The organism is Candidatus Avoscillospira sp. LCP25S3_F1 (genome assembly GCF_052117125.1).
Lineage (GTDB): Bacteria > Bacillota > Clostridia > Oscillospirales > Oscillospiraceae > Avoscillospira_A.
Genome location: NZ_JBQKJT010000019.1, coordinates 1 through 47,836, shown reverse-complemented (window position 1 = coordinate 47,836; position 47,836 = coordinate 1). Strand labels below are relative to the sequence as shown.

The following is a 47,836-nucleotide window of genomic DNA, read 5'->3' as shown; positions in this document are numbered from 1 at the left end:
GTATGTTTGGTACGGCGTTGACTTATGCCCTGAATCAACGGGACTGGCTGATGAATATATTTCTGGACGGACGGCTGGAGCTGTCTAATAACCGGGCGGAGCGTGCGGTACATCCCTTTGCCATTGGAAGAAAAAACTGGTTGTTCTGCAACACACCTCATGGCGCCAATGCCAGTGCAACGATCTATTCCATTGTTGAGACGGCCAAAGCGAATGGCCTGCGGCCTTTCCACTATTTAAACTTCCTACTGGAACGACTCCCTCACGGCTATTCCCCGGAAGCTTGCCTCCCATGGGAGGAAACGGCCCAGTCTATATGCAGATAAAGGCTGCCATTTGTGAAAAATGGCAGTCTTGCTCTTTCCTGAGGTGTCCTCCTCTATTTTACGCTTACAGATGCCAACCGCTGTTTCCCCCTACCTGGTGGGATTCGAACCCCCTTTTTTCGGTGATTGGCATATTCGGAACCATGTGGCGCCCTTTTTGAAGCGGTTATTTTCAAAAAGGGCGCTATTTTTCTATCAATAGAATACACAAAGTTTGAGGCGTCAATTTGTTGGTCACGACGGGCCATCGAATTGGCGCCCTTTTTGTTTTCAGACAAATTCAAAAAGGGCACTGAATGTCAGGAGGTAGTAAATGAACCGAGAACAGTTTTTTCAGGAGCTTCGCACCGCTCTCCACCGTGAGGGATTCACTCCGCAGCCGGAACAGGATGAATTGCTTCCTGTGGAGTGGGATGGTCTCCCTCTCTGCCGGATCACAGCGGACGGAGGCGTTCGCTACTGGCAGGAGGATGTAGCGATGCCGGAACGGGAACGGGCCTGTGAGCGAGCCACCGATCTGGCCTGCACCGTGCGGGAGTACATGACGCTGCTGGAACAGGCTCCGCCCCTGCAAGCCCAAAGTCTGACCGGTGACTACCGTCTGCTGGCTGACTTCAACGGAGCCGTGTTGGCTGCCCATCCCACCCGGCTTGGCGTCCAATTCGTCACATGGGACTGGAGCTTTGACCGCACAGGTCTCAACCAGGGCAATTACTTTCAGGAAAACTATGTAGGTGCCAAGCAGGACTTCGCCATCCGCGCCGGCCTTATTTCCAAACAGCAAATCTTCAATCAGGAACAGCTTATCGAAATCTACCGCTGCTGCTCCGACACCTTGGACGCTGGTTTTGACTTGACTGCTGAGCAGGAAAAGTGCATCCGGGGCGTTCAGGAGCAGATTGCCATTGCAGCTCCCGATGCTCTGAATCGCATAAGGGAGCAGGAGCAGCACCCCATGGAACCCTACAGTCAGGAACCGATCATGTAATATTCAGGCGCCGGAGTTTTAGAAATAAGACTCCGGCGCTTTTTTGCTTTACTGAAAGGAGCACACCACCAATGACACGCTACTTCATGCGGGATACACCGCTGTGCCAGATGGAACAGCAGATGATGACCCCGCCCTATTTCAAGCCCAGGGGCCATGGCCGATACTATCCCAGTTTCAAATATAGCAGAGATGACATGGAGTGCCCATACTGCATGAACTTCAGACGAAAGCATCCCTGCCCTTTGGAGCAGTGCGTCTGTCTGGATGAACGGATCGTGGCCGGTGCGATTGACCTCAACGAGTTTGTCAGGGATTGCTTCTTCCCTGAAGCGGGAGTGCAGCTTCAGGCCCGCTTAGAGAGGAGTTTCAATGGCTGCTCCATTGGATTTTTCCTGAGCGATAGTCATCGGGAGCGTTGGCAGCACTGGCGTGCGCGTTGCTATCGAATGTCAGACCGTAATCTGGCCGCGCTGTTTCTCCTCACGGCGTATGAGGATATCTGGCGCAGGATGATCTGGAAGTTTGATGCCCGCGGATTTGACTTCCAATCTGTCCAGCTCGCCGGCATCCAACCGGAGCTGTACAGTGTTTATCAGGCGGCCAAAGCCATCTCCACCGGCAGCCGCAATATCACTCTTGCCGATCTCGCATCCCCCGAATTGGTCACAGATGAGGCGTTCCACCTGATTGTCTGCGCTCTGCTTCTGGCCAAGTACGGAGATGCGATTTTGAATTTTGAAGGAAAGTAAGGTGATGCAATGTGATGATGGAAGCAGTTCTGAGCAACGCCGACCACCCGGAATACGGTGTTGCGACGATTCCTCTTCCTATTCCCAGAAATCAATACGACCACTGCGTTGCGCTGTTGGAGGCACTGGAGATCGGCGATGCCTCTGAAGCCGACTGCCGCTTGGACTCGCTCGACAGTGCCTGGCCTGTGCTGAATCGGCTGGTATGCACCAAGGTCAACCTTGATGAGTTGGACTATCTGGCAAAGCGGCTGGACAGCTTTACTGTGGGCGAGTTTTCGCAATTTCAGGCGATGGCTGAAAAGCTGAATCTCACCAGCATGAAGGATCTCATCAACCTGACCTTCTGCTGCCAGCAGGCGACGGTGATCACGGACTTTACAAATTTGAAAGAGGTTGGCCGTGATCACTACATGAACATCCATGGCGGGTGTGCCAGCATGGAAGAACTGGAACAGCTGGACGGAGTGGAAACCGCTGTCCTGTTGATTGAGGACAATGAGGGGACTATCACCCGCTACGGAGTGGTCTATGACAACGGCATGCAGCTTTCACAGCTCTATGATGGGAAGCACCTGCCCTGCTACCACTATGAGGCCGATATGACTGCTGTCGGGATATCCCCCCGACAGGAGCCGGAGAACAGCAGGAATGTGACCTGGATCTATCTCCCTGCATCAAAAGGACAAATTGAGCGCGCCATGCAGCGTTCCGGCATTGCTGACCCAAAGGATATGCGCCTCTTTATAGCTGACAGTTCATTCCCAGAGGAAGTGGATGTAGCACTGGACTTCCAGTGCGATAACATCCACGAACTCAATGAGCTGGCGCTGGCTGTGGAGAAGTTTTCGATTCATGACCGCAAGAAGTTGGGGGCGGCAGTAAGCATGGCCAAGCCGGAAAACGCCAGCCAGATCCGTCGTCTGGCGGAAAACATGGATCTGTTTGAATTCGCCCCCGGCGCTCATACCCCCGAAGAATATGGGAAATACATGATTCAGAGATCCGGCCATTTTGAGTATGACCCCAATCTGGACGAGTTTTATGACTACGAGCGGTATGGCCTGCAGCACATGGACTATCAGTCGGGCGTGTTTACCGACCGAGGCTACATCGCCTATGTTGGCACAGTAGATCTGGAGGAACTGATGGCAGAAGATCCGGTAGATCAGTGCCAGCGGGAACAGGGGGTTCAAATGGGAGGAATGACATGATCCAACTTTTCATGAAACGAAGTGGGAGTCCTGTCATTGTCCCACTCAATTTGCCCGCATCTCATGACGCCATGACAGAAGCGGCCAGCCAGCTTGATGAGGCCAGCAGAGCAGGAAAAACAGAGATCGTCGAGATCAAAAGCGTGATCGCCAATCTGCCGTCGTACCTCGGCGGACTCGATCCTGATTCCAGAACGCAGCTTGCACAGCTGAATCAGCTTTCGAGCATCATTGCCAAAATGGACTCCCGCGAACGGAATATCTATGCCGGCGCCTTGGATGGCAACAGCATCAATGATCTGAACGATATGATTCGTGTGGCGGAACAGGTGTCGGACTACATTCTCATCCCTAATGTAAACTCGGATGTGACGCTTGGCCGCTATGTCGCTGTTGCCGGTCAGATTCAAGGTGACCCCAGATTCCCCGAAGCAGCCTGGCCCTATCTGGACTTCGCAAAAATCGGCGCAGAATACTATGCCGAGCATGGCGGTGCCTATACCTATGCAGGCTATGTGCTCCGCAAGCAGGATGATGAGCTTGTCAGAGAGAAAAAATCGAAGATCCAGCTTGACCTCTCCTCTTCCCAAGCGCAAGTGAGTATCTGCCTTCCGGCAACGAAGGAAGAATTGGAGCGAGTAAAAAGAACACTGGGAATCGATTGTTTTGCAGAGGCAGCCGTAACCAAGGTGTCGTTTTCCGTTCCCTATATGGACGAGCACATTCCCACTACAGGGGTCTGCGTGGAAGATGCAAACGAATTGGCTTGGGCCATTGAGGGGATGCAGTGTGAAGATGGTGAACTGCTGAAATATCTGTCGGTTCTTTCTGTGGAGCAGCCGGGGACTATGCAGGAGGCTCTCCGCTGTGCCATGAATCTGGACGACTATGAGCGCATTCCGGAGGACACTTACGAATACGGGCAAGCAGTCCTTCGGCGCATCGGTGCTGATGACGAGCTGATCGATACCATCGACGGATATATGGATTTTGAGAAGCTGGGTGAAGACACTATGGCGGAGGAAGGAGTCCGGCGAACCGAGTTTGGCCTGATCCGCCGATGCAGCAGCCCCTTCGCTGAGGAAACCCAGGCGATGGAGATGGGAGGCCTTTCCTGATGCCCCGTGAAACCGATCTGCTCCGCGTAAAGCTGGTGGCGCACACCCTCCTCGATGTGCAGATCCAGGAAACGGCCCTCTCCTCGGTGATCGTCAGCCACCCCTTCACAAACTCCGGGATCTCCGCGCTTCGAAATGAGGATGGGAGCCTCTCCATGGTCGACCTGATCAACAATTCGGATGACTGCACAAGGTGGCGCAGCAAGGTTGGGGAGCAGATCGACAGCGCCGAAAATGTCCATCAGATCTTCGTACTGCTCAACCCGCCCTATTATTTGACTTTTATCAAATTTGCCGCCTCCGCTCTCTCGGAGAAGGATCTGGGGCAGCTCTTATCCACCGCCTGGACCCAGGAGGAATGCCCCAATCAGGACTGCAATGTGAGCAAACGAGAACTGGTGGCCTTGTTCCGATCCGTCCCTCCGGAGTCCCTGATGGACGAGGAGGAGCGCGCCGCACACCAGGCGCTGGAGGATACGGTGACGGTCTATCGGGGCGTTACCCCCTACAACGCCAAAAATATCAGTGCGTTGTCCTGGACACTGGACCGGAAAACGGCGGACTGGTTCGCCCACCGCTTTGGTGAGGAGGGAACGGTGTATGAAGCGCAGATTCGGAAGGAACACATCCTGGCTCTGTTCACAGGCAGAAATGAAAGCGAGGTCATCGTAGACCCGCGGCACTTGGAACAGATCATGGAGTCCCCGGAGCCGGGATTTGATATGCAAATGACCTGAACGACATGATCCGATGATTGGGAGGAATGTAAATGAAGAAGAAAATCATGATCACAGTAGCATCTCTGGCAGCACTGGGAGCTGCTGTCGCCGGCTATCTCCACTTCTCCGGCAGGACGCCTTTTGGTCATAGCTATTTCCGCTGAGCTGTGGTATTGTTCCGCATGAGGAGGTGAAGCACATGCTCCTGCTCAGGAAAGGGCCGTAAAAAGAGGTGCCCCCATACCCGAATTGACGGACAGAAAAAACAGTCGTAAACTGGAATAGAAAGGGGCGAAAAAAATGGAACAGCAAAAGGACAAAAAAGGTGCGCCGCCACCTCGCTATGATACTGCCTTCAAAGCCGGCGCGGTGAAAATGGTAACCGAGCAGGGACGGGACCCCAGGGAAGTTGCCCGAGACCTCGGCATTTGCATCGACACTCTACGCAGCTGGTTGAAGGCCTCCGGGATGCAGCTGGGACAGGTAAGCCGCTACAACCGGGAACAGCAGCGAATCCGGGAGCTGGAAGCGGAGATCCGTACGCTGCGCAGGCAGCTGGGCGAGAAAGAGGAGGTCATTGACATTCTAAAAAAATCCGTCGGCATCCTGTCGAAACCATAGTGGAAAAATACCGCTGCGTCCAGGCACTGCACCGCCAGGGAGCCACTGTGGAACAGGTATGCCGGACCCTGGAGATCTCACGCAGCGGCTACTATGATTGGCTACATCATAAGCCCTGTATCCGTGAGCAGCACAACCAAGCGCTGAAACGGAAACTGGTGGAACTGCACCAAAAATATCCTGCCCTGGGGTTGGACAGCCTCTATCATCTGCTTAAACCGGATTTTGGCTGCTCTCGCAAGCGGGTACACCGTCAGATGCGTCTTGCCGGCATCTGTTCGGCCAGACATCGAGCCTATAAAGTCACAACTAACTCCCAGCATAGCCATCCCATTGCATCGAATCTCCTCAAACGAAACTTCTTCTTTGATCGCCCGAATCAAGCCTGGGTGGGTGATATTACCTACATTCCCACCGGTGAGGGCTGGCTCTATCTTGCCATTGTAAAGGACCTTTGTACCCGCAAAATTGTAGGTTATGCCTTTTCCAGCCGCATCGATACCTCGCTGACACTGGCAGCCCTGGACATGGCAGTGCGTCGCTGCAAGCCGTCAACAGGCCTGATTTTTCACAGTGACCGGGGCGTCCAGTACGCTGCCAGGGCCTTTCGGGAACGGTTAGTGACCTACGGAATCCAGCAGAGCATGTCCCGTAAGGGTGATCCATACGATAACGCTGTTGCAGAAAATTTCTTCAGCTGCCTCAAGTGTGAGCTGATTCACCTGAAGCAGTACCCAACGCGGGCCAGTGCGCAAGCCGATGTATTCTCATATCTGGAGGCCTTCTACAACTCCGTCCGGCCACATTCTGCCTTGGGCTGGGTGTCTCCCGTACAGTTTGAGAAAAACCTTTTGGCGGCTCAGGCAGCCTGAACGAGTATCCACAAGAATATCTATGTTTCATTCCGTTTTTTCTGCGTTTTTCATGTCCGTTTTTCCGGGAAGGGCTCAGAGGAAAGCAGATGAAGACATTCGGAGAGGAGGAACGATGAGCTACTTCGGAACGATTTACGCCGACACCGAACTTCCCTCCAGAGCGAAGGCGGTCTATATGTACCTGCGGGATCGCTCCGATGCCGAGGGAAAGTGCTGGCCGGGCATTCAGACCATTGCCTCGGACATGAAGCTGTCCCGCTCTACGGTCAAGCGGGCGCTGCACGATCTGGAGCAGCACGGCTATCTGAAAAAGGCTTCCCGGCACAGGCCGAATGGGAGCAGCACCTCCAATCTCTATACCGTGAAATAAAAGAGAGAGTGGTTTGTACCAAAATGTAGTACAAACCACTCTCTGAATCAATGGCAATTTCAAAATCTTCCGCCAAGGGAGAACTGCGCCCATTCGCTGGACCCAGGAGCGGTTCATTGTGAACCACCCAGAAGGACTCACTCTATCAGAGATTTAGGTCAGAGAAAAGACTTATCATCATCTTAATGAAAAATCTTACTTCTCAAGTCGAAATTTCAGCAGCAGATACGGCTCCACTTCAAGGACGGTGGCTATCCTAAACAGCAGATCCAGAGACAGGCCATGACTCATGCCGGGCGCTTCAACGGACGCGAGATGCTGGCGGCTAATATCAAGGATCTCTGCCAACTGTTCCTGGGAATATCCCTTTTTCTTGCGATAGTATCCGATAGCATAAGACAGGTTTTCCATGCGCTCGGAAAAGTCAAAATCCCATTCCAGAGTTATCACCACCTTACGGAATTAGTTTATCCGAAGGCAGCGCATACTAAAATTAACCCTAAAGCATTATTGACGCTCATAAAGCGTCAATATATAATTAAAACACTATTTTGTTCGATGTTATGTGAGGTGTCAATATGACAAGGGGACTTGCCTGTGCCATCATCGGCCATAGACCGACACGCTTTCGCTTCAAATATGATGAAAACAACAACGGCTGCAAGCGGATCAAGAAACGCATCCGGGATCAGTTGATCCAGCTCTATGAGCAAGGCTTTCGCCAGTTTTGGGTAGGCGGCGCTCTGGGCGTGGATATGTGGGCCGGGGAGATATTGCTGCGGCTCAAAGAACAGCCGGAATATAGCGAGATCCAACTGAAGATCGCTCTGCCCTTTGAGGGCCACGACACAGACTGGGAAGATCGCAGCCGCAGCCGTATGTCTTTTCTGATCCGACACAGTGCGGAAACGGTTATCGTGGGTAATAAAGAAGCGCCCCCGGCGGTCAATTACCGGAGACGCAACGAGTATATGGTGGACCGTGCAGGCTACTTACTGGCAGTCTATGACAACGACCGTTCTATCCGCAGCGGAACGGGAATGACCGTCAACTATGCCAGAAAAAAGGGGCTGCCCATCACTCTGATCCACCCGGATAAGGCAACGATATCAAAAGAAAAACCTGAACGATGAAAACTACCCGCTGCGGATAGGGCAGGTTTATGGAATCCATGTTATACTGAACTGAAATGGATACTCCACGAAATGAATTCAATAAAGTATCCTGTTTCAACTGGCTTTTTTTACCCTCAGCAGATATAATGAAAACGAGGTGATGCGATGTGAAGGTACGAAGAATTGCGGCGTTTTTGCTGGCAGGTATCTTGCTGGCCTACTGCTGCGCGGGCTGTTCCAACACAGCGAAAAAAGAAGAAACGCCAACCACCATTACGGTCTGGCACGTCTATGGCGGACAGACCGATTCCCCGCTCAACGATCTGATCGATGAGTTCAACCAAACGGTGGGGAAAGAGCAGCAGATCAATGTGCAGGTTACCTCCGTGTCCAACAGCAATACCATCCACGAACTGGTGCTGGCCGCTGCCAACGGAGAGCCGGGAGCGTCGGAACTGCCCGATATCTTCAGCTCCTATCCCAAGACCGTGATGGCGTTGCCCGACGACAGCATTTTGGTGGACTATCAGGACTATTTCAGCGAGGAAGAACTGTCCGCTTTCCTGCCGGCTTTTGTGGAAGAGGGAACGGTCAATGACCGCCTGGTGGTCCTTCCTGTGGCAAAATCCACAGAGATCATGTTTATTAACCAGACCATCTTTGACCGCTTCTCCCAGGCTACCGGCGTGACGCTGGAGGATCTGGACACCTGGGAGGGGCTTTTCAAGGCAGCAGAGGTCTATGCGGACTGGACCGACGCTCAGACGCCGGATATTCCGGGCGACGCCAAGTCCATGTTCGTTCACGACTACTATTTCAACTATTTCCAGGTGGGGGCGGAATCCCTGGGCGAGGATTTCTTCCAGGGTGACAAGCTGGCCTTTGGCCCCGCTTTCCAGACTGCGTGGGAACCGCTGGCGCAGGCCGCGCTTCAGGGAGGCGTCTGGCTCAAGAGCGGTTACGCCACAGAATCGATCCGCACCGGCGACAGCATTGTGAGCGTGGCATCCTCGGCCAGTATCCTCTATTACAGCGATGTGGTGACATACCCGGATAATACCTCCGAGGAGATCACCATCATCTCCCGCCCCTGTCCGGTATTTGAGAACGGGGAAAACCTGGTCATGCAGAGGGGGGTAGGCTTCTGCACCGTGCGATCCACCCCGGAGCGGGAGCAGGCCGCCGTGACCTTCCTCAAGTGGCTGACCGAACCGGAACGCAATGTGGAGTTTGTGACCCAAGCAGGCTATATGCCGGTGACCCGGGCCGCCTTCGAAAACGAGCTGCCGAAGGCCATTGAGGGATTGGAGAGCGCCAAGTACGCGTCTCTCTATCAGGCCTATCTGGATACCCAGCAAAACTATAAATTCTATGTGCCGCCCCAGTTGGAGAGCTACCTGAGCCTGGAAACCACGCTGGAGGACCATGTGCGGGCCCAGCTGGCCCTGGGCCGCCGGGATTATCTGGAGGCCGGAGAGACCGGGCTGGAGCAGATCAGTGCGGACCGGCTCCAGTCCTTCCGGGAGATCATGGAGCAATAACCTGTAAGAGAGGAGGAACCACCGTGCGCAACAGACTGAAAGAACTCCGGGCGTTGAACGCCTTTGCCAAAAAGCAGAGCGTAGGGATGCAGCGAAAGCTGATGCTCTACTGGGTGTCCATGATCCTGGTGGTCTTCGCGGCGGTGATCCTTCTGCTGTCCATCGCTGGGGCCTTCTCCCGGGATGATGAGCAGCTCCATGAGGTAATGGAGCTCCACCTGAGCAACACAGGAGATACGCTGGCCAGCCAACTGGACTATCTGACCGCCCAGAGCCTGAATCTCTCCAAGGAGCTCAGCCGGGAGATCGAGGGGGCGCTGGTACAGGAGGGCATTTCGCTGCAGGAGGTCAACGATGACCCGGAGCGGCTGCTGAAGCTGCAGGAAGTCATGTACCCGCTGATCAGCACCACCCTCCAGACAGCCAACTGCAATGGCGCCTATGCGATCCTGGACGCCACCACCAACACCGGCCTGGAGGGGGCGGACCACTCCAGAAGCGGCATCCATCTGCGCTACTCCAACCTCAGCGCCAGCAGTCCGGTCACACCCACGGTGGTCTACTTCCGCGGCATCCCGGACATCGCCCGTCAAAAGGATCTGGAGCTGCACAACCGATGGAATCTGGAATTTGACACCGATCAGATCCCGGGCTGCCGGGAGCTGATGGATACGCCGCTGAGCCGGCCTGCCGACCGCTACTTCTGGTCCCGCCGGATCAATCTAAAGGACACCTGGGAATCCGCTATGCTGCTGTGTGTCCCCATTGTGGGGAGCGACGGAGCGGTGTACGGCGTGTGCGGGGTAGAGCTCAGCGCCCTGTATTTCCAGTTTTCCTATCCCACCCTGGAGGGAAAGTTCGGCTCCGCCGTCACCGTGCTGGCTCCGGTCCAGGACAGCCGTCTGCTGCTGCCGGATGGATTGGTGGGCAGCGTCAACGGCACCTACCTGGACGGTCAGGAGACTCTGGCCATCCATCAGGGGCGATACTATAACGAATACGACACAGGCGCTGGACGGTATATCGGCCTGCACCAGACCATACCCATCTCCAGAGGGAAACCGGAGGACACCGTCTGGGCCGTTGCCATCCTGATCCCCCAGGAGAGCTATGCCGCCTACACAGCCGGCGTCCAGCAGACCTGGGTCCTTGCGGCCCTGGGACTGCTCCTGGTGCTGCTGGCCCTGTCCTTCTTCCTGTCCCGGCGATTTGTCCGGCCCATCACCGACAGTCTGAAACGGTTCCAGCAGGCGGAGGGGCCGGAGCAGGGGATGTCCTCGGGCATCTCGGAGCTGGATGAGCTGGCGGAGTTCCTCAATGCCCGGGCGCGGAATCAGCGGCTGGAGCAGGGAGAGCTTCCTCCCAACATTGCGGAACTGTTCGACCAGTTTGTGGAGCGGAAGGATCTGCTGACCGAGGCGGAGCGGAATATCCTGCGCTACTACATCGACGGTCACGAGATCGCGGAGATCCCGGGCCTGGCCTTTATCAGCATGAGTACGGTCCGCAAGCACAACCGGAGCATCTACGAGAAACTGGGGGTGGCCTCCCGGGACGAGCTGATGCTCTACATCGACCTGCTCCGCCGCTGCGGAAGGCTTCAGGAGCTTTTCTAAGACAAGTTTCTCCATTACAGCAAAGCGCACAAAACCAGAGGACTGGTTTTGTGCGCTTTCTCTATTATCCAATGGATACCTTTGCGAAAAAGTGGGAAAAAGTATCCGACGGACCATATACGCCCGCCCCTTACTCCTGTTATAACAGGAGTAGAAACGAGGAGGTGCGGAATATGACAAATCTCTTGTCCAGCCGCTTAGAGGACCGGTCCACGCCCCAGTATTTCTGCTTTTCCATCCGCTGCGAGGTGTGCGGAGAATTTTGGTACAGCAGCAGCATCCCCTTTTCCAAAGCGCTGCAGGCGGCGGAACACCGGGAGAAGAAGGAACTCTATGACGCCATCTATCAGCGGGAGAAGCAGCGGGCCATGCAGGCGGCCGGTCAGGAGGCCAGGGAGCGGTTCAGCCAATGCCCCATCTGCCGGCGGCTGGTCTGCGACGCCTGTTTCCTCATCTGCGATGAGATGGATCTGTGTCGGGAGTGTGCCGGCCGGATGGAGGAGTCCGGGGAGCCGGTGGCGCCATGAAAACGCGTTGGCTGCCGCTCCTCCTGCTGTGCCTGATCCTGGCCGGGTGCGGCACGGTGGACGCAGAAGACCGTCTGATCTCCGCGGCGGAGGGCGCCGAGGCGTATAGCGGAGCCCTCGTCCCCTTCCTCCCCGGATATTCCCTTCAGACGGCAGAGGATACCCTCTACGCGGAGGTGAGCCGGGGCAGCGCCGTGGCCTGCTTTGATGTACAGGCCATCCCGGCGCTGGAGCGGGGCATTGGCCGGTATTGGTATCCCCATGTCACGGCCACCGTGATTCTGGCGGTGGACCGCAGCCGGACGGACGCCGCCGTCACCGGCTGGAACAGCCTTCGGGAGAGTCCGGTCCCCGTGGGCATCAGCAGCAGTTCCGTGATCCGCAATATGCTGGCTCTGGGCGCCCTGTCCTACGGGCTGGACCGGGAGGCGCCCTCCAAGCGTGACGCTCTGGAGCTGCTGGAACACCTTGGTCAGAACGGAAACTTCCGGCTGGAGGCGCCGGACGCCCCCATTCTGATCTGTCTGGACTGGGAGGCCGCCGCGTGGAACCGGAACGGAGGAAATTATGAGATCATCGTGCCGGCGGAGGGCACGCTGTCCTGCCGTATGGGGCTGCTCTCCGATGTCCCTCTGACGCTGGAGCCGGGGCTGGATGAAACCCTTCTGTCAGCAGGGCTGCCCCTGGTAGACGGAGAGAGACCGGCTGATTTTCCCGATGATTACCGGCCGGCCCGTACCCTGAGCGAGGAGGACTACGGCTGGTTTCTGGAGTTGACCGGGGACAGCAGCCGGGACCTGCGCCGGCAGGTGCTCCACACCCGGCGCTATACCACAGCAGATCTCCGGGAGCATATTTTATCCGCCCTGTTCCTTGCCGCCGCCATCCTGCTGTGGAAGGGGACGGTATCCCATCGGATGATCCGCCGGGATGTCCGCCGAGTAGTCGGGGTCATGGGCTGGCTGATGGTGGGATGGCTGCTGCTGCGCCTGTTCAAATATCAGCTGACAGCAGATGGGCTTCTGTGCCGGATGTGCTGGTACGGCTATTACATCTTTCAGCTTGCCCTTCCGGTAACGCTGCTGTATCTGGCCGTGATCCTGGACCATCCGGAGGGTGAGAAAAAGCCGCTGCGCCCTCTGTGGCCGCCTCTGGCCTGCTATGCCCTCTCTGTGCTATTGGTACTCACAAACGATCTCCACCAGCTGGTGTTTCGTTTTGACCCGGTCGGGGACTGGGCCTCAGACTACCGGTACGGTCCGGGATACTGGGGCGTAACGGCTTTATCCCTCCTGTTCCTGGCCTGCGCAGTCTGGAAGCTGCTCCGCAGGGGGCGGTATAGCCCCTACTGGGTCGGCAGGGTGGTTCCGCTGCTGTTCTGCGTGGGACTGCTGGCCTACATCACTGCTTACATCAGGCGGGTGCCTCTGGCGTGGGAGAGCGACCTTACCGTGAACATCTGCGTGCTGTCTGCCCTGTTTTTTGAGTCGGCCCTCCACGCGGGGTTCATCCCGGTCAATCTTCAGTATCAGCGTCTGTTCACCGCCCTCCCATTGGGGCTGGCGCTGCTGGATGAGCAGGGCCGCACCGTCCTGTCCTCCCGGGGCGCGCCTCCCGTCTCCCGCTCCATCTGGCGGAGGATCTCCATGGATATGACCCATCCGCTGCTGCGTGACAGCGACACCCAGCTTCACGCAGTCCCCATTCATGGCGGTATGGCGGTATGGCAGGAGGACCTCTCCCAGCTCAACCGGCTGCGCAGGGAGATCCAGGCTGTGCAGGCCCGTCTGGAGGCGGCCAACGCCCTGCTGCGTGAGGAGGGCGAGGTGAAAAAGCGCCTGCTGGCCGCGGAGACAAACCGCACCATGTTTGAACAGCTGGACCGGGACATGGAGCGCCGCATCCAGACATTGGGACGGCTGATCGAGGCTCTGCCGGATACGCCCCATCCCCGGGACCTGACCGCCTACATCACTCTTTGCCTGTGCCATATCAAACGCAGATGCAATCTGTTTTTCCTGGCACGTCAGGGGGATGGACTGCCCGGAGAGGAATTGAGCATTTATCTGGATGAGCTGGCAGAACTGGCCCGCTATGCGGGGCTGCAGCTGCTCATTCGCTGCGGGCAGCGTGGAGTGCTGGAGATCCGCAGGGCGGCACTGTGCTACGACTTTGCCTTTGAAGCCATATCCTGGGCCCTGAGGGAGAACGCCTCTCCTCTGCTGGGGTATCTGGAGCCGGAGGGCGCCCATCTGGTTTTCCGCTTTCTTCCGGGGGGTGATCCCGGACAATGGCGCTTTTCGGAGGAACTGACGACGGCGGCGGCTGCACTGGGCGGTCAGATCGCCTGCAAGGATCTGGACGATGCCGTTGGGATCTGCATGACGCTGCCCTTGGGAGGTGAGTCCTGTGGCTGAATTTTACCGGTTTCCCCATTGGGCGCTGACCACATTGGTGATGGCGGCCGCCCTGTGCATCGTGTTTCAAACAAGGGCCATCTCTTACAGCATCCGACGTCTGCCCACCGGCTGGGTGCGCCGGGTGGAAAATGGGATGGAGTGCGCCATCCTCGGGGTGCTGTTCCTCTTCGCCGCCCTTCTTGCACAGGTGCAGTATGGGCTGTTCTGCGGCTTTTTGGCGCCCAGCGCCTACGGCCTTGTCCGGCAGGCGGTGTTTTTGCTGACTGCGGTGCTGGGAACCACCGCTGCGGTGGGGATGGAAATGATCTGGCCGTTTTTTGCCGTGGGCGGGGCGGCTGTCTTGCTCCCCCTGACAGAGACGGTCACAGGGCCCGCCTATCCCGTCTTTTTTCTGATGAGTATGGCGTTCTTCCTGCTGCGCAGCGTACATATCTGCCTGCTGCGCCGGCGGGAGCTCTACACCCAGCTCTCCTCCATATCCGTCAAGGAAGCCATTGATACCCTGCATACCGGTCTGCTGTTCTTTCGGCGGTCGGGGGAGCTCCTGCTGTGCAACAGCAGCATGGAGGCGCTGGCACGGCAGATGACGGGGCAGCCGGTACAGGACGGAAGGCTGTTTCAGCGGCTGCTGGAGTGCGGCCCGCTGTGCGGCGGCTGCGCACGGGAAGTTCTGGGTGGGCAGCAGGTGTTTCGCCTCCCCGATTCCTCCGTATGGAGCTTTTCCGCCCATGAGCTCCCCATGGGGCGCCGGACCATGCTTCTGCTGACTGCCGATGATGTCACGGAGCATTGGGACGCGGTGACCTTTCTTGCCCGGCAAAACCAGGCGCTGGAGCAGCGCGGACAGGAGCTTCGCAGCACCATTGCGCATTTACAGGCCATCTGTGAAGCGGAGGAGATCGCCCGAAGCAAGGCGAGGGTACATGACCTTTTGGGACAGCGGATCAGCCTGCTGCTCCGGGCGCTGCGGGATGACCGGCAGATGGATGAGTCGCTGCTGCTGGACTTTGCCCGCAACCTTCCCACGGCCCTCCGAGAGGACCGCACGCCCAGCCCTGCTCATCGTCTGGAGATGCTGCGGGAGACCTTCCAGGGCATGGAGGTGTCGGTGGAGTTCCAGGGCGCGCTGCCAGAGGATGGGGCGGTGGCGGACAGTTTTGCCGAGATCGCCGTGGAATGTGTCACCAACGCCGTGCGCCACGGGTATGCCACCCGCATCCAGTTCCACTTTTTCCAGAATGACTGCTGGCGCATGACGGTCACCGACAACGGCATCCCGCCCGCCGGCCCCATTCGTGAGGGCGGCGGCATCGGCGGGATGCGCCGCAGGGTCCGTCAGCTTGGCGGCAGAATGGAGCTCTATACTGTCCCCCGATTCCGAATCGAACTGTCTGTTCCAAAGGAGGCTGTGGAGAAATGACAAACGTTCTGATTGTGGAGGATCACGTTTCCATGCGGGAATCGCTGACCACGGCGCTGACGGCGGCGGGAGATTTTTCCGTGGTGGGCGAAGTGCCCAACGCAGACTATGCCCTGGATTTCTGTAAGCATCTGCATCCGGAACTGGTGCTGATGGATGTCTGCACCGAGGGCGGCGCCTCTGGGCTGAAGGCGGTGGAGGCCATCCGCAAAACAGATCCGGAGGTCAAGATCATCGTCATGACCGCCTTTGACGAGATCACCTATATCCCCCGGGCCAGGGCCGCCGGGGCCAACGGCTTTATCTACAAAAGCCGGAGCCTGCACGATTTTCTGGAGGTGGCCCGGACGGTGATGGCGGGGGGCAGCAGCTTCCCGGAGCCCAGAACCATTCCCATGCCCCAGGGAGAGGCTCCCCTCACCGACCGGGAGATGGAGGTACTCCGGCTGATGTGCAGACACATGACCAACAAAGAGATCGCCCAGGAGCTGTTTATCAGCGAAAACACCGTCAAGTATCACAAGATGAACATGCTGGGCAAGACCGGCTTTTCCAAGGCGGTGGATCTGGCCTTCTACATGATCTCCAACGGCTGGATCAATCCCCTGTATTAAAGAATTGCACTTCCTATCCACCGGCTTTGTGCCGGTGGATTTTTTGTTTCAGGGAAAAGACTACCCGCAGCGGGTAGGGTGCAAATTCGAAATAAGCTCTACAATAAATCTGTAATACAGAAGGTATGGGAGGTGGGGAGGCTGAAAACTGTGCTCCTGATTATGCGGCGGGCATCGCTGGCTCAGGGCCTGATGGCGAAAGTGCGGGACGCCCCGGGAATACAGCTGTGCTATGAGCCGGACTATGCCAACGCGGACGTGGCCATCCGCAGCCACCTGGCCACCGGGGCTTTGCTGGAGGTGGCCGAGGACGGCGCCCAGGACATCGGATTTTGCCTGGCCCTGTGCGCATGGCTGCGGGAAGTCACGCCCCACTGCCGGCTCATGCTGATGTGCCCCGAAGGACAGCCGGAGGCTGTGAGCCGCGCCATCGAGGCTAAGCGTAGGGGCGAGATCGACGACTTTGTGTTTTATGATGTATCTCTGGACTATTTGGCCGCCAGTCTGCAATCCCTTTGAGATAGGCAAAGATCATTTTGAAATGGGGGTATGCCGACGCGGTCACATGGGCGGCGAACAAGGGCATCACTGGCGGGATCGGCAATGGCCTGTTCGGTTCGGATAACAACTGCACCCGCGCCCAGATCGTCACCTTCCTCTATCGGTATGTGGAATAATAACAGGATATTCTTACCAAGCGGAGCGGCAAATGCCGCTCCGCTTTTTTGCGTTTTGTCCGAAAAACTACCCGCTGCGGGTAGGGCGCAAAACAGCGGCACCCGGTAAAATGAAACCATAGTAGAGCGCAGAGAAACAAAAACAGAAAGAAAAGAGGTGTCGTCATGCAAGTAACTGCAAACAGGAAAATGATGATGTCAAGGTGTGCAGTGAGATGAAACGAGTATGGATGTCTATGCTGGCCTTGCTGTTGGCGCTCTGCCTGACGGCCTGCGGCGGCACCCCCGGCGGCGGAGAAGAAGGGCCGCCCGAGTCTCCTGATGACACAGCGACCTCCGCCCCTCCGTCCGACCATAACTCCGACAGTTCATTGGGCGGTACCTATTGGACGGCTGTACAGCACGAGTCCTACAACGATCTCTTTGATCGCACAGAGGTGAGCCAGATGCCCACGGAGCGGTGGTGGGCCGATCTCTTTCTCAACGAGGACGGAACGGCGCAATTCCGTGAGGTCCTGGGCGACAGCTTCAACAGCTATCTGGGCAACGGGACCTGGTGGCTCGGCGCGGATCACACCCTGCGGCTGACAAGTTCGGACGGCGATGAAGATGGTGAGATGAATGGCCGCATTGAAGATGGCCGCATTATTTTGGAATCCTTCTATGGGGACCGGTTCTATTTTGAAAAAGCGGAGCGGCCGGGCCCGGGCGGCGAACTGTGCATCGCAAATCTGCATGGGACATGGCACATGACCACAGGCGAGGTGGAGGGCTGGAGCTATAACGCCCGGGAAGAAGGCCTGGCCTCCACGCTGGTTTTTGAAAGCAGGTGGAGCGACGCCATCGAGGGATATGTGCTGAGAGCGGATTATTACTTTGCGGACTTTCTGGATACGGATGAGCCGGAATACCGGCAGGAAGCCGAGCTTCGGACGGAGCTGCTGGAGGAACCGCTGTTCCACGGCCTCTCCAACGAGCTTTGGAGCGTCCGGCTCTATCATGATGATACCGGCGCGGAGTTCTTTCTCACCCTGACCGATCCGGATACGCTGTATCTCCAGGAGCATTATGAGACGGACGGCGCTCCGGCGCTCCGCACGGCGGTCTATCAGAGAGTAGACGCATTCCTGCCAGAAACGCTGCAGACGGCTTTGTATGAGGAGCCCTCTGACAGCCTGATTTTCTACTGGCCCAACCCACCGGACGATGTATCCGCATGGCTGGAGGTACTGCCGGTCACAAAGCTGGAGCCGGATGGACTGGACAGGCTGCTGGTGGTGGGGCGCTGGTATGAAACACAGATCCGGTTCTGTACGGGCGAGCCCCTGTGGGATGACAGCGGACGGCTTCTGGATTGGGTCACGGACGAGATCCTGTACGACGAAACGCTCAACATTGATGAGCCTCGGTGGTTTTCCCTGACGATCCCGGAAGGCGTACCGAACCTGTGTCTGCACATCAAGCGCTCCTGGGAGGATTTTTGGTACCTCTGGCCCATCACCGACACAAACGGGTATCTGGTGGATGGGTGGACATTCCTGACACCATAACAAAATAAAACAAGAGAGGAGATCGCATTATGGGACTGATCAAAGCTGCATTGGGCGCAGCCGGCGGCGTGATGGCCGACCAGTGGAAGGAATTCTTCTACTGTGAAGCCATCCCCGCGGATGTGCTGGCGGTAAAGGGAAAGAAGAAGGCCACAGGCCGCTCCAGCAACACCAAGGGGGATGACAACATCATCACCAACGGCTCTGTCATCGCGGTGGCAGACGGCCAGTGTATGCTCATCGTGGAGCAGGGCAAGGTGGTGGATATGTGCGCCGAGCCGGGCGAGTACACCTACGATATGTCCACCGAGCCCAGCCTCTTCACCGGCGATCTGGGGGAATCCATCAAGGGCGTGTTCCAGAACATCGGCAAGCGCTTCACCTTCGGCGGCGAGGCCCCCAAGGACCAGCGCATCTACTATTTCAACACCAAGGAGCTCACCGGCAACAAGTACGGAACCCCAAGCCCCGTCCCCTTCCGGGTGGTGGACCAGCGGGCGGGCATCGACATCGATATCGCCATCCGCTGCTTCGGCGAGTACAGCATCCGCCTGAAAAACCCCATGCTGTTCTATACCAATGTCTGCGGCAACGTCAGCGAGGACTTTAAGACCGAGCAGATCGCGGGGCAGATGAAGACGGAGCTGCTCACCGCCCTGCAGCCCGCATTCGCAAAGATCTCGGAAATGGGTATCCGTTACTCCGCTCTCCCTGGTCACACCCTGGAGCTGGCAGAAGCCCTCAACGAGCAGCTCTCCTCCCGGTGGCGGGACCTGCGGGGCATGGAGATCGTTTCCTTTGGCGTCTCCAGTGTCAAGGCCAACGAGGAAGACGAGCAGATGATCAAGGAGCTGCAGCGCAACGCGGCCTTTATGGACCCCACCCGGGCGGCGGCCCATCTGGTAGGCGCACAGGCCAGCGCCATGCAGTCCGCGGCCAGCAACCCCAATGCCGGTCCCGCTATGGCTTTTATGGGCATGGGGATGGCTGGACAGATGGGCGGCATGAACGCCCAGAATCTCTATCAGATGGGCGCGCAGCAGCAGGCTCAGCCCACCCCCGCACCTGTACCCACGCCCCCGCCTGCCGCCCCTGGCTGGACCTGCGCCTGCGGACAAAGCGGCATCACCAGCAGCTTCTGCCCTAACTGCGGCAGCAAAAAGCCGGAGCCCAAGCCGGCAGCAGAGAGCTGGCAGTGTACCTGCGGTGCAGCCGTCACCGGAAAATTCTGCCCGGAGTGCGGCAAGCCCCGGCCCGCAGCGGACGGCTGGACCTGTTCCTGCGGTGCGGTGAACAAAGGGAAATTCTGCGCGGAGTGCGGGGCAAAAAAGCCCGCCGGCGTGCCCCAGTACAAATGCGACAAATGCGGCTGGGAGCCGGATGATCCCGCCCATCCGCCCAAGTTCTGCCCGGAGTGCGGCGATCCCTTTGACGATGGCGATGTGCAGGGATGACCCGTGGAAGAAAAACCGCCGTATTTTCTGTTGTAGGTCTGTTCCTGCTTCTGGCGGCTGCGGGATATTGTTTCAGAGGTCATCAGGGAGGTGATGCACCCATACAGAAGAAATCTGCCGTGCCGCCCGGTACCTTGACCGGCGTCACATACAGCCACACCAGCGGCATGGTTGCCAGAGCGGATTTTGCCATCACGCTTTCGCCGGAGGCCATTCTGGAAACAAGCTATTATCCGGCCCTTGATCCGGATACGGCGGAGGACGAGGACTGGTATCATCCGTCCACCAAAGAGAATGTCCCCATCACCGCGGCTCAGTGGTCGGATGTGGAGCAGATCATTCTGGAGCTCTACCCGCTGATGGAGCCCATCCCGGAAAACCGGCGTGAGGTGAAGCTGCCACCGGGGATCGAAGTCATGGATGGCGGGGACTCCACCAGCCTGATCCTGACCTGGAGCACAGAAGACGGAACACGGAGCATCCGTTATAATCCGCCAAACGACCGCCGTATCCATACGCTGATCGCTCTGCTGGAGGAGCTGGCCGACCCCATTGGACGGGAGATCCCCCGCTATGCCCCGCCGGAGCTGAGCGGCTTCTATATGGGTCAGTCCGGGGCTCTCTTCTCCAAGGACTATTCCTTCCAATTCGACCGGGGTCCGTCTGTTGTGTACGGAGAGGACGCCCCCTATATCCTCCGGGCCAGATTTACCCCGTCCGGTCGGAAGCAGGAGATCTGGAGTGACTGGGCCGTGTCAGATGAGGAGTGGGATGCCTTCACCGCGTTTGCGGAGGAGATCCGTCTGGAAGAACAGCCGGACGGCAGCTCGGAAAAGCCGGCCTGCACCCTCTATTACTCTGACGGCAAACAACAGCAGAAGAAATTGGATCAGGAAACAGCGAAGCAGCTCCGGGCGTATTTTACAGAGCTGGCCCTGTGCCTGCTGGATGAACAGCCATAGTACGCAAAGCGATCCATAAAAACAGAACATAGGAGGTACTACAAATGAAAGGTCAGAAGATTTTGAAAGTCACATCCATTCTCATGATCATCGGCGGCATCATCGCCGCCATCGCCGGCGTCATCGCCATTCTCGGCGTCAGCGCCCTGGCAGCCCTGTCGGGGAGCGCGGAGGGTACCGGCCTGCTCTATGCCAGCTCCATTCTTGTGACTGTGGCCTCTGTGATCCAGTTTATCGCGGGCATTAAGGGCATCGGGGCCTGCAGCGCACCCCAGAAGGCCGCTTCCTGCGTCAAATGGGGCATTATCATTGCGATCTTAGCGATCATCTCCATCATCATCGGTTTTGTAGGCGGAGGCCAGTTCAGCATCACCAGTCTGGTGCTCAACCTTCTGCTGCCGGGATTGTATGTCTACGGCGCCATGCAGATGAAGGGCGCCGCGTAAGCGGCTTCAGAAAGGGGTGCAGATGATGGGGCTCTTTGGAAAACTATTTGATAAAAAGGAATGCTCGGTCTGCGGCGGCGAGATCGGGCTGCTGGGCAACCGCAAGCTGGAGGACGGCAATCTGTGCAAGGAATGCGCCGCCAAGCTCTCCCCCTGGTTCAGCGACCGCCGCCAGAGCACGGTGGCGGAGATCCAGGAGCAGCTGGCCTACCGGGAGGCCAATCAAGCCAGGGTATCCTCTTTCCGCACCACCCGTACTCTGGGTGAGCGTACCAAGGTGCTGCTGGACGAGGATGCGGGTCTGTTTATGGTCACCTCCGCCAGAAATTGGGAGGAGGCCAATCCGGATGTGCTGTCCTTCTCCGATGTGACCGGCTGCAAGTTGGACATCGACGAGCACAGGACGGAGATCGAATACAGGGATAAGGATGGAGAGCGGCAGAGCTTCAATCCCAAACGGTATGCCTATTCCTACGATTTCTACATCGTAATCAACGTCAACAATCCCTATTTCAGCGAGATCCGCTTCCCACTCAACAGCAGCTCAGTGGATAACGATGAGGAAACACTGCTGGATGGGCCCGACGCCATGCGCAGACCCCGCGGGGGTCTCCGGGCTAAAGCCGGCGGAATGGGCGGCGGCTCCCTGACCTCCAATGCGGAGGAGGTGCGCTCCAGCGTGGAATACCGGCAATATGAGGAAATGGGCTGTGAGATCCGGGATGCGCTGCTGCAGATCCGGCAGCAGGCGCGGGAGGAAGCGGCCGCGGCAGCAGCACCCAAGGCGGCGGTGACCTGTCCGTACTGCGGGGCGACCACCACACCGGATGCCAGCGGCTGCTGCGAGTTTTGCGGCGGCGCAATCAACGGATAAGAATACCTTGGAGCAATAGAAAACAACGAAAATGAAAGGAGCTTCACCATGAAGAAGTATGAAATTTTAGGAGAAAATCTGCCGGTCGTCGTATGTGAATTGTCCCCAGGCGAATCCATGATCACGGAGAGCGGCAGCATGAGCTGGATGAGCCCAAATATGAAAATGGAAACCACCACCGGAGGCGGTATGAAGAAGATGCTGGGGCGGCTGGTGTCCGGCGATTCCGCATTTCAGAACAAGTTCACTGCGGAGGGCGGGGACGGGTTCATCGCCTTCGCTTCCAGCTTTCCCGGGGCCATCAAGGCTCTGAACATCAGTGCCGGCCGGTCCATGATTGTGCAGAAAAGCGCGTTTCTTGCCTCTGAGGAGGGTGTGGAACTATCCATGCACTTCCAGAAAAAACTGGGCTCCGGCATCTTTGGTGGCGAGGGCTTCATCATGCAGAAGCTGAGCGGAAACGGGATCGCCTTTATTGAGATCGACGGTCACGCGGCAGAATATGACCTGGGCGCCGGACAGGAGCTTCTGGTCAGCACGGGGTACCTGGCGGCTATGGAGGAGAGCTGCACCATGGATGTGGTTCCGGTCAAGGGCGCAAAGAACATGCTCCTGGGCGGAGAGGGTATTTTCAATACCGTTGTCCGGGGACCCGGCAAGGTGATCCTGCAGACCATGCCCATCAGCAAGGTGGCCGAACTGTTGACGCCGTTTTTCAGCAACAAAAAATAAGAAAGGACAGAGAGGAGAATGGCCATGAAAACCAAGTTCAAGCTGTCGTGCCTGTTCCTTGCGGCGCTGATGCTGTTCAGCCTCACTGCCTGCGGCAAGGACAACCCGGAGCCCAGCTCGACATCGGAAGGAACCGAGCAGACAAAGCCTCCTGTGGAAGCGGGAAGCGGAACAACGATCCATACAAATCTGTGGGATCTTACTTACGATGAGGCGGACGGCTGGGTCTATGAGGAGGACGACCTTCATGACGATGAAACATCCTCCAAGATCATCCTGACGCTTCCCAAGGAAGGCGAGGATGGAAGCATCGTCGATGCGGAGATCCGCGTTTCTGTGGAAGATCCGTATACCTTCCGGGACTATCTCACCAGCTACGGCTTTGACGAGTACGAATATGCAGTCGATCAGGCCTATGATCTTACTCCCGTCGGCGGCATCGATTGCCTCAAAGCAGAAGGAAACTATTGGGGTTCCCCCTGCCTGCGGTATATGAACCGGGTGGAGGGCGCGGGAGCCACCGTATTTATGGAGATCATCGGCGAGTACGAGGATGAGCGTGTAGACAAGCTGCTCTCCGGCCTGACGATCCATCTGGAGGATACCGGAAACGAGGATGGCCCCTGGTACTGGGAGGGTGAGCCCTTTTCTGCCCAGCCCCGCAGCGTCATGGTGGGTACGCACACGCTCAGCAGCCAGTGGCTGCCTATCACAGACTGCATCATCACAAAGGAGATCTTCAATCACGCAGCTGCTGTCACAGGAGATCAGGCTTACCTTCTGGTGGACGGAGAATTGAAGCGCTTCGATTACGACGGCGCATCTCTGAACTTTGCGGAGGATATTGTGCTGGACGCGGAATATGAGGATATTTCCGCCGACACCACAGGGACCCTCTGGCTGGCGAATTTTATGGAGCCGCTGATCAGCTGGAAGGACGGCGCACAGACGGCGTCCTATGAGGGCCCGGATCACGTCACCATGCACCCATCCGGGACCTGGGGCGTCAGCTGGTTCTCCGGCCCGGAATGTGAAAAGATCACGCTCTCCGGCGGAGCCCTCAAGACGGAGCCCATGGTATTCCAGGAAGTGGACATCCTCAGTCACCTGCTGATCGACGACAGCCACATCTATGTCTGCGGGTCTGCCGTGGATGGCAGCGGTCACAAGGTGTTTGTCTATGACAGCAATGGCGCGCTGCAAATGACTTTGGCAGATTCCGACGGAAGCGGCCTGGGAAGCATTACCTTTATTACGCAGACCGCAAATGGCTATCTGGCCCTGGACGGAAATATGCGTGAGGTGGTGCTCTGGACCAAGGACGGCACCTATCTCGGCGAGGCGGATGACGGCGACCTGTTCGGCACGGACTATCCCTGGTTCTGCGGCGGCGCGAAGCTGGCTGACGGCAGCATCCTTGCCATTATGACCGAAGACAGAGCAGACGAGTCCGCAATGGAACTGGTGGCATTCAAACTCAGCGGCTTTTAAGGAGGATCTGACATGAAACGCACGAGGTTATTCTGCGTCCTGCTTGCGGCGGCGATGCTGCTCAGTCTGGCCGCCTGCGGCAAGGACGACCCGAAAGAGTCCAATTCGCTCCAGATCGGGGACTATGCGCTGCTCTACAAGGGGGCCAGCATCATGGAGGACTCAGATGGAAACGACGCGCTGGTCCTGACGCTGGATTTTACCAACAACAGCAAGGACAGCGGCTCCTATGTCTGGTCCATCTCTGAAACAGCGATGCAGAACGGCGCAGAGCTGGCCGTCGCCACCGTCTTTACGGACAGCGACTCCTACGACACGGTAATCGACAGTCAATTTACGGATGTCGCGCCGGGTGAAACCCTTGAACTCCGCACCACCTTTGTGCTGGCGGATACCACCAGCAAGGTCGAGGTGACCTTTGAGGAGGCATTCGGCGACAAAACCGGTAAGATCACCGTCGATCCGTCCACACTCAGCCGGGAAACGGCGGGAAGCGGTACAGGTCAGGATACTGGGACCGGAGATATACTGCTGGACTGGTGGAACGGCGACTGGTACGGCTGGTGGATCATGACCGGCTGCTCGGGCGATTACGAGGATCTGGAGGGCGCCTGGTGGGACATCTGCGGCGCCATTGACATCGGCGGGGACGGCACGGGCACTGTCACCCTCTGGGATGAGGACTATACGAAGTCGGAACCGATGGTCTCCGCGTCGGTCAGCCTCAGTGATGATGGGACCAGCATATATGGCACCATGACATCCGAGGGCGGTGCCTTCACGGATATTGCGCTGGAGCACGGGGACTGGATCGTTGACCCGGGACTGGTGGACTATGGGGACATGATCCACATTGACGGTGATTACGAAAACGGCGGAGATGCATTCCACTATGATATCTACCTGCGCCCGTGGGGGACCTATTGGGTGGATGTGGATGAGGAGAATCTGCCCAATCTCTATGACAGCTGGTATCTGCCTCTGATCGATGCGGAGGAGCCTATGCCGGACAGCATTGGATGACACCAGAATGGGGATCGTTCCCGCCCCATTTGGGGCGGAGCGATCCCCATTTGCGCAATGGTATGGAGCAGTGACATTTGAAAGGAGCAGTTATGAAAAGGACATCAAAACGAGTGATCGCATTTTTTCTAATACTGGTTCTGATGCTGTCTCTCTGTGCCTGCGCGCAAAAACAGCAAGCGAGAACAGACGAACCAAATCAAAGCGCCGATGGTGAGACGTTGTCTGGTATGCCCGATCAGAAACTGCCGGAAAAGCTGCGCCCGGGGGCCGGGGGATCGGATATGCAGCCGACACCGACCGGATTCTCCGCGGAAGCGGAACAATCTCTTGTTTGGCTGCGGGAGAGAATGGCTTTTCCGCAGACCATGTTCGGCGCGGCCTTCCTGGGCTATACCGGAGAAGCGTCTGATGGAGATTGGCTGTCAGAAACAGACCAAGCGACGCTGCAGAAATACCCTTTTATTTCCGAAATCGATACGGGGCATACCATCGGGGAGGATGATTATCTGTATTGTCTCGTGCCGCTTGATGAAAATGCCACGGTTTCCGTCAATCTCATGCGGTGGGATTCGAAATCAGATACTGAAGAGGTCATCGAGGTTCTCTACCGGTCTGAAGTTGGAGATCCGCTGCTGATCTTTGCAGCCGGCGGGGACGATGCATACGCATACCTGTCCTACATACAGGTCCAGATCGTAGACAACGCAGGCAACAGCTGCGTGTGGGAGCCGCAGCTCTATACATCAACGGGGCACATCGTGCCATGTTTCTCGGAAAACGGAGACTACCTCTCCTTCGACTTTACGGAATACGGCTGGCAGGGCGTTCCTTCCGAGCTTGCACCGTGGCTGGCAGACGGCTGGAGCGGCGTCTATGCCTCCGGGCTTGGCGGCAGCTGGACAACGCAGGCAGCGGCATGGGATACGGACCGTATCGCAAATTACTACCTGTGGTTCTTTCCCGAGGATGAGATGGGAGGAACGGTCGAACTGTATTGGGAATACGAGGGTGCCGATCCTTCTAAAACGACGTGGGAAGAGGTGTGGAGCGGTTTCTGGACGACCACATCCGTCATGGATGGGCCCAGTTATGTGACCGTCAGCCTGTCCCTTGTTGGCGGTGATAACTATGGCGTCACAGACGGCCCGTATTATATCTCGGAGACTTATCCGATTTTGATGAGTCCCAGCGGCGAGGAGATGGTGATCGGCGCTGGGGAGAACGAAGTCAGCCTGCCGTTTATGCCGAAGTACGACGCGCAGCTGTGCGTCCTGACGCTGGACAGCTTGCTCACCGACCCGCTCGGCTGATCTTCTGCGGATTACGGCCTGTTTCGGTATAGACCGTTACAGCGTCGGCATGGGAAGGAGGAATTTCAGATGCCAACACAGGTAACAAATTATCAATGCCCCAGCTGCACGGGACCGCTGCATTTCTCCGGTGCGTCCGGCCGGTTGGAGTGCGAATACTGCGGTGCCAGTTACGATGTGGCGGAGATCGAGGCGCTCTACGCAGAGAAAGAAAAAAAGGCAGCAGAAGCCCAGCAGGCGGCGGAGGAAGGCGGCGCCGGACAGGGCGCGCCGGCCACGGATGGAGGCGCATGGGACACCTCTGACTTTTGCGAGGATTGGGGGGATGAGGGCGACGGTATGAGGGCCTACAGCTGCCCCAGCTGCGGCGCGGAGCTCATCTGCGAGGAGAGCACGGCGGCGACCTCCTGCCCCTATTGCGGGAACCCCACTGTGGTGCCGGGCCAGTTCTCCGGAGCACTGCGGCCGGATTTCATCGTTCCGTTCAAGCTGAGCAAGGAAGATGCGGTAAAGGCCCTCAAGTCCCACTACAAAGGGAAGTTTTTCCTGCCGAAAAGCTTTACCGGTGAAAATCATGTGCAGGAGATTCGAGGGATCTATGTTCCCTTCTGGATGTTCGACGGCGAGGCGGAGGGCGACGCCCATTATGAGGCTGCCCGCTCCCGTACATACCGCTCCGGCGACTACGAGATCACGGAGACGAAACACTACGATGTCTACCGGGCCGGAGCCGTCACCTTTGAGAAGGTGCCGGTGGACGCCTCCAGCAAGATGCCGGACGGCCACATGGACTCCATTGAACCCTATGACTACAAGGAGCTGAAGCCGTTTTCCACCGCGTATCTCCCCGGCTTCCTGGCCGATAAGTTCGATGTGACGGTGGAACAGAGCCGGCAGCGGGCGGATCAGCGCTGTGAGGGGACCCTTGCCTCCGCGCTGCGCGGCACAGTGAAGCGTTATGACCTCTGCGTTCTCAGAGACAGCAGCGTTCACCTGCGCAGGGGCAAGGTGCATTACGCCCTGATGCCCGTCTGGATGCTGAATACTAAGTGGCATGGGAAGGACTTCCTCTTTGCCATGAATGGACAGACCGGAAAGCTGGTGGGCGACCTGCCGGTCAGCTGGGGGAAGTTCTGGGGGCTGTTTGCCGCCATCGCCGTCCCCCTGTCTGTGATCAGTTCGGCGCTGGTCCTATTGCCGTGAGAAAGGAGGCGGACCGGATATGAAGAAAGCATATACTGCTCTCGCGCTGGCGTTCCTGTTTGCGCTGTCCCTCTGCACTCCCGCAATGGCGGCAATGGAGTACGGCGTGATCTATGACGAAACGGAATCCTTGGGATCGCAGGAACTGACCATGCAGGGAGAACAGACCCTCCCCCAGCTCTCCCAGGCGCTGGGCCTTGATCTGCGGGTGGATGTATTGACCCAAAACAGCTATGACGGACTTGGCGACGCCGCCGCGGGGATCTATGAGGAATATGATTACGGCTATGGCGAGCACAAGGAGGGCGTTACGCTGACCATTCTGCTGGAAGCGCAGGATGGGGATACCTACAAGATGGTTGACGAAAATGACTGGTGCGTCTACGCCAGACTGAGCGATGAGCGGGGCAGCGGCCAGGAATTGTCCGGCGCCGTCTACGATGCGGTACAGCCCTATATGGCGGCGCAGGCGTGGAACGGCGAGGACATGACCATGAGCGCCGTGGCGCTGACCCAGGCAGTGGACGCCATGGCGGAAACGGCGGAGGATTACATCCTCACAAATTGCCCGCCGGCCGGCTCCGGCGAGGATGTCGGCGTGGAAGAACCGGTGCAGGGCAGTGTCACGATGCAGTATGTATTTGATGTTGCAGACCTTCTCCCCTATGAGAAGTGGGAAAAGCTGGAGGCTCGGGCCGAAGCTATTTCCCAAAAGCAGGATTGCGGCGTTTATTTTGCTCTTGTAGATGATTACACGGAATTCGGAAACGGCAGTATCTATGAGGTCACCTATCAGCTCTATCACGGCAGTGAGCTCGGTATGGGCAGCGGGCGGGATGGGATCATCGTGCTCCTGAGCATGGCCGAGCGGGACAACGCCATGTTCGTCTACGGCGAGTACGCCGAGTATGCCTTTGATGAATATGGGCAGGAGAAGCTGGAGGAGCAATTCCTGGGCGATTTTGGGGAAAACGACTGGTATGGCGGCATTTCCAATTACTTGGACGCCTGTGAGGAATATCTGACGAAGGCCGACGCCGGCAAGCCGGTGCGCCGTCCTTACTGGATCTGGTTCGTCATTTCAGCAGGATGCTCCTGTCTGGCCGCGGGGACGGTTTGCCTGTGGCTGCTGCGTAAGATGAAGTCCGTCCATCAAAAGGCGGAAGCCGATGCGTACCTCACCGCTGGCGGCTTACACCTGACAAAGCAGTACGACCGGTACACCCATACCACCGAAACACGCACCAAGATCCAGAAAGAGAGCTCGGGCGGCAGCGGCGGCAGCACCTACAGCGAAAGCGGGGGCGGCGGCAGCGGCCGCAGCGGGAAATTCTGAGAAGGAGGCCGGATGATGAAGAATTTGCTCCGGCGCCGCTTTCTCCCGGCGATTTTGTGCATGGCGCTGGCCCTTGGTCTGTCCGCCTGCGGAGGAAAAGACACACCGCCCGTTGAAACGGAAACGGACGGTGCGATGGGCACCCTTTCCGGCAGTAAGGGAGAAAAAGATTCCGGGGTGGGTGTGTTCTCCGGCAGCGGGGAAGAAACAGCGGAGGCGGAATTGGCGGAGGAGTCCCTGAACCTGTTGTATGACGCCATGGCATACGATGACCAGTACGCCGGCGCGGTCGCCTATCTGGGATACAGGAAGCAGGGGGACTCCACCCCGCTGTCGGACTGGCTGGTGGAGAATTGTGCCGGATTGGTGGAGGCCATGCCGTTTCTACTAAATATACCGGCCGAACATATCCTTGGCCCGGGCTATGGTGATTTATTCTGCATCGTTCCCCGGGATAAGAATACCAGCCTTGCCGTGAACCATGTCACCTGGGAATCTCTCGGTAACGGCGTTTGGCCTGTACCGGGTGAGGTGCTCTACCGGGAGGAGTGTGCTCAGTCTGTACTGATATTTGTAAATTATGAGCAATGGCGGGATGAACCGGACACGGAGATCGTCCTTGTGACAAACGATGGCGTGGAGGTGAAGTGGCTTCCGCTGACCGATGAATACGGCATTTCCATCGTGCCCACCGGGGAGAACTACCTTCCCATGCTGATGGATTTCGGCATCTGGGGCTATGTGACCGGGTTGGACTACCCCGAGGACTGGGAGCCGTCCGGGGACGACTGGTGGCTGCCGCCCACAGACTGGGGGCTGGCTTACACAAATTGGACCTGCGAGCAGTGGTACATGGAGTTCGGCTGGGGCGACAGCGACCCGGACTATTCCGGACGCATCGATCTCTACCATCAGCCGGAGGATGGGCAGGAGTATGCGTACTCGTATTCCGGCATCTGGCGTATGGAGGGCGACTGCCTGTATCTGGACCTCTCGGACGACGCGGGCACCCGCATGAGCGGCAGCTTCCCGGTGCTGATCGACCCATCCGGCGAATCTCTCCATATCCAGCAGGATCGTGAAACCGGTGTGTGTCCACCCTTTTTTGGCGAGGGCATGACCTGTATGGATCTGATACGCGCCTATGGCTGAGAGAACATCAGGCGCACGAGTGTGGAACAGGCGTGAAAGGAGTATTTGTATGAGTATTTTTGACAGGCTAAAGCAGTCCGCCGTGGATGCCGCGGCGACGGCAGCCACAGCCATTGGAAACAAGCGGGAAACCTTTACCTTTGCGGCCCTCCCTGAGAGCCTTGCCCAGCTGCAGGCTCTCCCGGAGGCGGCCCTTGACACCCCCTTTCAGGCGGCGGCGCTGACCGTGCTGGCCCTGTGCGCCTATGCCGCTGACCGGCAGATCGGCACGGATATGCTGAATTGGCTGCGGGGGCCCCGTCCTTTGAGCGGACAGGAGATCTCCTTCTTAAACGACCGCTTCCGTGACGGAAAGACCTACCTTCCCTTCACCTACTTTGCCGGCTCTACCCCCGACAACAATTACACACCCAACCAGCCCTATACCATCCGGGTGGAAAGCAACCATGTTTCCGGTGAGGAGCAGGGCTATATGAAACTGTTTATCCCCTGCGGCGGCGCGGACAGCCCTCGCCCCATCAAACTCCGGCAGCGGGGCAGCGATGGGAAATGGTTCCTCTGGGAGCAATACCTGCTCACCGGTGTCCGTACCCCCAAGTCCGCTGACCCCTGGGCGTGAGTCAGGCGGCGCGGCTGTGGAGGCTCGGCTCATGGAAGCCGGAGCAGGCGGGAGCGATCAGAAAACCATCTGTATTTATCGGATTGGATAGAGGGTGCCGATCATGAAAACAGTGCTGTTTATATCATCCAATAAGGTGCTGGGACAGGGGTTGTCAGCGGCCATCCATGCAAAGCCGGAGCTTGACTTCCTGTGGGCGGCCCAGCTCCATTATCCGCAGGCTGTGGTCGGCGTTGATATCTTTCATGCGGATGTGGTGATATTGGATATTGTGGATCAGGCGGATATGGATCAGGCGATCGGGATCTGCCAACCTCTTCGGCAGGTTGAACAGGACCTCAAGATCCTGCTTCTGGTCAGGCCGGAACAGTCCGCCGTATGCAGCCGTGTCATAGATGCAAAAAATGCCGGACTGATCGATGATTTCGTCTTTTATGATAGTTCTCTGGCGTATCTGCTGGCGAAATTGGCGGCGTTTTCATAGAATGATTGGATATCAATGAAGAAAAACCGACTGCAATTATCTAACTTGTAACTACGAATAAATGAGTGATTGCTATGCGGCATGAGTCAAAATGGATCTGCTGTCCTCAGTGCGGCAGCAAAACGAAAGTCAAAGTATATGAAGAAACGGTTTTAGTAAAATTCCCGCTATACTGTCCAAAATGTAAAAAGGAATTCATGGTCAATGTGGTAAAACTGAAGATGGTATTGAGCGACGAGCCGGATGCTTAAAGCACAGAGCCTGCTGATCCCCCTGCCGGGGAAAAGCAGGCTCTGTTTTTTTATATAGTCATCCAATCTCAATGGCGTCCTTTGTCCGGAGTGCGGCAATGACCGATTCCACCACCGGGATCAACGCTTCGGCCTCCTGCTCACTGCATTCCTCAATCATAAGCCGAAGTTGTTGTAGAGCGGGAGTTTCGCGCTGCTGCTCAGGGTTAAAAATGGTTCTGGCATCAATACGGAGGGCACGGATCAAAGGGTAGAGCACCTCCATCTTGGGATTTGCCTTGTAGTTCTCAATATTCATCACGGTTCGCACATCGATATCCGCCATGTCTGCTACCTGAAGCTGGGTCAGACCGCGCCGATAACGTGTGCTCTTCACAGCATTCCCCAATGTATAGGAGAAGTCATACATCGCAGTTCACCTCAAAGATATTCTACAATACATCTTTTTGCGGGTGAATGCGACACAATTCGCTTGTTTGATGTATCGCAATACACGAACCAACAAGCCTGAGATACATAAAACTGAATTATATTATCGGCAAGACAGTCGCATTTGCCGAAGAACAAAAATTATAAGGGGGTGATGCTGGCTGTCTGTGTGCCGGCCGCGTAAGTGGACAAGGAGAAATGCAACATGGCAGATAACAGCTGCCGCATTAAGTTGTTCCATCTGGTTAAGCCGAGTCACACTGCTTTCAGGACAGCACGAGGAAGACTGTCAAGAAAAAAACGGGATACGCAAGCTGGGCATATAAGAAAGAAAGAAAAACCTCCGCCTGCTGCCCCTGTATCCCGCCCTGGACTTCTTAATGCAGATCAAGCACAGGTTGCCGATTCTCCATTTTTGCACGGGATCGGCAATTTATTTTTTACATATAATCTTTCTGTTGGGTGCCGTGATCCTCCGAACTGAAATTCGGTCTCATCCAAATTTCAGAAAACGGAGGAAAGTGTTATGGGCTTCAACAGAGATAGCTATGCCGCTCGAATCAAGAATTTACGGAAAAGCCGAGGACTTACGCAGGAGCAGCTGGCAGAGAAAATGAACATCACCAGTACATACATCCTGAAAATTGAAAACGGAAAGCAGACCGGCTCAGTTGAACTGGCTGTGGAGCTTGCAGCATTCTTCGATGTCTCCCTGGATTATCTTTTGTCGGGGAGAGAATTTAAAGCTATGGATCAGAAGCAGAACCTGCGAATGACCATTGCATTTTTGTCTGAATTGGAGGCAAAACTCTAAAACCTTCCATTTTGGGTAGGTAACCTTCCATTCTGTTTATGTAATTCTGAAACACACAGAGTTACAATCTTAGTGAGATCAGTTAATCTCACAGTACCTTGAAAAATACTGCTCCAAGCAGTCATATCCGGTAGCATAGATACATCAGCTGACGGAGCCAGCGTCAGGCCGAGTGCGCGAAGACCACCTGTGCGGATCATTTCCGCATCTAAGGACGGCCAATTAAGGTGCAGAGCGATACCCACTCAGGCCAGAGCAGGATTGGCACCCTGCTTCGCCAAGATCCCGTCAGTCCACAATGGTACTCCTGTACGCAGCTTCGGGCGTTCCCCGGAGGGGTGAGATTCCCGTGATGTGCGCCAGCACAGTTTATGTTGCCGCCCTGCCTGGGGAAGTAGTGTCGAATACAGGCAAAATTCTTGATATTAGAAGCAATGGAGGTCGCCTGCAATGTAGTAGAGCAAGCCAAGGCTTCCCCAACCAAATTGGGCGGCCTCTATTTTTGTGGTATCAAGGTTCAGTAAAACCGTAAATGAAGGGAGGATTACTATGACAGTACAGAATGTAAACATCGATTACTGTGGCATTATCACGCTGCTTAAAAACCTTGTCCAGATTGGGAAATGCACCGAAAAAGAGGCTCAAAAAATTGCAAGCTACCTCTCTGTGCAGGATGGTGTGGAGATCATTCTGTTTCCCTGATTTTCGTTGCATTTGGTGATAGCTATTGGGGCAAAAGTGTGGTAGTGTTTGTTGCTGTAAGGAGGTGAACTGACATGGAGAAAAAGCAGCTGACCGATGGAAGTATGGCCCTGCAGGAAAAGCAGTGCAGAGTTATTACGATAGAGGCTACTGAAAAGCAGCAGGACATCAAGCTGCGGGTAGCTGCTTACGCCCGTGTCAGCTCTGCTTCCGATGACCAGCTCAACTCCTTCGCCGCTCAGAATCGGTACTACGCAGACCTGATCTCCGGAAAAGAAAACTGGAGCATGGTGGACATTTATGCAGATGAGGGTATCACAGGCACTTCTGCTGAAAAGCGGGAGGACTTCCAACGACTTCTGGCAGATTGCCACAGAGGGCTGATTGACCGGATATTGGTGAAATCCATCTCCCGATTTGCCCGAAACACCACAGAATGTCTGGAGACGATCCGAGAACTGAAAGCGCTGGGAATCAGCATCTACTTCGAAAAAGAAAATATCGACACATCCACCATGTCCGGTGAGATGATGACGGCCATATTCGCTGCCTTCGCTCAGGCTGAGAGCGAATCAATCTCAGGTAATATGCGGTGGAGCTATCAGAAACGAATGCAAAGCGGTAAGTTCATTACCTGTAAGGCGCCGTTTGGATACCGGTTGTGCGATGGGAGGCTTGAAATCGTAGAATCCGAAGCACAAATCGTGCGGTTGATCTTCGACAGGTTCCTGGCTGGGTACAGCACCACAGAAATCGCATCGGAAATCACAAGCTTAGGAATTCCCACAAGAGATAAAATCCCATACTGGCAGCACACAACGGTCTGCTATGTCTTGCAAAACGAAAAATATGTCGGTGACTCCCTGCTGCAGAAACGATATTCGACTGATACCCTTCCGGTCAAAAAGAAGATAAACCATGGAAATAAGGATCAGTACTACATTGCAGACAGTCACCCACCTATTGTGGACAGGCTCATATTTGAAAGGGCGCAGGCGCTGTATCAGGCGAAAAGCTCTAAAATTACCCATTCACCTCGGGAGCAATATCCCTTCACCATGACGATCCTGTGCGGAAACTGTGGGACATACTTCAAAAGGAAAATGTCAAAGGACATAACATACTGGGTGTGCCGCAAACACGACAGACAAAAAGATGCCTGTGTCATGGAACAGATACCAGAGTCCCAAATCGAGGAAGCCGTCCTGCGTCTGTACTATAACCTCAAGCACCATGGAGAGCCGATCCTCTCCCAGATGATCACCAGTCTCCTGACGATCCGCAACCGCAGAATGCTCTGGAGTCTGGATGTCATTGAGCTGAACAAGCAAATATCTGAACTTTCCAGTCAGAATCAAATGTTGACCACGCTGAAACAGCAGGGCCTCATTGATCCTGACATTTTTATATCCCAGAGCAATGAGCTGACCGAACAGCTCCGCGCTGCAAAGCTGAAAAAGGAACGCCTGTTAGCCTCCGATGGCGACAACACCATCGCTCAAACGCAGGAGCTGATGGATATCTTAGAAGCAGGGCCGGATTTCCTTGATGCCTTCGATGCAGAGCTGTTCGGTGAACTGATTGACAAGATTATTGTGGACAGTAAAGAACAGCTTCGATTCCGCCTGAAAAACGGATTGGAGCTTACAGAAACCATTGAAAGGACGGTGCGCTGATGGGAAATCGGAAACTGCCCTTCGGCTATCACATGGAACTGGGTAAAATCGTACCTCATCCACCGGAGGCAGTGCTGGTAAAGCATGTCTTCCAGGCGTATATCGCCGGAGAATCCTACAACAGCCTGGTTGAGTGGCTTCGGGAGCAGAAGATTCCATACGATGTTGGAAGGGTCTGGAACAAAAATATGGTAGCACGGATTCTGGAGGATCGCCGTTATATCGGTGACAAGGGCTATCCTGCTATCCTGCAGGAAGAAACTATGACAAGTGCGATAAAAAAACGCAACGCCAAGCAAGTGACCACCCATATTACAGAGGCACAGAAGATCCTTCGCCGTCTCAGTGGGTGGACAGAAACGAAGCAGATAGAACAGCAGGTGTTAGGTCTGCTCAACATGCTGCTCAACAATCCGGAACGGATTCAAGTGGTGTCGCCCCATCCTAAAAGCGAGAATGTGAAACTGCAAAGGCAATTGGATGCAGTGCTATCCTGCCAGCCAATCGACGAAGATGCAGCTCAAGAGCTTATCCACTCCATTGCCTCTGTACAATATAGTGCTATCGATGCAGATGAATATGAGAGTATCCGGCTCCGGCGAATATTTGCCCAGCATCCGGTCATGCGTGAATTGGACGCAAAACTGCTGAAAACCACGGTATCCGCAATCCGTGTATACAGTGATAAATCCATAGCCATACGACTGAAAAATAATCAAATCATAGGAGTGAACCACAATGAGAGACAATCCACCCAGAGTCATTACGATCCCTGCGAAAGTGGAAAGCACAGCACAGCAGGCTGTCCAGCGGCAGCTGCGAGTCGCCGCTTACTGCCGGGTATCTACAGATGACGAGGAACAGCTCACCAGCTACGAAGCCCAGCAGACCTACTATACCGACAAAATCATGGGCAATAAGGACTGGACGATGGCAGGCATTTTTGCCGATGAGGGCATCACAGGAACTTCTGCCCGAAAGCGCCCTGAATTTCTGAAGATGATCCGCCAGTGCAAGCGTAAGAAAATCGATATCATCCTGACCAAGTCCATCTCCCGCTTTGCCAGAAATACGGTAGACTGCCTGAACTATATCCGGGCTCTCCGGGAATTGGGTATCGCAGTCATCTTCGAAAAGGAAAACATCAACACCATGGAGTCGGACAGCGAGATCCTCATCACCATGCTGGGCGCCTTCGCCCAGGCGGAAAGTGAGAGCATCAGCGCCAATGTCCGCTGGGGCAAGCGGCAGGCCATGCGGGAAGGTAAAGCCATCATACAGTACAAACGCCTGTATGCATACGAGAAGGGCGAGGATGGTATGCCCCAGATCATTCCGGAACAGGCAGATGTCGTTCGGTCGATTTATGACCGGTACCTGACCGGCGCCAGCCTGCGGATGCTCAAAGACTGGCTGGAATCGGAGCAGATCCCCAATGTGGCAGGAGGTGCAGAGTGGACCATATCATCGATCCGCAGCATCCTGACCAATGAAAAATACTGCGGTGATGTCCTGCTCCAAAAGACCTACATCAGTGACTGTATCAGCCGAAAGGTAATCCGCAATACAGGTCAGCTCCCAATGTACCTGGTGGAAAACCATCATGATGGAATCGTAGACCGAAAGACATTCGATGCGGTACAGGCAGAAATGGCAAGGCGCAACGCAGGAAAAAGTCCTTCAAAAAAGAATGCTCCCACGGGAATGACCTCCTATGCCAGCAAATATGCGCTCTCAGAGCGGCTTGTATGTGGAGAATGCGGAACACTGTACCGCCGATGCACATGGTCCAAACGGGGCAAAAAACGGGTTGTATGGCGCTGCGTCAGCCGACTGGACTATGGAACAAAATATTGCCACAACTCGCCATCAGTCGATGAAGATCAGCTTCAGCGGTCGATTCTCGCAGCAATCAACTCTGCAATGAGCCGGAAAAGCACACTCATCCGGAAAATCACCGGAGCTATGGAACAGGTGCTGGCACCGATTCCAGGCGAGAGCATGAGCCTGTCAGATATAGAAAGTCGGCTGGATGAGCTGAATGACCTGACAAGGACTCTGGTGGCAAAAGCCGCTCATGCAGAAAATCCATCCATCTATACAGTCCAGCTCAAGGAAATTATGGACGAGGCCGCTGTTCTGAAGGAAAAACGGCAAGCCATAGAAGAACAGCGAAAAAGTAATACGCAGGCAATTCGACGGATCGAAGAAGCTGCCGCGGTCATGGAGGGCGCATCTGCAGAGATCCAGGAATGGGATGAAACCCTCATCCGACAGCTGGTGGATACGGTGAAGGTCGTTTCTGCGGAACATATCACGGTGATCCTGCGCGGGGGCATTCAAGTGGAGCAGGATATGATATAATGAGAAAAAGAAGGTGAACGATATGATTTATGCGACCGGCGATACCCATGGCAATTTCGAGCGGTTTCAGCCCGAATACTTCCCGGAGCAAGCTGAAATGACCAAAGAGGATTACATGATCATCTGCGGCGACTTTGGTGGTCTGTGGGACGGGCGAAAAAAAGATAATCGGAACCTGGACTGGCTGGAATCCTTACCCTTCACCGTGCTGTTTGTCAGCGGCAATCACGAGAACTTTGATCTGCTGGGGAAATACCCTGTCGAGGAATGGAACGGTGGGAAAGTCCAGCGCATCCGCCCGCATGTGATCCATTTGATGCGGGGACAGGTGTTTGAACTGCAGGGATACACATTCTTTACTATGGGCGGAGCAAGGAGCCACGATATGGAATACGGTGTACTGAATCCCTACGCTCCAGATTTTGAAGAACAGTACTGGACACTCCGCAGAATGGGGGCCAGTTTCCGTGTAAACCATCGTTCCTGGTGGAAACAGGAGCTTCCGAGTGCTGCGGAATATGAAGAAGCCCGAAACAATCTGGAGCGTGTCCGGCATGAAGTGGACTATATCATCACCCACTGTGCTCCCAGCAGTATTGTAGACCAACTGGGCGCAGGAGGATATGCCCATGATCCCCTGACAGATTATCTGGAAGAAGTCAAAGAAAGAACCCGGTTTCATTACTGGCTGTTCGGACACTATCATGACAACAAAATCCTGGATGACCGATTCGTTCTTCTCTGGGAACAGATGATTCGGGTGGTGTAAACAGGCCAAAGAGAAGTGCGGGAGTATCCCGTATTTCTCTTTGGTCTGTTTTCGGTTAAGCATAATTTATCAGGAAGGAGAAACTATGAACACTCGCAAAAACATCGACTATTCTGCCATGTTTGCGGATTTGGATGCAGCAGTAACTGCTGACTTTTCTCAACTGCAACTATACTGCGAATTAGGCCGAATTGTATGTGGTCGTTCTGAAAAGGGTGCTGCGGTTGCTGCTGCCAAATACCTGTCTGAACAGTATCCGAATGTCCCTGGCTTCTCCCCGCGCAATCTGCGGAGGATGCGTGATTTTTACCGGATGTATGGTGAAAACGAAGAACTTTTGAAACTCGCCGCAGAGATCTCCTGGACACAAAATGTTGTGATTCTGGAGGCGGACCTGAACATGGCGGAGCGACGCTGGTATCTGCTGGCCGCAAAACAGTACGGATGGTCAAAATCCGCACTTCAGAACGCTATCCAGGAATGTGCTCATCAGGAACTCACGCTCGACGAATTTGAGGTTCCATGTTATACTGATCATGAAGAAAATCAATTGGAGAGTTCCGAAAATGATCAAGATACTTTTTCTCTGTCATGGGAATATTTGCAGAAGCCCGATGGCCGAGTTTGTGATGAAAGATATGTTGAAGAAAGCTGGTCTGGCACAGGAGTTCCAGATCGAATCAGCTGCTACCAGCACCGAGGAAATCGGAAATCCTGTTTACCCGCCTGCCCGCCGGAAATTGGCCGAGTATGGAATCGACTGTTCCGGCAAAACAGCATGGCAGCTCCAGAACAGCGACTACGACAAGTACGACCTGCTGATCGGCATGGATCGCGCCAATATCCGGAGTATGTACCAGATCTGTGGTGGCGACTTTGCCGACAAAATGCACCTTCTGATGGATTTTACAAGCCGACCCGGAGAGGTAGCCGACCCGTGGTACACCGGCGACTTCGATGCGACCTGGCAGGATGTTATGGAAGGCTGTCAGGGACTGCTTGATGATTTGCTGAAGAAAAGAGGTGTGATATGAATGGGGCAAGAGGATAAGATTCAGCTTTTTGAAGATAAGCGCATCCGCACAGCCTGGGACGAGGATAAAGAGGAATGGTACTTTTCTGTTGTTGATGTCGTTGCAGTTTTGACCGATCAGCCGGATCAGCGTGGCGCAAGCAACTACTGGGCAAAGCTGAAACAACGCCTTAAAGAAGAAGGTGCAGATCAGTTGCTGACAAATTGTCAGCAACTGAAATTGAGGTCCCCAAAGGATGGAAAACGGTATAATACTGATGTGGCAGATACGGAACAGCTTCTGCGTATCATCCAGTCCATACCATCTCCCAAAGCTGAGCCGTTTAAGCTATGGTTGGCACAGGTTGGTCGGGAGCGAATCGAAGAAACGATAGATCCGGAACTGACCATTGAACGGGCGCTGGAAACCTATCTGAAGAAAGGCTATACCCGTGAATGGATCAATCAGCGACTGCAGGCGATCCAGGTCCGCAAAGAGCTGACCGATGAATGGGATGCCCGTGGTGTTCAAAAGGGCATTGAGTATGCCATTCTTACAGATGAGATATCCCGAGCATGGTCCGGGATGTCCACCAGACAGTATAAGAATCTCAAGGGGCTGAAAAAGGAAAACCTGCGGGACAATATGACTACACTGGAATTGGTTCTGAATATGCTGGCCGAGGCTACGACCACAGAAATTTCCAAGCAGAAAGCACCGGAATCTTTTTCTGATAATATCGAAGTGGCTCGTGCAGGCGGTAAAGTCGCTGGAGATGCCCGAAAGGCTATTGAGTTGCAAACAGGTGTCCCTGTTATTACGGAAAAGAATGCTGCCCAACTCAATCAAGTGATAACCGATTTGATTGAAGGGGGTATCTCCGAATCGGAAGTTGACTCATCAAAACAAGAATAAATAATTTGAGTTTTGCGGAGATAACATGACATCTACAGCGTTTTGATGTTACAAATAAATGAGCCCCACTTTTTGAACTGTTTTATCGAAAAGCGGGGCTCGTCGTATACAGAAAGCCTTGTGACAAGGGGCTTTCCGCTTTTTGTAACTCCTAATTTGTTGTTCGAAAATCAGATGGCGAGAATACTGCTCTAAAATTAGTCTACATGGAATGGCTCAATCAGAATCGCCGGATCGTCCTGACAAAAGCAATCAGCGTGGAAGATGGAAGCATCAGTAAGCAACGGAGAAATATTGAATTTGACAGAGGATGTTTATGAAGATAAATGATATTGAAACTCCAAGACTTTTATTAAGAGGATTTACGAAAGAAGATGCTTTGTGGGCATATAGTATCTGGAACAATCCAGAGATGGGACAATATTTGCCAGATGAAGCAAAAGAAGAAATAGATGATGAATATTTGAACATGTTAGAAGGCTTAGGCGAGGAGGAGGAATGTTGTTATTTGATTCCTGTTTTTAAGAATTCATTAGAACGGGTAGGGACATGCAGTTTCATGATAAGTGATGACAAGAAAGTATACGATATTGCTTATTGCGTACATAAGAATTTTTGGTGTCAAGGCTATGCAACTGAAATCGCTCAAGGAATGATAGATCATGCTCGTAGTCAAGGAGCTGAGAAAGTAACTATTTATGTGGGTCAGGAAAATGCCGCTTCTAATCGTGTTGCCCAGAAATGTGGCGGAAAAATTGTCAGCGAGAGCACATATAAGAAAAAGGGAACAGATATAATCATGAAAGATTATAAATACGAAATTGTATTGTAACGCAGGTGTGTTATAATGTACAGGAACACCGGATAGCCAGTCTGGTATTCTTACCATATCGTGCTTAAGACACAATAAGATGATTGTTTTTGTGAGGAAAGCCTATATATGTGGTTGAAGTATGCAGATAAAATACTGCTGTCTGAAAGCAATGGGTGCGGACCTAAACGTCGTTACATCTATACTGTTTCGATGTTCCAAAAATCCCGAATGCGAAGGCTTAATAGTGATAAGGTACTATTTAGCTTTGCGAGGGGAAGAGAACGGTGTGACCGTAATGGTCACGCCGTTTTTCTGCGTCCAGGGGTAGATTTCGCAACAACAGGCTCGGAAATCACAGGAATCTCTACGTCATCCACGAAGTTGAAATAGATTTTCACCTTCTGTACCCGCTTGCCGCTGGATTTGTCCGGCGCAAACACCTCAATCTTCTTGATATATTCATTGACTATCGTAGGTGTCAATTCCGGCACATCCACATACTTCTGGGTTAGAGCGACAAAGGCATCTACATCTGCACTCATGGTTTCCTGTGTTTCCAGCCATTCTTCCGTCACTTCAATTTCGAGTTTTAACCGCTCCTGTTCTGCCTCGTAATCGGCGGTCATTTTCTTATACCGCTCCTTACTCAGATCGCCCAGGACAAAATCCTCATAAAGTCGGGACAGAAGAACATCCAGGTCAGCCAGCCGTTTCTTCGCCTGCTCCACTCGCTTCCGATCTTCACGGATGTTGCGTTCCTGATCGGAGCGGCGGCATTGCAGCCATTCCTCTTGAAAACCCTCCACGTCCTGCCGAATATAGGCATTGACCGCACGGATGCGCTCTAACACCAGTTCCCGCAGTACATCTTCCCGGATATAGTGGGCAGAACAGGTGCCTCGACCGCTTTTGTAGCTGGAGCATACATAGTGGTCTTGCTTGCCGTCAAAGCTTTTGCAGGTAGCAAAGTGCAGCTTATTCCCACAATCGGGACAGAACAGAAGCCCAGAGAACAATCCCTGCCGTTCCGCTTTTGTGGGACGGCGTTTGTTTTTTCGCAACTCCTGCACCCTGTCCCACTGAGCCTGAGAAACGATTGCTTCCTGCGTATCAGGGAAGATACACATATCTTCGATTGCATTGGGAATCCGTTTTTTCAGCTTGTAGGACTTGGAATAGGTCTTAAAATTGCAGGTACAGCCGGTGTACTCCATCCGTTCCAGAATACCCGCAACCGATTGACCAATCCAATGGTAAGGGCGCTCCGGCATTTTCTTACGCTTTTTCGGGTCAGGTTGGTTTTCCGACTGTTTGGCATACAGCGCCTTGGTAGTCAACACCTTATCCTTCTCCAGTATACGGGCAATCTGTTCCGGCCCCTTGCCGTCAATAGCCAAGTCAAAGATGCGCTTGACTACTGGGGCGGCATCCTCGTCAATGATCCAATGGTCTTTATCGGCAGGGTCAGTGCGATAACCATAGGGCGGTTTTCCCAGATGCTTTCCACTGGTGCCTTTCTGACGGAATACGACCCGGACTTTTTTGCTGGTGTCCCGTGGATACCATTCGTTGAACAAATTACGAATAGCGGCAAAGCCGTCGCTGTCGCCCCGTTCACTGTCCACACCATCGTTGACGGCGATAAAGCGCACATCATAGCTGGGGAAAATGATGTCCGTGTATTGCCCAACGGTCAGGTAATCTCGGCCAAATCTACTAAGATCCTTGACCAGCCAGCAACCGACAAGCCCCTGCTTAACCAGTGCAAAGCCTTCCTGCACGCCGGGGCGGTCAAAATTGGTTCCTGTATATCCGTCATCCACCAGAATTTTCAGGTTGGTGTAGCCATGCTCGGCTGCGTACCGGGTTAAAAACTCTTTTTGATTCTGTATCGAATTTGATTCTCCATCCAGTGCATCCTCATTGCTGAGGCGGCAGTACAGGATGGTGATTTTCTGCTGATCCAACATAGCGTCCTCCTTTACGGTTGGGTCAGCTGACAGAATCGGTGTGCATGGTGATATTGTAGCATGAATTTGAGTCTGTGTCATGAACAAAGCGCCTCCTTATCCGAGAAAATGAGCCGTTTTACCTTGTGGGTAAGCGGCTCATTTCCATCACATACAGTCTCCAGTAGATACCAGGTATTTCCGATTTTCCGTTCCACTGTACCGGTGAACGGATTCATCCGGTTTTCCCAGCGTTTCCGGCATTCTTCCAGAAAATCAATCGGCGGCTCAAAAATCGGTTCAAAGCAGGATTCAATGTCGATATAACCATAGTCGGGTTCGTTCATAAAATCTTTGTGTTTTCTCATGCAGTTTCCTCCATCAATTAAAGTTCCATATCGTGCGACTTGCGGCGGGAAGGCTGATCGTGCTGCTTTGTTTGCTGGGTTCGTGTCAAAATGGCGTCAAGAAAAGCCCGCACCTTTTCGGGTGCGAGCTTGACAGCTTCCAGATAAGGCCGTGCCTGTTCTTTCAGCGACTCGTATCGCTGTTTCCAGACAGTGGCGCTCTTTTGCGCTTGTTGTAGCTTTTCCTCCAAACGGCTGTTTTCTGCCTTGGCAAGAATCCCATTGACCGCATAATCTTTGAGTGTGCTGCACTCGGATGGGGTCAAAGTGATATTGCCGGTGATCGTCTTTTTCCCCATGGAGCGGATTTCCTGTACGGTCAGGGCGGCAGTGCGCTGTTCTTTGGTCTGCCTTTGCAGGGATTGCAGCTCTTTTTGTTTTTTCTCAACAGCAGCCTGTGCGGTGTCCAGCGCCTGCTCTGTCTGAGCGATTTGAGCGGTCACATCTTCCAGCCGCTGCTGTTCCTGTGCTACCTTGAACTGGGTCACCGTCAGATGTTCCTCGGTGCTGCCACGCTCTCCACGCTCCACATCCGTATATCCGGCAGCTTTCATATAGTTGAAGAAATCGTCTTGCAGGACACTGTATGATGTCCGCAGGACTTTCTTGCCCTTGGAGGTCAAAAGCGGATTGCCCTGCTCATCCAGAGCTACCTTGGATTCCCACTTTTTACTGCGGCTGACCTGCATAATGGTCTCCTTGACTGTACCTACAAGGGACTTATCCTTGCACCGCTTCGACCAGAGAATCTGTTTTTCCACCACCGGGACATAGACCACATGAAGGTGGTAGTGGTACACATCCTGCCCCAGAGCTTCCGACATAGCCCGGTTGCGTTCATCGGCGTGCATGACGGCAGAGAGGATATACTGCTCACCGCCCACGATCTCTACGGCAGCTTTGTATGCATCGGTGTAGAATTGCTTGGCATATTCGTAGCCACCGTGGTTGTGGAAGTAGGCAGAGTTCACATCAAAAATCAGTTCCCCGTATTTCACCGCATCGGCTTTCAGACCACGGGTAGAGATAACGCCATCGGCAATCAACTGATCGAACATGGCGGCATAGCTGTCGGTGGGTGCTTTGAAGTGGATATTCCGGTAGGTCTGGGTGGTATCAATATCCTGGTTGGAGTAGCTGTCCTTTTCTCGTTCATTGTGTTCCTGCACCTTTGCCACATCATCAAGGGTGGGCAAGTCCTGGTTACGGGCAAAGGTGCGGTCGATTCCGTCATTTCTGGCCATAAAAATCAGCTCCTTTCTGTTGTGCGGCAGACGGCTGAGGGACGGGGATGCACTTCCTGCGGGAAGTGTAATAACCCACTATGACACTTTCATCCCAGAGGGCTGCAAAGTGCCGTGGGCTCTCCGAGGGGGAATGCGGCATCTGCGGATGCCTTGCCGCCTTTAGAGGCTTGTGTGTGGCACCCAAATCCTCAAAAGGCGGTGTGACCGACAGCCTTTCCGCAATCTTGATTGCTTCAATTCTGCCGCCCACAGGCAGAGCAGATTTTGCAAATCCACTCTGCCATCCATCTCCAAATCTGCGGATTTGTCAATGGAGACGGGAGATACGGCGGGTAAGAACGGCGGGCATCATTTGTCCCTCCGTTTCTGCCATACGAGGTCATAGCCAAGGGCATCGGCAAGCTGTACCGCCTCTACATACCGCAGAGACTCCCGCTGGAGCTTATTGGACAGGTTTGAAACGCTGTCGCTCCAACCGTAATCCTCAGAAAGCCGGTCAACGACTTCCTGCATCGTGTAGCCGGAACGCACAATGTACGACTTGATTTCATTTCTCAAATTGGATTTCATAGAAAATACCTCATTCTTTCATGAAATGATTTTACCGTGGAGCATACACGCTGCACGGTACAGTTAATCTTAATTACTTCTCAAAAATCGCTCAGAACTGCACCCATGAAGAACTGTCCGCAACAGCACCCCATCGACTTTGCCATTAGGTGGGCTTGCAAGTGAAACTGTGAAAATAGTCACCTTACCGCATACCAGCGTCACTGTTTCGCAAATCACCGAATGATGATTTGCATTCTGTTTACAGTAGTGTTTTTCACTGTTTGCACAACCATTGATCGGGAAGTGCGGATTTTAGAGCGCCCTCTGAGCCGAACAATAAAAAATGAACTTCGATTTTTTACGTTCGTGCGTTCCTTCGTTCCACAGGCTGTACCCGGTCAGGAACGCATGAACGCACGAACAGAAGGTTTTGAAGTTTCATTACAACTCCATAGGCGAGAGCAGGACATAAATGCCCATGTATCCCCGGCACCGTTTTCCGCCGCCGATGTGTAGATTGCTGACCGGCTCCAAATGGTAGCGTTCAGCATTCTGGCTAAGCTGGTTTGCGAAGCTCTTTGGGGATAGTGGGTTTTCTGCGTTGTCCTCACACCACCGCTTATACGCTGCATACAGATTTTTGGTACTGGCTTCATAATCCGCCTTGAATGCCACATAACCCTCAGAATCGAGAAAGTCCAGAATGTTGTTGGCATCCCGAACAGCGGAAGAGATATTGTCTTTGGCTCTCTGGCTAATGGTAAAGTGATAGTGATTGGCGATCAGCCGCCGCAGTCCCTCCAGCATCCAGAGGAAAATCCCCTCTTTTTCGGCAATCAGTTTCTCAGCAAGAAACGGGTCATCGAACCGATCCGAAGGCTTGTCCTTGGTGGTCAGAATGATTTGGCGGCGAAAGAAACCGTCGCTGCGGTCGTGAAGTGCAGTCAATGCCCCGTTGCCGAAGCAGAGAAAACGCACATACAGCAGCCCCTGATAGCTCTGCTCTTTCTTCCGTTCCAAATCCATTCGCAACTCTGCTGTCACGATTGATTTTACATAGTTGGTTTTGGTCAAGGCGTTCATGTCAAGATCATCGTCCACCATCAGCAGCTTACCCTCCAAATCGGCTCTGGCGAAACGGTTGTTTTCTACCTTTTGGATAGAAGTGGTGTTCATGTTGAGCCCAAAAATAGCGTTCATCACCACACCGATCCGGCTTTTGCCCTCGCCGCCCTTGCCGATCAGCATGAGCATTTTCTGGCCCTTGGTGGACGGAATCAAGCAGTAACCCAGATACTCCTGCAAGGCGGGAATATCCTCCGGCTCCAGCAGTTCCGAAAGGAAGCGTAGCCAGTGTTCCGGCTCAGGGGCATCTGCCCGATAAGATACCGACAGGCGGTTGTTACAGTATTCTTTTTCCTCTGTGAATGTACCGTCCAGAAAATAAGTGCCGTTAGCCACATGGATGCGGTCACATTGTAGGGGCAGAGGGTCTGTGTATGCAGCCAGCTTCAACGCCTTAATCACCTGCTCCACTGTCTGTGCGACCTTGGCATGAATCCAGGGTGAGAGTTCCTCATAAATCGCCCGCTTCAATTTGCTCTCATCCGGCAGCGGTCCATCCACAGTATAAAAGCGGTCGTTGATGCAGCGCATGGAATGCCGGGACAGGAAATCCCGGCAATATTCCGGCTCGATGATTTTCCCTTTCTCATCAATCCAAACAGGGTTGTTCATGGTATCGCTCCTCTCTCAGGCGGGCCTGTAATTTGCGGATGTATCCGTCTGCCATTAGCTCATTTACGGCTTCACCTCGTTCATGGGAATCGCCTTGCAGCAGGATGTCCAGCCGATACTCTGCCCATGGCAAACGGTGGCAGGCTTCCACAAACCGCTCGTCCAGCACATCTTCCGGCGTTTGTGGTGTATACCGTTTTTCCCAATTCAGGAGCAACCGCCGATACTCGTTCAAAACAGAAAAGCACAGCTGCTCGTTCTCACGAAGCTGCTGTGCTCTGGTTTTGTGTTCCTTTTTCCGGCGAATGGCTTCCGGCAAGGGCTTGTCCGGTGCAAGGTGAAAGTCCGACGCCAGTTTTCGGGCCGCATCATACAGCCGAAGGTCAAACAGTTTGGCGGTCAGGTCGATCACATCCCCATGCTCCCCACAGGCGAAACAGTGGTAGTGGTCATCCGATACATACAGGCTCGGATGACGGTCATTATGGAACGGACACAGTGCCATGCCATGGTGGTTGGCATCGATTCCATACATCTGCGCTGCTTCCTGTGTGTTGATACTGGCTTTCACCACTTCAAACAAATTCATACAGATTCCCTCCATTTCCTTTTTGATGGGGCAGTTTTCTCCCCCCTCTGTATAGG

General features: G+C 54.6%; 51 protein-coding genes and 1 pseudogene. 44 read left to right on the top strand and 8 right to left on the bottom strand.

Going from position 1 to position 47,836, the window contains the following annotated elements:
• The 9 genes from ACTQ33_RS14315 to ACTQ33_RS14275 form a co-directional block, all read left to right on the top strand.
• Positions 1-326, top strand: a 326-nt coding sequence (locus ACTQ33_RS14315) for an IS66 family transposase (RefSeq protein WP_441465233.1), incomplete at its 5' end; no start/stop codon positions are given.
• A gap of 313 nt (positions 327-639) precedes the next feature.
• Positions 640-1,314 (top strand): hypothetical protein, encoded by a 675-nt coding sequence (locus tag ACTQ33_RS14310; RefSeq protein ID WP_441465232.1) that lies wholly within the window; start codon positions 640-642, stop codon positions 1,312-1,314.
• 71 nt (positions 1,315-1,385) lie between these two features.
• Positions 1,386-2,066, top strand: coding sequence for a hypothetical protein (locus ACTQ33_RS14305; RefSeq protein ID WP_441465231.1), 681 nt, complete (start codon positions 1,386-1,388; stop codon positions 2,064-2,066).
• Positions 2,067-2,080: 14 nt separating this feature from the next.
• Positions 2,081-3,280, top strand: a complete 1,200-nt coding sequence (locus ACTQ33_RS14300; protein ID WP_441465230.1) for an antirestriction protein ArdA — start codon at positions 2,081-2,083, stop codon at positions 3,278-3,280.
• Positions 3,277-4,398 carry a DUF6329 domain-containing protein gene (locus ACTQ33_RS14295; protein WP_441465229.1) on the top strand — a complete coding sequence of 374 codons (1,122 nt, stop codon included), beginning with the start codon at positions 3,277-3,279 and terminating at the stop codon, positions 4,396-4,398. Before ACTQ33_RS14300 ends, ACTQ33_RS14295 begins: the two co-directional genes overlap by 4 nt.
• Entirely contained in the window at positions 4,398-5,135 is a 738-nt protein-coding gene (locus ACTQ33_RS14290) for a hypothetical protein (RefSeq protein WP_441465228.1), read from the top strand. The genes ACTQ33_RS14295 and ACTQ33_RS14290 overlap by 1 nt, the downstream gene beginning before the upstream one ends.
• Positions 5,136-5,417: 282 nt before the next feature.
• The gene (locus ACTQ33_RS14285) at positions 5,418-5,738 is read left to right on the top strand and encodes a transposase (RefSeq protein ID WP_441465227.1); all 321 of its coding nucleotides are present in this window, start codon (positions 5,418-5,420) and stop codon (positions 5,736-5,738) included.
• A gap of 47 nt (positions 5,739-5,785) precedes the next feature.
• Positions 5,786-6,610, top strand: a complete 825-nt coding sequence (locus ACTQ33_RS14280) for an IS3 family transposase (protein WP_441465226.1) — start codon at positions 5,786-5,788, stop codon at positions 6,608-6,610.
• Positions 6,611-6,725: 115 nt separating this feature from the next.
• Positions 6,726-6,983: a helix-turn-helix domain-containing protein gene (locus ACTQ33_RS14275; protein WP_441465225.1), complete on the top strand. Its 258-nt coding sequence runs from the start codon at positions 6,726-6,728 to the stop codon at positions 6,981-6,983.
• 195 nt (positions 6,984-7,178) lie between these two features.
• On the opposite strand, the gene ACTQ33_RS14270 is transcribed toward ACTQ33_RS14275, so the two are convergent.
• The gene (locus tag ACTQ33_RS14270) at positions 7,179-7,433 is read right to left on the bottom strand and encodes a helix-turn-helix domain-containing protein (protein WP_242976500.1); all 255 of its coding nucleotides are present in this window, start codon (positions 7,431-7,433) and stop codon (positions 7,179-7,181) included.
• A 128-nt stretch (positions 7,434-7,561) separates the two neighbouring features.
• On the opposite strand from ACTQ33_RS14270, the gene ACTQ33_RS14265 reads away from it, so the two are divergent.
• The 24 genes from ACTQ33_RS14265 to ACTQ33_RS14150 all read left to right on the top strand — a co-directional run bounded on the left by ACTQ33_RS14265 (position 7,562) and on the right by ACTQ33_RS14150 (position 31,803).
• The gene (locus ACTQ33_RS14265; RefSeq protein WP_116721467.1) at positions 7,562-8,116 is read left to right on the top strand and encodes an SLOG family protein; all 555 of its coding nucleotides are present in this window, start codon (positions 7,562-7,564) and stop codon (positions 8,114-8,116) included.
• A gap of 149 nt (positions 8,117-8,265) precedes the next feature.
• Positions 8,266-9,639: an ABC transporter substrate-binding protein gene (locus tag ACTQ33_RS14260; protein WP_441465224.1), complete on the top strand. Its 1,374-nt coding sequence runs from the start codon at positions 8,266-8,268 to the stop codon at positions 9,637-9,639.
• 23 nt (positions 9,640-9,662) lie between these two features.
• Complete coding sequence (locus tag ACTQ33_RS14255) at positions 9,663-11,255, top strand: response regulator transcription factor (RefSeq protein WP_441465223.1); 1,593 nt, start codon at positions 9,663-9,665, stop codon at positions 11,253-11,255.
• A gap of 173 nt (positions 11,256-11,428) precedes the next feature.
• Positions 11,429-11,782: a hypothetical protein gene (locus ACTQ33_RS14250; protein ID WP_441363964.1), complete on the top strand. Its 354-nt coding sequence runs from the start codon at positions 11,429-11,431 to the stop codon at positions 11,780-11,782.
• Positions 11,779-14,199 carry a histidine kinase N-terminal 7TM domain-containing protein gene (locus tag ACTQ33_RS14245; RefSeq protein ID WP_441465222.1) on the top strand — a complete coding sequence of 807 codons (2,421 nt, stop codon included), beginning with the start codon at positions 11,779-11,781 and terminating at the stop codon, positions 14,197-14,199. Before ACTQ33_RS14250 ends, ACTQ33_RS14245 begins: the two co-directional genes overlap by 4 nt.
• Positions 14,192-15,622 carry a hypothetical protein gene (locus ACTQ33_RS14240; RefSeq protein WP_441465221.1) on the top strand — a complete coding sequence of 477 codons (1,431 nt, stop codon included), beginning with the start codon at positions 14,192-14,194 and terminating at the stop codon, positions 15,620-15,622. Before ACTQ33_RS14245 ends, ACTQ33_RS14240 begins: the two co-directional genes overlap by 8 nt.
• A complete protein-coding gene (locus tag ACTQ33_RS14235) occupies positions 15,619-16,236 on the top strand; it encodes a response regulator transcription factor (protein WP_216503803.1) in 618 nt (205 codons plus the stop codon). Before ACTQ33_RS14240 ends, ACTQ33_RS14235 begins: the two co-directional genes overlap by 4 nt.
• Positions 16,237-16,386: 150 nt before the next feature.
• Positions 16,387-16,755: a hypothetical protein gene (locus ACTQ33_RS14230; RefSeq protein ID WP_325284884.1), complete on the top strand. Its 369-nt coding sequence runs from the start codon at positions 16,387-16,389 to the stop codon at positions 16,753-16,755.
• A 17-nt stretch (positions 16,756-16,772) separates the two neighbouring features.
• A complete protein-coding gene (locus ACTQ33_RS14225; protein ID WP_441146557.1) occupies positions 16,773-16,913 on the top strand; it encodes an S-layer homology domain-containing protein in 141 nt (46 codons plus the stop codon).
• A gap of 215 nt (positions 16,914-17,128) precedes the next feature.
• Positions 17,129-18,463 carry a hypothetical protein gene (locus tag ACTQ33_RS14220; RefSeq protein WP_441465220.1) on the top strand — a complete coding sequence of 445 codons (1,335 nt, stop codon included), beginning with the start codon at positions 17,129-17,131 and terminating at the stop codon, positions 18,461-18,463.
• A 29-nt stretch (positions 18,464-18,492) separates the two neighbouring features.
• Positions 18,493-19,917: an SPFH domain-containing protein gene (locus ACTQ33_RS14215; protein WP_441465219.1), complete on the top strand. Its 1,425-nt coding sequence runs from the start codon at positions 18,493-18,495 to the stop codon at positions 19,915-19,917.
• A gap of 119 nt (positions 19,918-20,036) precedes the next feature.
• Positions 20,037-20,879 carry a hypothetical protein gene (locus tag ACTQ33_RS14210; RefSeq protein WP_441465218.1) on the top strand — a complete coding sequence of 281 codons (843 nt, stop codon included), beginning with the start codon at positions 20,037-20,039 and terminating at the stop codon, positions 20,877-20,879.
• A gap of 44 nt (positions 20,880-20,923) precedes the next feature.
• Positions 20,924-21,325, top strand: a complete 402-nt coding sequence (locus ACTQ33_RS14205) for a hypothetical protein (RefSeq protein WP_441465217.1) — start codon at positions 20,924-20,926, stop codon at positions 21,323-21,325.
• A gap of 22 nt (positions 21,326-21,347) precedes the next feature.
• Entirely contained in the window at positions 21,348-22,199 is an 852-nt protein-coding gene (locus ACTQ33_RS14200) for a DUF4428 domain-containing protein (RefSeq protein WP_441465216.1), read from the top strand.
• Between the two features lie 48 nt (positions 22,200-22,247).
• Entirely contained in the window at positions 22,248-22,931 is a 684-nt protein-coding gene (locus ACTQ33_RS14195) for a TIGR00266 family protein (RefSeq protein WP_441465215.1), read from the top strand.
• A 24-nt stretch (positions 22,932-22,955) separates the two neighbouring features.
• Complete coding sequence (locus ACTQ33_RS14190) at positions 22,956-24,422, top strand: hypothetical protein (protein WP_441465214.1); 1,467 nt, start codon at positions 22,956-22,958, stop codon at positions 24,420-24,422.
• 12 nt (positions 24,423-24,434) lie between these two features.
• Entirely contained in the window at positions 24,435-25,445 is a 1,011-nt protein-coding gene (locus tag ACTQ33_RS14185; RefSeq protein WP_441465213.1) for a DUF5067 domain-containing protein, read from the top strand.
• Positions 25,446-25,522: 77 nt separating this feature from the next.
• Positions 25,523-26,758, top strand: a complete 1,236-nt coding sequence (locus ACTQ33_RS14180) for a hypothetical protein (RefSeq protein WP_441465212.1) — start codon at positions 25,523-25,525, stop codon at positions 26,756-26,758.
• A 69-nt stretch (positions 26,759-26,827) separates the two neighbouring features.
• Positions 26,828-27,961, top strand: a complete 1,134-nt coding sequence (locus ACTQ33_RS14175) for a hypothetical protein (protein ID WP_441465211.1) — start codon at positions 26,828-26,830, stop codon at positions 27,959-27,961.
• Between the two features lie 19 nt (positions 27,962-27,980).
• Positions 27,981-29,297, top strand: coding sequence for a TPM domain-containing protein (locus ACTQ33_RS14170; RefSeq protein WP_441465210.1), 1,317 nt, complete (start codon positions 27,981-27,983; stop codon positions 29,295-29,297).
• A gap of 12 nt (positions 29,298-29,309) precedes the next feature.
• Positions 29,310-30,449, top strand: a complete 1,140-nt coding sequence (locus ACTQ33_RS14165) for a hypothetical protein (RefSeq protein ID WP_441465209.1) — start codon at positions 29,310-29,312, stop codon at positions 30,447-30,449.
• A 49-nt stretch (positions 30,450-30,498) separates the two neighbouring features.
• Complete coding sequence (locus ACTQ33_RS14160; protein ID WP_087347534.1) at positions 30,499-31,068, top strand: DUF6935 domain-containing protein; 570 nt, start codon at positions 30,499-30,501, stop codon at positions 31,066-31,068.
• Positions 31,069-31,171: 103 nt separating this feature from the next.
• Positions 31,172-31,552: a hypothetical protein gene (locus tag ACTQ33_RS14155; protein ID WP_441465208.1), complete on the top strand. Its 381-nt coding sequence runs from the start codon at positions 31,172-31,174 to the stop codon at positions 31,550-31,552.
• Between the two features lie 74 nt (positions 31,553-31,626).
• Positions 31,627-31,803 (top strand): cysteine-rich KTR domain-containing protein, encoded by a 177-nt coding sequence (locus ACTQ33_RS14150; RefSeq protein WP_116721489.1) that lies wholly within the window; start codon positions 31,627-31,629, stop codon positions 31,801-31,803.
• 58 nt (positions 31,804-31,861) lie between these two features.
• Here ACTQ33_RS14150 and ACTQ33_RS14145 read toward each other — a convergent pair whose 3' ends face one another.
• Entirely contained in the window at positions 31,862-32,179 is a 318-nt protein-coding gene (locus tag ACTQ33_RS14145; protein WP_441465207.1) for a helix-turn-helix transcriptional regulator, read from the bottom strand.
• A gap of 258 nt (positions 32,180-32,437) precedes the next feature.
• Between ACTQ33_RS14145 and ACTQ33_RS14140 the strand changes: the two genes are divergently transcribed.
• From ACTQ33_RS14140 to ACTQ33_RS14090, 11 genes and pseudogenes are all read left to right on the top strand, one after another.
• Positions 32,438-32,716, top strand: coding sequence for a hypothetical protein (locus ACTQ33_RS14140; RefSeq protein ID WP_441465206.1), 279 nt, complete (start codon positions 32,438-32,440; stop codon positions 32,714-32,716).
• Between the two features lie 42 nt (positions 32,717-32,758).
• Positions 32,759-33,046: a helix-turn-helix domain-containing protein gene (locus ACTQ33_RS14135; protein ID WP_116721491.1), complete on the top strand. Its 288-nt coding sequence runs from the start codon at positions 32,759-32,761 to the stop codon at positions 33,044-33,046.
• 549 nt (positions 33,047-33,595) lie between these two features.
• Entirely contained in the window at positions 33,596-33,748 is a 153-nt protein-coding gene (locus tag ACTQ33_RS14130) for a hypothetical protein (protein WP_165366523.1), read from the top strand.
• Positions 33,749-33,822: 74 nt separating this feature from the next.
• Complete coding sequence (locus ACTQ33_RS14125; RefSeq protein ID WP_340041474.1) at positions 33,823-35,424, top strand: recombinase family protein; 1,602 nt, start codon at positions 33,823-33,825, stop codon at positions 35,422-35,424.
• Positions 35,424-36,278 (top strand): recombinase family protein, encoded by an 855-nt coding sequence (locus tag ACTQ33_RS14120; protein ID WP_441465205.1) that lies wholly within the window; start codon positions 35,424-35,426, stop codon positions 36,276-36,278. The genes ACTQ33_RS14125 and ACTQ33_RS14120 overlap by 1 nt, the downstream gene beginning before the upstream one ends.
• Positions 36,163-37,788 (top strand): recombinase family protein, encoded by a 1,626-nt coding sequence (locus ACTQ33_RS14115; protein WP_325285124.1) that lies wholly within the window; start codon positions 36,163-36,165, stop codon positions 37,786-37,788. Before ACTQ33_RS14120 ends, ACTQ33_RS14115 begins: the two co-directional genes overlap by 116 nt.
• A 22-nt stretch (positions 37,789-37,810) precedes the next feature.
• Entirely contained in the window at positions 37,811-38,557 is a 747-nt protein-coding gene (locus ACTQ33_RS14110) for a metallophosphoesterase family protein (RefSeq protein WP_441135864.1), read from the top strand.
• A gap of 85 nt (positions 38,558-38,642) precedes the next feature.
• Positions 38,643-39,038, top strand: a pseudogene (locus tag ACTQ33_RS14105) (DUF1016 N-terminal domain-containing protein); the annotation flags it as partial.
• A gap of 85 nt (positions 39,039-39,123) precedes the next feature.
• Positions 39,124-39,591: a low molecular weight protein-tyrosine-phosphatase gene (locus tag ACTQ33_RS14100; protein WP_441135863.1), complete on the top strand. Its 468-nt coding sequence runs from the start codon at positions 39,124-39,126 to the stop codon at positions 39,589-39,591.
• A complete protein-coding gene (locus tag ACTQ33_RS14095) occupies positions 39,592-40,485 on the top strand; it encodes a BRO-N domain-containing protein (protein WP_417084721.1) in 894 nt (297 codons plus the stop codon).
• 316 nt (positions 40,486-40,801) lie between these two features.
• Positions 40,802-41,317 carry a GNAT family N-acetyltransferase gene (locus tag ACTQ33_RS14090; protein WP_441465204.1) on the top strand — a complete coding sequence of 172 codons (516 nt, stop codon included), beginning with the start codon at positions 40,802-40,804 and terminating at the stop codon, positions 41,315-41,317.
• A 281-nt stretch (positions 41,318-41,598) separates the two neighbouring features.
• Here the strand turns inward: ACTQ33_RS14090 and ACTQ33_RS14085 are convergent, their stop codons facing one another.
• From ACTQ33_RS14085 to ACTQ33_RS14060, 6 genes are all read right to left on the bottom strand, one after another.
• Positions 41,599-43,350: a DUF4368 domain-containing protein gene (locus tag ACTQ33_RS14085; protein WP_441465203.1), complete on the bottom strand. Its 1,752-nt coding sequence runs from the start codon at positions 43,348-43,350 to the stop codon at positions 41,599-41,601.
• Positions 43,347-43,616, bottom strand: a complete 270-nt coding sequence (locus ACTQ33_RS14080) for a hypothetical protein (RefSeq protein WP_412260436.1) — start codon at positions 43,614-43,616, stop codon at positions 43,347-43,349. Before ACTQ33_RS14080 ends, ACTQ33_RS14085 begins: the two co-directional genes overlap by 4 nt.
• 17 nt (positions 43,617-43,633) lie before the next feature.
• Positions 43,634-44,899, bottom strand: coding sequence for a plasmid recombination protein (locus ACTQ33_RS14075; protein WP_412260434.1), 1,266 nt, complete (start codon positions 44,897-44,899; stop codon positions 43,634-43,636).
• Between the two features lie 351 nt (positions 44,900-45,250).
• Entirely contained in the window at positions 45,251-45,472 is a 222-nt protein-coding gene (locus tag ACTQ33_RS14070; protein WP_055080156.1) for an LLM class flavin-dependent oxidoreductase, read from the bottom strand.
• Between the two features lie 423 nt (positions 45,473-45,895).
• Positions 45,896-47,191 carry a DNA primase family protein gene (locus tag ACTQ33_RS14065; protein ID WP_412260431.1) on the bottom strand — a complete coding sequence of 432 codons (1,296 nt, stop codon included), beginning with the start codon at positions 47,189-47,191 and terminating at the stop codon, positions 45,896-45,898.
• The gene (locus ACTQ33_RS14060; protein ID WP_441465202.1) at positions 47,169-47,780 is read right to left on the bottom strand and encodes a CHC2 zinc finger domain-containing protein; all 612 of its coding nucleotides are present in this window, start codon (positions 47,778-47,780) and stop codon (positions 47,169-47,171) included. Before ACTQ33_RS14060 ends, ACTQ33_RS14065 begins: the two co-directional genes overlap by 23 nt.
• Positions 47,781-47,836: the final 56 nt, after the last annotated feature.

Bases quoted from the DNA above. Each gene is read 5' to 3' on its own strand.
- ACTQ33_RS14170 (WP_441465210.1), top strand. From the start codon at position 27,981: ATGAAGAAAGCATATACTGCTCTCGCGCTGGCGTTCCTGTTTGCGCTG.
- ACTQ33_RS14150 (WP_116721489.1), top strand. From the start codon at position 31,627: ATGCGGCATGAGTCAAAATGGATCTGCTGTCCTCAGTGCGGCAGCAAA.
- ACTQ33_RS14155 (WP_441465208.1), top strand. From the start codon at position 31,172: ATGAAAACAGTGCTGTTTATATCATCCAATAAGGTGCTGGGACAGGGG.
- ACTQ33_RS14160 (WP_087347534.1), top strand. From the start codon at position 30,499: ATGAGTATTTTTGACAGGCTAAAGCAGTCCGCCGTGGATGCCGCGGCG.
- ACTQ33_RS14175 (WP_441465211.1), top strand. From the start codon at position 26,828: ATGCCAACACAGGTAACAAATTATCAATGCCCCAGCTGCACGGGACCG.
- ACTQ33_RS14310 (WP_441465232.1), top strand. From the start codon at position 640: ATGAACCGAGAACAGTTTTTTCAGGAGCTTCGCACCGCTCTCCACCGT.
- ACTQ33_RS14220 (WP_441465220.1), top strand. From the start codon at position 17,129: ATGAAACGAGTATGGATGTCTATGCTGGCCTTGCTGTTGGCGCTCTGC.
- ACTQ33_RS14285 (WP_441465227.1), top strand. From the start codon at position 5,418: ATGGAACAGCAAAAGGACAAAAAAGGTGCGCCGCCACCTCGCTATGAT.
- ACTQ33_RS14120 (WP_441465205.1), top strand. From the start codon at position 35,424: ATGGGAAATCGGAAACTGCCCTTCGGCTATCACATGGAACTGGGTAAA.
- ACTQ33_RS14245 (WP_441465222.1), top strand. From the start codon at position 11,779: ATGAAAACGCGTTGGCTGCCGCTCCTCCTGCTGTGCCTGATCCTGGCC.
- ACTQ33_RS14190 (WP_441465214.1), top strand. From the start codon at position 22,956: ATGAAAACCAAGTTCAAGCTGTCGTGCCTGTTCCTTGCGGCGCTGATG.
- ACTQ33_RS14295 (WP_441465229.1), top strand. From the start codon at position 3,277: ATGATCCAACTTTTCATGAAACGAAGTGGGAGTCCTGTCATTGTCCCA.
- ACTQ33_RS14195 (WP_441465215.1), top strand. From the start codon at position 22,248: ATGAAGAAGTATGAAATTTTAGGAGAAAATCTGCCGGTCGTCGTATGT.
- ACTQ33_RS14075 (WP_412260434.1), bottom strand. From the start codon at position 44,899: ATGGCCAGAAATGACGGAATCGACCGCACCTTTGCCCGTAACCAGGAC.
- ACTQ33_RS14200 (WP_441465216.1), top strand. From the start codon at position 21,348: ATGATGGGGCTCTTTGGAAAACTATTTGATAAAAAGGAATGCTCGGTC.
- ACTQ33_RS14300 (WP_441465230.1), top strand. From the start codon at position 2,081: ATGATGGAAGCAGTTCTGAGCAACGCCGACCACCCGGAATACGGTGTT.
- ACTQ33_RS14215 (WP_441465219.1), top strand. From the start codon at position 18,493: ATGGGACTGATCAAAGCTGCATTGGGCGCAGCCGGCGGCGTGATGGCC.
- ACTQ33_RS14305 (WP_441465231.1), top strand. From the start codon at position 1,386: ATGACACGCTACTTCATGCGGGATACACCGCTGTGCCAGATGGAACAG.
- ACTQ33_RS14130 (WP_165366523.1), top strand. From the start codon at position 33,596: ATGACAGTACAGAATGTAAACATCGATTACTGTGGCATTATCACGCTG.
- ACTQ33_RS14115 (WP_325285124.1), top strand. From the start codon at position 36,163: ATGAGAGACAATCCACCCAGAGTCATTACGATCCCTGCGAAAGTGGAA.
- ACTQ33_RS14110 (WP_441135864.1), top strand. From the start codon at position 37,811: ATGATTTATGCGACCGGCGATACCCATGGCAATTTCGAGCGGTTTCAG.
- ACTQ33_RS14060 (WP_441465202.1), bottom strand. From the start codon at position 47,780: ATGAATTTGTTTGAAGTGGTGAAAGCCAGTATCAACACACAGGAAGCA.
- ACTQ33_RS14205 (WP_441465217.1), top strand. From the start codon at position 20,924: ATGAAAGGTCAGAAGATTTTGAAAGTCACATCCATTCTCATGATCATC.
- ACTQ33_RS14290 (WP_441465228.1), top strand. From the start codon at position 4,398: ATGCCCCGTGAAACCGATCTGCTCCGCGTAAAGCTGGTGGCGCACACC.
- ACTQ33_RS14095 (WP_417084721.1), top strand. From the start codon at position 39,592: ATGGGGCAAGAGGATAAGATTCAGCTTTTTGAAGATAAGCGCATCCGC.
- ACTQ33_RS14265 (WP_116721467.1), top strand. From the start codon at position 7,562: ATGACAAGGGGACTTGCCTGTGCCATCATCGGCCATAGACCGACACGC.
- ACTQ33_RS14080 (WP_412260436.1), bottom strand. From the start codon at position 43,616: ATGAGAAAACACAAAGATTTTATGAACGAACCCGACTATGGTTATATC.
- ACTQ33_RS14090 (WP_441465204.1), top strand. From the start codon at position 40,802: ATGAAGATAAATGATATTGAAACTCCAAGACTTTTATTAAGAGGATTT.
- ACTQ33_RS14185 (WP_441465213.1), top strand. From the start codon at position 24,435: ATGAAACGCACGAGGTTATTCTGCGTCCTGCTTGCGGCGGCGATGCTG.
- ACTQ33_RS14140 (WP_441465206.1), top strand. From the start codon at position 32,438: ATGGCAGATAACAGCTGCCGCATTAAGTTGTTCCATCTGGTTAAGCCG.
- ACTQ33_RS14100 (WP_441135863.1), top strand. From the start codon at position 39,124: ATGATCAAGATACTTTTTCTCTGTCATGGGAATATTTGCAGAAGCCCG.
- ACTQ33_RS14085 (WP_441465203.1), bottom strand. From the start codon at position 43,350: ATGACACAGACTCAAATTCATGCTACAATATCACCATGCACACCGATT.
- ACTQ33_RS14135 (WP_116721491.1), top strand. From the start codon at position 32,759: ATGGGCTTCAACAGAGATAGCTATGCCGCTCGAATCAAGAATTTACGG.
- ACTQ33_RS14125 (WP_340041474.1), top strand. From the start codon at position 33,823: ATGGAGAAAAAGCAGCTGACCGATGGAAGTATGGCCCTGCAGGAAAAG.
- ACTQ33_RS14070 (WP_055080156.1), bottom strand. From the start codon at position 45,472: ATGAAATCCAATTTGAGAAATGAAATCAAGTCGTACATTGTGCGTTCC.
- ACTQ33_RS14235 (WP_216503803.1), top strand. From the start codon at position 15,619: ATGACAAACGTTCTGATTGTGGAGGATCACGTTTCCATGCGGGAATCG.
- ACTQ33_RS14165 (WP_441465209.1), top strand. From the start codon at position 29,310: ATGATGAAGAATTTGCTCCGGCGCCGCTTTCTCCCGGCGATTTTGTGC.
- ACTQ33_RS14250 (WP_441363964.1), top strand. From the start codon at position 11,429: ATGACAAATCTCTTGTCCAGCCGCTTAGAGGACCGGTCCACGCCCCAG.
- ACTQ33_RS14275 (WP_441465225.1), top strand. From the start codon at position 6,726: ATGAGCTACTTCGGAACGATTTACGCCGACACCGAACTTCCCTCCAGA.
- ACTQ33_RS14065 (WP_412260431.1), bottom strand. From the start codon at position 47,191: ATGAACAACCCTGTTTGGATTGATGAGAAAGGGAAAATCATCGAGCCG.